The organism is uncultured Paraglaciecola sp. (genome assembly GCF_937123705.1).
Taxonomy (GTDB): Bacteria; Pseudomonadota; Gammaproteobacteria; order Enterobacterales; family Alteromonadaceae; genus Paraglaciecola.
Window position 1 is genome coordinate 1 of record NZ_CAKZKO010000098.1, and the last position, 57,671, is coordinate 57,671.

Genomic DNA, 57,671 nt, shown 5'->3' on the forward strand with positions numbered 1-57,671 from the left:
TTATTTGGTTTAACTCCAATAGGAAAGGCCTTAGGGTATTCATTTTTAAGTTTCGCGTAAGCATCGCTTCCAACTAAATTTTCATTTTCATCGATGATACCTTTGCCTATTAAGTCAGCCATAATCTTAAAGGCCGATAAATCAGGATATTGAGCTGTGATTTTGTCTTTTAAGTCCTGAGTTAACTTGCTTGGCACAGTTTCTTTGAAAGAGCTGTCATTAACTTCTTTGACAAGTGAATCAACAAAGTCTTTTTCTGTAAAATCAACATAGTAATTCAGAGTAAAAGTACGATCTTTAACGCGGCACATATACTCGTTTACTGGTAGGCGTAAGCCTCGCCCAACTTCTTGCAATTTTGATGTTGTGCTGCCGCTTGAACGTAATTTGCAAATTTGAAATACATTAGGGTTATCCCAGCCTTCACGTAACGTCCATTTGGAAAAGATAAAGCGTCGAGGATTATCTAATGAAAGTAATAGTTCTTTATCATGTAGAATCTCGTTAATTTCTTGCTCTATTTTTTCGTCTTTATCACTATTATCTTTTGAAAAATAGCCACCATGCACAGAAGATACATCTTTGATGGTTTGCTCTAAATAGGTGCGATAGTATGGTTCGTCTTCCTTTTCTAGCAGTCGCTTGGCTTCTGCTAGAACCCATTCTTCAAACTTGCTTTTTAAACTGCCAGACAGGTTGTTACCATCACGGTAACCTTCAATATCATCAATGAAAAATAGTGTTAACGGTTTAATTCTTGGCTTTTGAGTGAGAAATTCTTTTTCAATCTTGAAGTGTTCTTTGATGGCTTTCTGCATCATATTATCTTCAAGTGTTTGAGCGTAAGAATAAGGATTAATAGTGCCGCCAATTTTCAGCTCAATACCATTGCTCAAAACAACAGTCGTCTTGTTCAGGGCTTCTACATATAAGTCATGAATTGAACCATGAGTTTTTGATAGCGATTCACCTTTGGTGAGTGTGAACGATGTTTTTGTACCATTTTCGTTTAACTCAAAAGTTATTTCTTTGCCGTCAGAGCGAGTAAATTTAAGGCTCGCCGTATCATCACCAACAACATCTTCAATATAAGCATCTATCCCTTTTACCAAGTCATTGTTAAACGCATCGACGGCTGTAAGACGGTAAACAAGATTTTTATAGTCATTATTGAAAGTCGCGCCATAACGAATAATGTACTGTGCATCGAATTTCTCGATGTTTTTCCATGTTTTCGCGCTTTCTCGTGTCGGAAATTTGTGCGGTTCATCAATAATCATGATTGGTTTTACCGCTCTGATTGCGTCGAACGGTGTGTCATATTGGTTGGCTAGTAGCCCAACATCATATTTTTCGGCTAATGATTTTGAATTAATCATGCCAGAGTTAATGATCAAAACATGTATATGCTTTTTATTAAAATTGCTTGCCTCTACAAAATCATGTATCGCCTGTGGCATATATGATTTTGTGTTTTTCTTTGCGCTTTTTTGGCTTTCTACAACGTAAGTTTTTAACTCTCGTTCGTACGGGTCGCGAAAATGCTCTTTCAGTGCATCGCTTTTAAGAAAATTAACCGTTCCAGCTTTAATTGATAGCGTAGGGACAACAACAATAAACTTATTAATACCAAACGCTTTATTTAGATCAAAAATTGTTTTTGCGTAGGTGTAAGTTTTACCTGTACCGGTTTCCATTGAGACATCAATAATATTGCTGCTGTTATAGTGTTCTCTACTGTGCTCAATGTTGTTGAGATCCTGTACCGCTTTAATATTGGCATAATATTGCGCGGGCGAAATATCAAAAGTAGGATTGGCTAATTGGCGAGTTGTTGCATCACTCGAGTGAATAGGTTCAGCGCCAACAAACATACTCATTACCGCATCGACCCCCGCTTGTTGGTGGGGTAAGTTCTTTTCAAAAGTAAATCCTTTAGTCATTAGTTACGCACCACCACTTCAAGCTCAATAGACTTTTTGTTTGCATAACTTTTTAAGGCTTCATTTAATTCCATCTGCTTGGCACTCTCAAAATTACTACCAAATACAATAACCTTGTTCGGTGCGAATGCCTTATCAGTATCAAGTTTTTGCAGTAATGCCTTCAGTGATTCACTCGAAAAGTCTGGTGCAATTAAATAAAGGCGCGCGTCACATAAATGCGCGGTATAGCCATTAAATTTAATGGTTTGTATTGGCGTGGTGAGTAAACTGCCATCATATAAACACCAAGTAGTTAGAATAGTATTATATTCTTCGTCACTTAGAACAACATCATCAAAAAATGTCAAGTTTGAAAGTGTTAGTTCTTTGTCGTCCATAGTTCGAAAGTCGTCTGTAGTTGCAAAGACCTTAAAGCCCAAATCGCCTCTATATTCAGGATTTTCTTGTTGAATTTTTTCAGCGGATTTAATGATACGATCTTTGGTAATATCAAAAATATTTTTATAGCCGGTTTTGTAAGCTTGTTTCTTTTTATCTGTACCTTCAGGTAATTGGACACAAATAAAATTACGCTGTAATGGTTCTTCAATATTTAGGGCATACACACTGTGAGCGGTAGTTCCTGAACCTGCAAAAAAATCTAAGAATAAATCATTTGTTTCTGCTTTTATTGAGCCCAACAAGGTTTTAAGTAAATTTGTTGGTTTCGGGTATGAAAAATATCCTTTTCCACCGAATAATTCTTCTACTTCTACACCACCATTACTTTTTGTCGAAATGATTGACCTCAATAAAAACTCTTCGACTTCATCGAGAAATTTTATTGAGCTTGGTTGCGTTTTTTCATCTTTAGCAAACCAAATGCGACCACAAACCAAGCTGCCATCATATCTTTCTACTACGTTTGTATATTTCCCATTTTTGATTTGTGCAGCGTCTTCGAAAGTTTCTTTCTTCCAGCGCCAACCTCGATCTGGAACTTTTACTGGTTTATCAGTTTTAGGGTGGAGAACATCATAAGTTGGCCCAAAAGTATCTGCATTCGGCCAACTCATATTTATCTTTCCCCAAAGGCGAAACTCATCAGTTAAGCCGTTATAAAGTGTAATCCCTCTATCATAGCCATTAATATTGAAGAACTTTTTGAGTGCCTTCTCAGATTCTCTTATAGATGATTTTGCTTTTTTCTGTTTCTCTACAAACTCATATACATCATCAATTCCATCTTTTCTCATAAGGAATTCTTTCTTAACAATACTCGATTTTGAGTAAAGTAATACATATTCATGTATATTTCCGATACCCTTGTCATTTTTGGGTATGCGTTTGTTCCATACAATGCTTTCGATGAAATTTTCTTCACCAAAAATTTCATCGCATATTATTTTTAGTTGGTTTAGCTCATTTTCATCAATTGAAATACAAATAGCGCCGTCTTCTTTGAGCAACTCGCGTGCTATGTACAAGCGAGGGTACATGAATGTTAGCCACGCACTATGGCTACTAGATCCTTTGTCTGTAAAGTCTAGGATGCGTTCTGCTTCATCTAACTCGATACCCGCCAATTCGCTTAGTTGCTCTTTGGTGAACTTACGGTCATCGTTATAAACAAAACCATCTTTCCCTGTATTGTAAGGAGGGTCGATGTAGATCATTTTCACCTTTTCACTATAGGCATTCACCATATGTTTAAGGACTTCTAGGTTGTCGCCTTTAATCAGCAGGTTTTGGCTCTCTTTGTTTTGATCTAATTGATTGTGCTCTTTATCCTCACTAATCAGAGTCTTCGGCGGTAAGTTTGTGAGTAAACGTGCATAAGATTTACCAAGCCAGTTTAATGAGTATGACTCCTTAGAAAGCTCCACTTCATTTGCGCTTACTAACTCAACCATTTTTTCTTGCAGAAAATTTCCTTTTTTATCAAAGCATTGAGGAAAGTGTTTTTTTAGAACTGCAAGCTGTTTGCTGTTCACTGTTTCAATGTTTGAATGTAGCGTTTCTTCTTTTATTGTCATGTTAAACTCAAATTTAATTATAATACTGGCTTATTTAGTGTCGATATTGTCTGTAATTTTTATTGATGCTTCTGCTAGACCTGTTCTAAGTAACTCAGCTAAAGCGCCATCTAGGCTTTTAAAAACTCTCGCTTCATAAGGCTGCCTAGAGCTACTTAGCACAAGCGGTTCACCATTCCACTCAACACCATCAAAAACGACAATATAGCCGCCTTTTTTACCTAAAATTAGTGCTTGGTCGATAATGCCTTCTTTTACCCTAGCTTTTGCCATGGAGCTCAATATGCATTGACCGCCATTAATTCCTGAAATCATATGTTTTCTCAAGATCAGTTTTTAACTTACGAAACAATATTCAATATCGTTTCTATAGTCAATATTGTGTAACTATTGAATAATGAATATTTCAGAATCTATGGTTGGTTTAATGAATAAATTTACTTATTGTTATGAAAGAGGACAGGTGCTCTAGTCTAAGTTATTTTTATCACTGCCATCAGGATTGGACACAGGTGTTTTTACGCCATTTATGTTGCGGACATGATAATTGTCATAGTTTCCTTGTTCTATTTCTTTGACGAATTGCGCGCGTGTCATGTCATTGCCGTTGTAATTATCATGAAACTTTTGGTTTCTTCCTGTGTTTGATTCGCTGGTTACTGATATGCGTTTTCTAGCCATTTTTATCTCCTGAATAGGGGTTCAACATTATTTTCCACTTCACTGTCGTGAGGTATGATTCCAGTAATTGTAGATAGCATTGAATGTTCGATGTGTAAGTTTTCGGCAATCTTATAGAAGCTTATACCTAGCTCTTGATCAATTAATTCAACGGAACTTTTGAGTAATTCAGGCTGCTCCGTAACCACCTGTTCGTCATAACGCTCTTTTCTAGATTGCCCTGTTTTACTTAGCCTTACGTTGGCAGCTCTGTATTCTTGTGACGTAATGAGCTTTAGGAAATGTGCACGGTAAATTATAGCTTTCAAACTCATTCCCCATCGAACTTTAAGTCTATAAAGTGGCTTCCATGACGATTCTCTATTAGGCGAAAAATTAGATGGGAACTCGTTTAAGAATGCGGCTCGCGGGAATATGAAAGCACTTGCAAACCTATCAGCCTCAGATTCGGTAACCGTATCACCAGTTTCAATACCATTATGTAGAACGAAATGCCCACATTCATGAGCAAGATCAAAGCGCAATCGGCATGGACTTTCTTTCGCATCATTTCTAATAATAATAGGCCTGCGTCGATTAAGGGATAAAGCATCGACTTTATCAGAAACACCTGTGAAGGTTGTAATGACTACTCCCGCACTTTCCAGTACATTTGTTATACTATCAATCGGAGTGTCTAGCCCTAGATTCCAATGTTCACGGCAGTTTTCCGCGGCATTTTCAATTTCAATATTCGTATAACTATCTGCATCGTTGGAGTATTCAGGGATATTGGGTTCAGGAAACTCAATATAACCAGAAAGGAAGTCCACTAAAACCTCAAAAACGCTACTATATGAGCAAACACGGTTTGCCAACCCAACTGGTGTGGTTTTGCGTTTTCTAAAATGGCACTGTTCAAACTTTACGTCATTATTCAAAGGCGTATAAAAAAAGTCTTTACGAACTAAAAGCGTTTCACAAAGTGCATAAAGCATATCCTCTGGCGGTTGTCTTGTATCGCCCTCGAGCTGATGAATAAACTGGCGAGACGCGGTTACAGCGTCACCGAGTTCTTTCAAGGTCAATCCGTTTAACAAACGTGCTAAACGCAATTTTTCTCCATAAAATCTATCGATCATTCTCGTTCTTATCTTTTTGCTTACTAACAAGTTTTAGTTTTGCTTTCGCCGGTGGCGTTTTAACTGCTTGTGGTTGGTTCTTGTCAACGATGCTCATGACAGGTAACTGATCACTCAAAGGTATTTCCCACTTGCAAACAATTTCTTTAAATTCGTTATAGCCAACGAAGTAGGCGTGTTCTGCTGCTGTATCGTATGGTGTATCAATGATTAGGAACCATCTGATGTGTGCAAAATCATTGTTTTGCTCAAACAGACACATTTGTTCATAGCCTTCATGGGATGGAATGATTTTTCGGTCAGGCAAATATTGAGGATCATTCCGAGAAAAGCGCACAGGTATGCCTTCTATCGAAAATGTAAAGCGCCCATTGTCGGTAATTATATTTAGCCATGGCCATTCACCTTCATGCGACTTAGACTTTATTCGCGTTCGACAACATTCATATGCACGCATTCCTAAGGATAAGCGTGTATCGCCGAGCTCAGGTTCGTGTCTGTCTATAACTTCCCCCCTGACTTGGACTAATAGGTAAGCTAAGTCTTGGATATATTCTCTTTTAAGCTGAGGGGCAAGTTTCCATGGTTCTTCGTGCATCGGTTTGACCTTCTATGATTAATATTATGATGATATTTTATGCTAATGATAAGGTTTGTCAAGCAGTCGTTAAAAAATAAAGCTAAAGTTCTGTGGTCAACTTCTCTGACAATTAATCAAGGGCGTAAAACCCTTGATACGAGTTCATTTTCAATATTTTGCAGTGAAGCCAAAGCATTAGTGCGCTGTAGCGTACGTGCATTACTTTTTATCAGCTCGATAAAAGCTTCTTTATGTAAGCCGTGAAGCTGATATGTGTTTTTGGCTGCTAATTCAAATTTTGTTACTAATCTCATTGTAACCTCCTATATTTGGAGGCCGTGACAACCACGGCCTTTGTAAAGCCGCGTGGTCGAGAATATGTGGTTGCCTGCACCTTTGGTCGCAATGCAATGGAGAAGCATTTTATGCTTGCAGGAATAAACCGCTATTCACGTTAATGTGGATGCTAAAAAGGCCGCGTGGGTTCACGCGTTTTCAAATTTGGTGGTAAAGATTGATTGGTCATTTGAATCAGCACTAAAGCGCTGCTGCTTTTGTTATAAAAGAGTTTCGCTGCGCTGAAAAAAGGCAGAACACATTCGTGTTCGCATCTAGTGTTCTAGTTTCCCCTTTTGGGTAGACGTAAAAATATCACATAACTTGTCTTCATCAAGACATCCCCCAACCTTCCGCACCTTCTCAAGTTCAGGTTTGTGCAGGCTGGGTGGTTCCCCCTGTCTGGATTGCGCCAAAACATGTGATCTTCGCTCGCCAGCTCGCTTCTTTTTCTGGGGTTTTCAACCCCAAAAGGGGATGTGTTTTTAAGATTAAGGAGCAAAGAAATGAGCGAAGAAATTAGAATTTATGTTGCAGACCTAGCCGCATACAACAACGGCAAGTTACATGGTGTTTGGATTGATGCCACGCAAGCGCTGGACGACATTCAAGAACAAATTAATGAGTTATTAGCCAACAGCCCAGAAGACGATGCCGAAGAATATGCTATTCATGATTATGAAGGCTTTGCTGGTTATTCAGTCTCTGAGTATGAAGGTATTGAGCGCGCACAGGAAGTGGCTTGTTTTATTGAGGAGCATGGCGAAATTGCAGGCGATTTATTATCTCACTTTGGCGACAGCATCGACGATGCGCAAAAAGCCATTGAAGACAATTATTGTGGTTGTTATGCATCACTGGCTGATTATGCCGAAGAGCTGACCGGAGAAACCACACAAATTCCTGAGCATTTAGCTTTTTATATCGACTATGAAAAAATGGGGCGTGATATGGAGCTAGGCGGCGATGTATTCACCATTGAAACGGGCTATCAAGAAGTGCATATTTTTTGGAACCATTAAACAGGTGAGCTTCTGCCCTTTCTTGTTGAAGGGGCGTGAGCTTACTTTTAGCCGCGCACTTTTGGGGCTCAGAGGCCTTGCAGCCTATATCGCTCATACTTCGCTTGTCTTGTCTCCGCTGTCGTCAAGCTGAGCCCCAAAAGTTTAAATAATGCTGGTCATCGGTATTAGCAATACCGATACCGTCTTTGTTTTAAACCGTTTCGGTTTATGATTTATTTATTTCGCGGCGCTTACCGCCGTGAAACTTAATGGTGGTAAACCATGTTTGATTATGTTAGTTTATATATATTGTTTTTTACGGCGTTTATCGCCGCAAATAAAGCTAATGGTAAACTAAAAAGGGTTGTACGCTTGGTTAACAGCACTACTTCACATGATGATGTAGCAAAAGGGGCTTATAAACAGTCACTTAAAGCGCTTCTACCTTATGGCATGCTGGCGACTAAAAAGTGGCTAGCTGAACAAGGCTTAAGTGCCCATGCCATCGATAACGCAGTGAAAACAGAAACTTTGTTATTACTGGCTACTGGCGTATATAGCCAGTATTCCCGCTCATTGAGCTGGGAAGGGGTGGTCGCATCAATGCAGCGTATGGATATGAACAACTCGGATAATCTGCCTTCGGTTATCGTTGGTGGGTTGTCGGCATTGTCATTATCAGGATTGTCGCAGTATCTGTCGTTAGGCAGTACGCCACATATACATTTATATGCACAAGGCAAGTTGCCATCATGGTTGGGGCGTTTGTCGTTGCCCGTTGAATGTGATGGGCATAGTACTAATACGTTGTGGCCTGAATGGCTGATAAAAGACAAAAGCTTTATCAGGCAGCATGAATGGGAGGCGGATCTGCCCCCTGTGTATTTTTCATGTCCTGAAAAAGCGTTGTTGGAGTTACTGGTAGATTTGCCAGACGCGGTTAGCTTTGAGCATGCCGACGAGCTTATGCAAGGCTTAGTGAATTTATCACCCAGAAAGCTCGATACACTTTTAAAAGCTTGCAAAAGTGTGAAGGTAAAACGCTTGTTTTTCTGGTTAGCTAAGCGCCAAGCTTACCCTTGGTTTACTAAGCTGAATGTCGAGGATTACGACTTAGGCTCAGGCAAGCGTGTTGTGGCTAAAGGCGGTAAATTGGATACGGATTATTTGATCACTGTGCCGTCACATATGGCAATGGAAAGCGAATAACTCTTTATAAGTAAGAATGGGCATGGATAGAAACATTATTTATTACAAGCAAGTGCAGTTATTGATGCAGGTTTTACCTTTTGTCGCAAAGCAGGAATGCTTTGCGCTTAAAGGCGGTACGGCGATCAATCTCTTTGTCAGAGAGTTTCCGCGCTTGTCGGTTGATATTGATTTAGTTTATCTGCCGATGAAAGGCCGTGATGACGCATTACAGGAAATATGTGCAGCATTAGATGCCATTAGCGCAGATTTAAAAGTCGCGTTTAAAGATGTTGAGCTAACAGAAGCTTATAAGTCAAAACGCGATGCGCTCAGACTAATCGTTGGCCGTAATGGCGTGCAGATTAAAGTAGAGTTATCGCCCGTATTACGTGGCACGGTTTACGAGCCGAAGATGATGGAAGTATGCGCAGCTGTAGAAGATGAATTTGGTTATGCAGAAGTGCCTGTGGTGGCCTTGGCCGATCTCTATGCTGGCAAAATATGCGCGGCATTAGATAGGCAGCACCCAAGAGACTTATTCGATGTGAAGTGGCTCTTGGAAAATGAAGGCCTGACGGATGAGATACGAAAAGCATTAATTATCTATCTCTCAAGTCACAATCGGCCAATGGCCGAATTGTTAAGGCCGCAATTTAAAGAGTTATCGGCTATTTATGCAGGTGAATTTGCAAATATGGCCGAGACGGACGTACCGCTTGAAGAGCTGGTGGCCGTGAGAAAGCGTTTGGTAGAGCTTATTCACCAAGGGCTAACCGATAGTGAGAAAGGCTTTTTACTGTCGTTTAAAAACCGTGAGCCGGATTGGGCGTTGCTTGGTCTTGATAATGTAAGTGAACTTCCGGCCATTAAATGGAAACAGATTAATCTGGCCAAAATGCCAGATGACAAACATAAGCTGGCGTTAGACAAGCTAAAAGAAGTACTGAGTGTTTGATTTATAGTACTTAGTTATTTTGCTAGAATAGCGCTCAAATTTTTCAATGCTTTGATGGGAGGTAAGGCTGGCTGAGAGTCACCTAGCTGCTTGAAGATCAGGGCTTAGAGTTAACTTTATTTTTTTGTACAAATAGTTGTACAAAACGGGAATTTAGATACATGGCAAACGCCGATTTTCTTAATGAAATCAATAAGCGAAGAACTTTCGCTATCATCTCTCACCCAAATTCGAACTGATAAGACACCCTGAGTCACCTTAAGACACAAACTATAATTAAATCAAAAAGTTATGTCTTGTCTGGGGTTGTCATATTGACGACCAAAGTCCCCATTTGTCATGCTGAGTCATGCAAAATAAGTACAAATTTGAGTACAAATTTTGCGATTCAATGAGCACTTAAATTTATTTGTACTTGTTCATTGTAATCAATGACTTGGAGTACAAAGCATGGCAATCACTGAATCATGGTTAAAAGCAAACCACGGTAAGGCTCGAACAAAGTCACTCGTGAAATCAGATCGCGATGGCGTGTGTGTTCGCGTTTCTCCCAAAGGCAAAATCACCTATAGCCTTCGATACTATTACAACGGAAAACAAACCACTGCCGATATTGGAACCTACCCTCTCATGACGTTGAAGGAGGCGAGGACGGAAAACCAAAGGCTTCGAAAAAAGTTAGAGCAAGGTCATGATCCAAAGGTAGTTCGCCAACTCGAACGCCAAGCGATGATCGCTGCCAAATCCTTGGAAGGGTTATTTGACCTTTGGTACGAAAGTTATTGCATCAAAAACAAGAAAGGCCATTTTGAAATCAGGAGGAGCTTTGAAATTCATGTATTCGGAAAAGGAGGCTTTGGCCACTTGCCTGCCGATAAGGTCAGTCTTCATACATGGCTTGAGTTACTTGAGCGGTTAGCTGAAACAACTCCAGCTATAGCTGAACGTATTCTGGTTAATGCGAAACAGATGCTCAAATTTGCGGTTAAACGAAAGCTTATTCCAGCAAACCCGTTGTCGGACATTTACGCAAAAGAAGATTTACAGATTAAAAAGCGGTCTGTAGACCGACACCTTTCTGATGAAGAAATCAAAATGGTATGGCTTGCGATTGATCGCTCGCGCATCACTCCAAAAAATAAGCTCTTTGTAAAGTTATGCCTGATCTATGGCTGCCGAAATGGTGAGCTACGCCAGTCTAAAAAAACAGACTTTGATTTTGAGAAGAAAATCTGGACGATACCGCCAGAAAATCACAAGCTTGGGAAGAGCACTGAAAAACCATTGTTAAGACCGATTACACCAACAATCGAAGGCTATCTAAAGGAAGCCTTTGAACTGAGTGCTGGAAGTAGCCATGTGTTTACTAATGATGGCTCAGATGAAGTGCTTGGCGTTAGAGCCCCGCTCGCCATTCCCTACAATATTATGCAGTACCTGCGGCGCAAAGAGTCGTTTGAAATTGAGCATTTCAGCATGCACGATTTACGTCGCACTTGCCGCTCAAATTTATCGTCCATTACAGAATTTCACGTCGCTGAAATTATGTTGGGGCATAGTATTGGGCGTATTGTTCAAACGTATGACCAATATGATTATTTGAAGGAGCAAGCTGAAGCTTATGAGAAGTGGTGCAAGCGTATTTTTGAGATCGTTGAAGGAAAGACGCCACCTCAGGTGCCTGTAAACGACAATGTAGTGAAGTTAGATTTCCGAAATAGGGGTTAGTCTGCTTGAGCTGTATTCCTTGCTAGGGAAGGCAATGCACGCACTAAAAATGATCAGGTCTGCCTGCTGCCTTGTCATGCTCACGGCAAACATAGGCGACAATATTGTCGAAGGCATCTTCAAAGAAAACGCCGTTTTCTTCTACGTCTATGTTGGCCAGATTTACGAGCCATTCAGCTTCAATATTGTAAACCTCTTGGATGTAATCAAATGTCTTCCACATGAGAAGATCGCCCCTAAACGGACGGAATGTTCCGTCCGGCATCGGTAGCATTCGAATTTCTGTATTTGGTTGTCTTGTCTGTTGCATGGCTTATTATTCTCACAATTTTTTATGGCGAACAATATTAATTTCTATGTCATTGATCTGACTCTATTAAATGGCTTGCTAATATTTTTAGTTTTAGGCCTTTCTACATCCGGTGATGGATTCAAGTTTCGTTCGTAGTTGCGTTCTACAGAGCTGTGAACTTGCCTTTCGATAGTGCCTCCAATCGTATATTCCCTCCGAACCTCCTTCTTTTTCGTTTTACTCTGCTCCTTGCCGTTTTTATAGTTGATGTCCTTTTTTGAGGCTGTAATTACTTCTGAGGTCTTATTGTTTACCTTGTTTTGAAAACTGACTTTTGAAGAGGTGATTTCTGTTTTCCTGCTAATTGCACCGTCCGGCGTATATTCCGTTACCAATTTTTGCTTTTTGGTATCTACTGCCGGTGGTGATTGTTTTCCGACTGGAGCCTTGCCAAACAAATCCTTTGCAAATGATCCAAAGCTGCGTTTTTGTTTCATTTCTTTCTGGTTTGCTTCGCTGCTCTTTGACTCTTTGGAAATACTTTTCTTAACGAACCGTTCCTGCATATTGTTCTTTCCAGCTGAAATGCGATCTAGGCGTTGTTGAATACGTATTTCCACATTTTCCAAAGCAATGCGTTGGTAGTTTTTGTTCTTCAATTCAGTGGAATTCTTCAGGCGTTTAGCCTCCTTATAAACGAATATGTCTTTGTATTGATTATGGTGTTGGATCGCTCTTCTGGTGATCGCATCCGCGCGATCACCAATGGTTTTGTATTCTTTTGAGCGTGTAAATTCAGGCTGTTTCATAATGGTCTCCAAGATGAACAATTAGTGAGATACTTGGTTTTGTTTAGTGACATTCATTCGTTCCAGATCGAATTCCTCAATGGTGCTGACTAGCCATCGATTGGACGAACCCTGCTCTTGTAAGTCAGGCAGAGGCAGAGGTCTTTTTTTCCTCTTCATCATTCGAAATACTGTTCTTGGTGAAATTTCCCAGCGATCGGCGAGTTCACGAGTCGTATAAAACATCTTATTCATAGCTGCTCTCCGTTTGTGTTTTGTTGTTCCAAAAATGAATGTCTAAAAGTGCTAAGTAAGTGAAGCTCCTCATGGAGCGTGTTGGTGACGATGATCTCTATAAACCTTCTCATGGCCATTCGCTGTCCTTTATACTTAAGAAGCAAGGCTGTCTCATGGTGCCCCCAGCATGAGACAGGCTGCCCCATATTTTGTGAGAGCATGGATAGATAGCCCGATAAGTACGTCAGTCCTTTCGGGACTTCTATGACTATTTTTTCAGTTTCCACGATGCCTTGAAGCTGTCGCATTGGGCAGCCAAGAAGGTCGTGAGATTTATCGCAAACAGCTTTTGCTTGTCGCTCTAATTCAGATAAGTTGTTCATTGTCTTTAACCCTCAAAATGCGGCATTGGGAAATTTCTTTGATCTCGGATAAAGTCCTTTAACCAGTGAATCTCCCACCACGGTTTTCTATCGATGACATAGATTTTTGACTTTGCATCTAGGATGGCCTTACCTTCAAAGTCTTGAGAAATTTGGCTCAGTGGCAAGTTAGGAACTTGTACTTCACTTGCAGACAAACCGCCCGTTTCTGCACCTACCCCTGCGTTGGTACTAGGTGTGGCGACTAGTTCTGACCGATATCCCCCTTTTTCAGAAAGGTCTTTGGCGTGTTGTCCCGCAACAGCCCAAGAAAGCGTGATAGCCGTTTCTTCAAACGGCATGTATCCGCCATCATCTTTGTATTGGTTGTACCCGTTACGATCTTGGGCAAATGTCCAGATTCGGATAAGGCGTGAACGATAAAGTCGTAGGGCTTTCATCATGGATTGAACACGAGGAATATTGACGAACTCATCCAGCATGAATGTCGTTCGTACATTGCCATCGGCTGATGCAATCGCTGTCACCAGATATTCGAGAACATCGGCCACGTATGTACCATGTGAATCGATATACTTGTCTGGAACCATCACATAGATTGCTTGGGGGCGATCTTTTAACAACCGTGCGTCAAAGTCAGTTTTAGTGCAGGACGCTCTTAAAACAGAGCCTTCGGCATATAATGAAAATGCATCGGTAAAGGCTTCCATTACCCATTCCCATTGGTCTGATTTTTCGCCGTACTGATCAAATAATTTCTTAGCTACTCTGGCAACGTATCCTTCGCCAGCAGAGCTTTCAGTCATACGCTCTAACGACATCTTAAATTCTTCGTGAGTGTAGGTTCCAATATCCCAAAATGTGGCAGGGTTACACGTAACTGGAGAGTTGGTTGCTAGCTCAACTAAGAAGCAATCTGCTATGCGTGAAGCGTCTTTATGTATCCAGCTATTCGCACCGAATCTATTGGGGTCGCCAAATCGCTGGAATATTTTTCGTTTTGCCTGATCAACGATTTTGTGCCCTCGTTGTGCTAAATCGGTAATGTCTGAAAACACATTCAAGCAATGATTGGGGAACTCATTCATGTTCCAAGGGTTAATGAATATGGGCTCTATTCCATCCAGCTCGGCTCGCCCTTCAGCAGTGCACCAACTCATTTCCCCCTTTATATCAAGCACCACAATGCTCTCTGGTGTTTTCCCCATTGATAACGAGATGGTAGCCGGTATTGAAACGGTAGAGCTTTTTCCTCCCCCAGGAAATGAGCAGGTTGAAATGTGGTAGTCCCACGGTAAAAACATCGGGTAACCATCGATAAATCCTAAAAAAGGGCCACAAAAGTCGTTTCTAAATCCAGCCTCTATTGCATCGTCAAGTGAGCCAAGACCTACATTCTCTTGTCGTCCACTAACAATATTCTCAATAATTTTTTGATGGTTAAACGCTGCGTTCTTTTGAGCAACGCTTCGGCCATGATGGTTGTGCCATATTTCGAATAGGCGGTTAGCCGTAAACATCGCTTGAAATACACCGTTTAATCCAAATGGCGATTTTTTACCGCGTTTAGATAAAAAACCTCCTTGGCTTTGACCTTGGTTTCTATTGTTCATTTTTTGTCACCTGTTCATCAAATGCCTTCATGATGTCTTCAACATTAACGGGTTCAATGCCGAACTCTTCTGCCGTTGGCATGTTCGTAGCGATGTCGTTGAACATTTGGGTTCTGTTGCCTTCTAATGTCCTTTTAATTTCTTCGGCCATATCATCCCGAGTGACTTCACCCATTGCGCATGCGCCCGCCAACTCTGGTATCTTGAACGTAACGGCAGCAGCGCAGCCAATATCGCTTAAGGAGCTCACGGCGGCTTTTCCTCCTAAGCTGGATTTCAGAACTTCAGATGCCGTTGCTAAAGCTTGTCGATCCATTTCCATCGCGGTGTTCATCGCGTTCTTAATGGCTTCGTTGTAAGCGGTTACCGCAATGGTCTGACGCTGTTCCTGTTGCTGAGCAAAGTTAAGAAGCCATTCTTGAAAGAACTCGGCTTTTGCACTTTGTTTTATGTGTTCCTCTTCCATCGTTCCCGTAGAGGTTCCCGCGTTGGAGAGCAATTTGCGCATGATGGTGTTCTCGGGAGCTACTGAGAGCTCATGTATCACCACTAAGCCAATGAGAATGAAAGGCAGCATCGAAAGAATCGATCCGATTAATAAGCCTTTAGCCATACCGCTAGATTGATTTTGATTATTCATATCGTTCTCCTAGTGTTTAGTAGAGTTGGCTGGTGAAGCTGAGATATGCGAAATAGCCTCGGTATTGTTAAAAGTGGTAGGTGGGGTATATTCAGAACCCTCATTCTCTTCGACTCTGTGGGTGTTTTGGATTATGTGGATGCCAAGCATGAGCCAGCCGAAGAGCGCAAGAACGGCAGACATGAGCCAGATAAACAAACCGTTAGAGCTAGAGGTCAATATTTCCCAATCGCTGGGCTTATACATCGGCTGGATATGTACGAGCTTTCCGCGCTTGAGTTTGTTGGTGATCGCCTCATATCGATCTGCATGCTTGTTGTAGTAATTGAAGAGAGTTCGCGAACCAACGGAGCTGATACCTTGAGCAATGTACTGATTAGCTGAGGTATCGTAAGCATCGGCCAAATTCTCAAAGGTGCGAATGGGAAGGAGGTTTTTTAGCTCATTGAATGTCTCGGACAGCTTGGCAATCTCTTCTTCGGCTTTGTTTAGTTTTTGATCAAAGCTGAGGTTTTTCATCTCAGGGATAAAATCGAGACTTATATAGAGCTCATTAGCTCGCTCAATGATAGGCTGGTACTCATTGGATACGTCCATGATCTCGCTCAAGGCGTTATCTGCGGCAGATTGGTAATTGGTGAGTACGAGAGTGGTTTGGCCATCGCCTCCACCTTCTTTGCCAACACAGCCAGACGCGCGCTCACAAGTGAGCCATGTACTAGTGGTCGCAGAAACAGTCTTGAGGGTGACCTTTTCATCTTCAGCGTACTGAAACAGGGCGTTAGTTCCTTTGCCGTCCTTTACAACGTCCTCGATAAAGGCGTTGAGCCACTCCTGACGCATAGGATCGCCTCCAATGAACCAAGCGTTCATAAGTAGAGAGATAGCGACCAGAAAAGTAACGATAAAGGCGAGTACACCGAGGTTGGCGGTACGCTTAGTTGAATGAGGTTGCTGCGCAAGTTCCAAGCCCTTAAGAAATGCCGTGAAACTAATGGAAAATAGAACGAGAGCGAACATAAGCGTAAAAGCAAACGCTTGACCTGCTTGTCCGCTGACCGCCAGCTTGTCGTAGATTGATCCGCTGCTGACACCTGAATCTACTGCCAGTAGAATAAAGGCGAGTGCTACCATCATGGGTGGGTATGTGATTACTTTCTGCTTCATGGTGAAGTCCTCTAATCTATTGGTTAAAATTGTTTGATGTGCCAGTATTGGCGTCTAAATACATCTCATAACTAGAGCTACAGAGGGCTTTCCTCTTGCGCTTATCTATTTCGTGGGATGGCATATGGTTTCTCCTAGTCCGTAGTTGTCGTATGGGAGAATAGAGTTTTGAGCTAGCGCATATCCAGCAAACAAATATGCTTAAATGTGCTTTTTGAGTGAATCTAAATTTTTATGAGTCAGGATGAAGAGGTTGAATTCCCGCTAAGCAGTGACAGCTCTTTGACGATGTTTTTTGATATCGTGGTTATGCAAATGGGAATTAGAGGGTATGGATATGAATCTCTGGCAGTAAAAATAGTCCCAGATAATGTTGATTTAGGCCTTAAGGAAAGAAAGGTAATTGCGGGTCAACTACATAGATTGGCGTATAAAGGTGCCGCCATAAGAGACACTAGAACACTAAAGTGGTTATGGAATTACTTTATAACTCTTGATGAGTGGAGTTTTCATTTAAAAAGATTGGCGGGGCAGAATACGAAATTTGATCTTGCTGTTCATATTAGCAACTCGTTTAAAGATTCAAAACATGCGGCTGATAGCAGCAATCGATTAGGTCAGGCAATTACTGATGGTGACAGTGTTTTTATAATCGATATTAAGTATATTTTTAAAAGCTTTGTTTTTTTGAAGTTTTATCAAACTTCACACGAGAGAATATTTGCAGTTCTTCTTGTGTCTCAAAAAAAGACGGATAATTTTATGGCTTCAGAGGCTGATAGAAAAATTGGTGGCTATCAACTCGGTTATTTCGTTTTTGATCGACAAGAAGCAGGAGTTGTTGTTTGGGATAATAATATCTCCCGACTTATGTTGAAAACCTTTGGACTAAAAAGTTTTTCGCATACACCTCCCAATGTGAAGGGAAAGCTAATTAACGATGTTCACCAGCTCACGGAATTATTTTATGGTGAGGAAAAACAAGAGAAATCAAAAGTAGATTCTTCATATATTGACGATGACCCATATTGTGAAAAGATGTACACAGTTACCGATGCTCGAAAACTATTCACTATAGCTGCAACCTCTTTTGATATAACAATAAAAAATATTGACGATATTGAGGTCAATATGTTATGAAAAATTCACAAGCAGCCAAGGATCATGGAAAGGGCAGAAAAATAGGAGATATTTACGAAGCGATTGATGATGTAAATAATAATTTACTAGAAAATATTTTGGCTGAAGATATAGGTACTCTGTACCAGTATTCTGATGAACGCCAAGAGTTTCCTATAAGTTATGGTTGCAAGGTGGGTAACCTTTCGCCGGTGAATATCATGCTCTCTCACTTAGACCCAAATGATGAACATTCTCACAGTATGTTACGAAAAGCGTTTATGAATGCAAGGTTGTTAGGCCACCCGCAGATGATTGCTACGCTTCGTAAAAAAATGTTTGGTTGGGAGGCATACTCAGAGCCCCCTAAGCCGCAATGATCTAGAGTTAATTGTTCAGGCAGCCATCTTTTTATAGCTAGTCCACACATTTTATGAGAGTAGACCACTCTCTCGTACCAACACCCGTATTTCGTCAAGCGATGGTACTTCTTCTGGCGATGCGCATGTGACTATTTTGTTTAGCACAAACCCCCATACTTCAGCCGCTTTGCGCTTTTCAAAGTCATAACCATATTGAATATAGACTTCCCCCGTCACATCTCTGTCACCATCACTATGGTTGAGCATCAACCTAGCATAAAGTTTTGGGAGACCGACGGCAGTGATCCATGTTGCGCCAGTACGCCTTAGGTCATGTGGGCGAATATCGTGAATTCCTAGTTGGTTGCGTACTCGGCGCATAGCCTGCTGGTAGGACGAGCTAGTAGAGGGTTTTAACGCCGCTGAGGGTGTGTCTGGGATGATTGCCGCTCTAGTTGCCCCAAAGACGAATGGGCAAGCTGAGGTGTAAGGAGTCGCTGATTGTATCAGTGAAAGCGCTAGGCTATTGAGAGGGACGCGATGCATACGACCGCTTTTGGTATCTCCACTGGTCATGTGCCAAATATTCTCATCCGCTTTTATGGCACTGTAGCGACAGTTTCGTACTTCAATGCCTCGCTGCATTGTCGTCAACATAAAGCGAATAGCATTGCCCGTGACAGGTGGGACATTGCATTCATCCATCTTATTCCATAACAGCCATATTTCCCTAAAGTCTAGTACTCGTTCACGCTTCCCTTTAATTCCAAGCGGCTCAATATTCTTGGCGGGATTATGATCAATTAACCCCTTTCGGCATGCAAGGTCTAGTACGCGCCTCGCGCACCCAATAACATGTTTAGCCGTGACGCGACCGCTTTGGGTAGCATTCGCACGTTTAGAAGATCGGATAACGATATTTTTCTGTATCCGGTCAATATCCTCGATGGTTATTTCTTGTAGTGGTTTGTTGCCGATAACGGGAAGTACGTCTGTGGCGAGATAGCGCTCTTCTTCGTGGACGAACTTTTTTCCTTTCAGTCTGCCCAGTTCTAGGTATTCATCTATCAGCGCGGCGAATGGTTGCTCTCTTGTCTTTTTGGTTTGCTCTTCAAAAACAGGGTCTTTTCCATACTCATTTACTCGCTCATATAATGCCTCGTATTCTATTCGAGCCTCTCTAAGTGATATCTTGGGGTATTGCCCCAGCGTGATCCACCGGCTTGTCCTACCAGCCATATATTTAAAGACAAACGACTTAGTTCCAGAGGGCGTGATGCGAAGGCCAAATCCCGGACTATCTTCACACCAGTATATTGTTCGGGTTTTTTTCGGCTTTAGGTTACGAATAACAGCATCGACAAATTTTCTCTTTTCAGGCAATTGTTCCTCGTTTGTTCTGGTTTTTGGGCTCTGGGCTACTCAAATTGCTTATTTTGTTGCAAAATAAAAAGCCCTCGTTACAGTGTATCCCTTATAAATAAAGGCTTTCTTAATACAAGGGCGAAAAACTCTGGGCTACTCACTGGGCTACTCAAATCGACATTACAGCATGGGCAGTATTAGCATTTATTGGCAAAATGAGCATCGATTAGTTATTTAGTTACAATGACTTGAAATATTTTTTTGGGAAAAATAAATTTATTAAAAAAAAGTTGTAAAAACAGACGCTTGGTATCCGAAATATATATTTATTTACAGTTGTTTAGGTAATAAAAAGGGCGTTAGAGCGTTGGTTTCCGGAGCCAAAGGTCACAGGTTCGAATCCTGTAGGGCGCACCATTTAACATCATGTTATTAAATGTTAATTCTGGTTTTTGAGAATACTTTATTTAGCTGTAAAATCTTGGGCTACTCACTGGGCTACTCAGAATAGCCGTGTTAGATAATGTTTTTGTGGATAACTTTTTGCTGGTGGCTTAATTCGGAGAACGATAATCGGCAGGTGCATCGATCCAATTTTGAAGATCATGAAGTCGAAATGCCTTTCTTATCGCATTGTCTTCGCTTGACAGTACCTTTGGTTCTGGAAAGGTGCCTTTATGAATGCGTCTATCTATCTCTTGGCGCGAAAGGCTACAAAGCTTGGATGCGGTTTTGATAGGTATTAGAGCATTCGTTTCTACCATTAAAGCAGCGACAAGCTGAGCCTCGAAGTAAATGTTGTCTTCGACATGGCGTTTACTGCTGTTATTTGCAAATGCTTTACCTAGTTCATCCATGTTGCTTCCTTGGTTACAGTATTGGCGCTAAAGGAGGCGTCCACCTGTTTGATGATCGCCTCCAAATGCATCCCAATCTATGGGTGGGCTGTATCCAAAAAGAAAAGGCTGCTAATCCTCGTTTCGATGGATAGCAGCCCTAACTCTATTGAAGCACAGAACTAATTAACGTCTCGTTAATAATTGCTTGCATTTTATTTTATAAAATTCGAAATAAAAAATGTCTTACCTTGTTACAAGCCTGTCTGGGCTTGTCTTTCCTGTATCAATTATGTCGCGACTTGTCGTCTCTTTTGCAATTTTTTATCCCTGATTATCATCAGGTTAAACGCGCATTTCGTGCGTTTGATTGTGATATCTGGGATGCATTGTTGCGAAGTGGCTCGTCCACTTTGCAAGCGGAGCAGGGAGACCCTGCGACCCGTTGTGTTAACGAATTATTAATTTATTAAGAGATAAAGTTGAATTAACACGACTTGCCAGATGTGCTTTGTCGGACAAGCCGCCAAAGCCTATCTGGGCAAGGGGAGCATTGCATAGCTCCCCGTTAGCATCCCCTTCGCAAAAAAATCGGAGGGCGTTATGAGTAAAAAAACTCACAAGCAATATCCACGTCTAAGCATTCGGTTATCTGATACCGAACGCTTAGATATAGAAAACCGTGCGGAACGCGCAGGACTTTCTATGGGTGGTTATTGCAAATTCGTTATTTTCAACACTGATCCTCCTCGGCGGTCACGTAGAGTTGTGCCCGAAAAAGCAGAGCTGTCGCGTTTGATTGGGCAAGTGTCGCGCGTTGGCGCGAACATCAATCAAATCGCTAAACAGCTCAATATGTATTCAGCCATCGATGTCGTGGAAGTCTCAAACGCCATGGCAGATGTGGCTGAACTACGCGCCTCGATCATGAAGGCTCTCGGCTATCGAGAAGAGACTGAAGATGATCATTAAGGCCTCCGCTCGCTCTGGTGCTAGAAATCTAGCCAATCACCTTGCGTCAACCAAGGACAATGATCATGTGACCATCCACGAAGTACGTGGTTTGGTCGGTCAGTCTCTCCAAGCTGCTTTTCTTGAAATCGATGCGTCAAGCCATGCCACACGATGTGAAAAGCCTATCTTTTCCGTGAGTTTTAATCCGCCCATTGGTGCGGAGGTTACTCACGATCAATTTGAGGATGCTTTTGATCGGCTAGAGAAAAAGCTTGGGCTCACCGATCAGCCCCGCGTTGTTGTGATGCACGAAAAAGAGGGGAGAAGACACGCTCACGTATGCTGGTCACGCATCCTAGTAGATGAAAGTAAAGCTATTCACATGTCGCATTTTAAAACCAAATGCACTGATGTATCACGACAGCTCTACATAGAGCATGGTTGGGAGCTACCAAAAGGCCTTGAGAGAAAACAAGACCGTGACCCTTTTCAGGTGTCAGTTGCTGAATGGCAGGCAATGAATCGTCAAAATATCGACCCGAGGGATATCAAAAAACTATCACAAGACGCGTGGCAAAGCTCAGATAATCTTTCTAGCTTCAAACTAGCATTAGAGGAGCGAAATCTATTTTTGGCGCGGGGTGACAAGCGTGGTTTTGTAGTTTTAGACCATCAGCACAATGTTTATTCTTTATCTCGTGTTGGGGGTGTGAAGACAAAAGACCTAAAGGCACGGCTTGGCCTACCTGATCAACTTGATGGTATTGAGAAGGTATCACGCCATATTCGCCAATCACTGACTCAGGAAGTGAGGGGGCGCATTGATGCGATGAAGGCGAGGCATAAAACTGAGTTTCAGCCTCTTGACGATAAGAAGGCGCAGCTTGTCTTTCGTCAGAAAGCTGAGCGGCGTGAGTTGTCAGACGAACAGCGAGTTAAACGACACCTTTTGATTAAAAGTGGTCGTGATAAATTTCGACGTGGTGTACGAGGTATCTTTGATAGAGTCTCAGGGCGGCATAAAAGGCTAACCTTGATAAATCGGAAAAAGGGAGAGCTGTTAAAGGCGCGTCAGATGGAAATTCGAGAGGAGCTGATTTTTCGTCAAAACCGAGAACGCTCTGAATTACAAAAGGACATTATTGCTCTAAGGCACCAACAACGTCAGGAGAGAACGCTTTTGGCCAAGCGTGTATATGAATTCCGTAAAAGTGAAGCTTTGCGTGTTAAGCAAACAACGCAGCTTGAGGCATGGACTAAGGCTCGTAATATCTCGAAAGACTTTGAAAAAGTTTCATCGGAGAAAGGTCGTTCTATCAACGCCCCAAAAAAACCCTCAAGAGATAAACCAGCTCGTCAAAGAACGAGGCGGCGAGACTTGGAGTGAAGGTATTTTGAACGCTAGGCAATAAAATTGTTTCTAAGCCACTCTTCCAGCCTTCGTGTAGCGATAACATCATCACGGTTATAGCCAAGAATATCGACTTTTAAACTCTCTTTAGTCGCAGGGTCAGGCTCACTAAGGAAGTTATTGAATTGAACAACTGACCATTGCGAACCTGAGCTATCATCTTCCCATTGGAAGTTCACCAAGTCTTTATGCTTGCAGATGTCTTTAAGTCCATAGCCCTGTAATGGCAATACCAGACTTTCCAGTACAGGTTTTTGCATATCAAATAGAGGGCTATCGTCACCAAGAAGATATTGAACAGTTTCGTTATCTTCCATGCCATAGCGTTTGGCATAGCTGCGAATGGTAGAGCGTTCATGCTGGGAGTAATGAGCAATTATCAAGGTGGGGTACTGTTCACGGTATTGTTCAATTTGAGCGAGAAAACCCAGCCAGCCTTTCTTGTCTTCGCTTTCATCATCCGTCCATACGTACTCAAAATTGGCATTTTGATATTCAGGCACTAGAAACCCCCACAGATAAACATGTTTATCACCTGAGCCTGTCAGTGGATTGTCTTCAATATCGAAATGAACCCAGTGGCCTTCAGGCAAGGTAACTGTGGCAGTTTGGTGGATTTCACCAGTTAGGTATGACTTAGCCTGCAAAACGGCGCGGTTCTTCTTTTCGAAGCCCTTAAGATATGGAATATCAGGGATAGTAGCAGGATCAGTATTGGCGAGTTCTGATATTGTTTCTATACCAGCAGCTTCCAAGCCAATAGCTGCACGCCCCTGTATGCCATAGAGTAGAGAAAGCTCCTCGTTCTCTTCGAAAGTGGGCTTGCAATGGGAATAGTACGGGCAAGCGCGACATTTACTATGGCTATAACGAACCAGTGGCTCAGTGTCACTTGCAAGAAGCTCTCGCATCTCTATAACGAACTGATTGGTGATGGCATTCGCTTCGTCGCCTATCTCACCTGTGCTGCCATCACCTAGAAAGGTGATAGCTGGTAGATCAGTAGCTAAAATACGCCGATAGAGACCAAGTTGCGCCTGTATCTCCTTCTTGTCGCCAGTAAGCGAAAGTTTGGCATCGGCAGGCTGATATTCACCGCTTTCATGTCTTATGAGAAAGTCCGGGTATCCCACAAAGCCATTTTCACTATCTATGAGCTGCGCCTGATAAATGACGTCTACACCTTCGTCCATTAGCCGCTTAGTATGTTCGGGTGAGGTGGCAGTATGCACTTCCAATTCTTGGCTAAGTCTGTCTAGTACAGCCTTTTCATGGACTAAGCCAAGCTCAATAACCAGTTGCTCAAATTCGTCTTCGGTCGGTTCAACGTCAAAGTTACCACGGTTATCCAGCCAGACTCTCTGAGCACATGAAACCCACGATACGGCATCGCTAGGCTTAATGGTGGGGCTGGTTGGCGTATGAGGTGTTCCGTTTTCCAATAGATGATCCTAAGTTATTGTTTTTTTCCAAACAATCTAATGAAGAAAACTGGATTGTAAAAGCTATTTATCGTTGTTGATTACCCAATATTCCTCTATTCTCTCAATGTCGTTTTGGTGAGTAAAGCTATGACTGATGAAATCTTGACCTTGAAAGAGGTGGCTGGGTATCTAAAGCTGGCCGAAAAGACGGCTTACAGACTTGCTGCCGAAGGTAAATTGCCCGGATTTAAAGTCGGGGGAAGCTGGCGTTTTCAGCGATCTGATATTGAAAAATGGATAGAAAAACAGAAGAGAAGCGTTAAATGAATATTCTGCAATACGAATCAAAAATCTGGGCGACCGCCGACCTTCTGCGTGGCAGCGGTATTAAAGAATCAGAGTGGCCATCATTTATGATGCCTTTCTTTGCTTTGGTTATGATTGAAAGTCGACTCATTCGTATGTTTGACGAATTGAAAGCAGAAATTGGCGAAGTAGCTTTTAAAGAGATCCAACAAGAAGACCTCTATGATCTCATCAAAGATAAAGGCCAAGGCTATAACATCTTTATTTTTGAGAAAAACCAATCCTTAGCGGATATTTGTAAAAATGATAAATCTTTTGATATTGACTTCGATGCTTACCTTCATGGTTTCGATGGTGAAACAAAAGATCTGCTTGGTGTTGATGCAGTTGAAGGTGAGAAGTTTCTCGATATTCGAGGTGTGATTGCCAAGCTAAAGGCCAAGAAGGTATTGCTAGGCTACACCAAGCTTTGGGCTGAAATTGACTTAAAGCCTTTTAATAACTCTGAAATCACCACCCTAGAAGAGCACATCAAACGTAAATGGGCTGATATTTCAGCAGAAACCGCTGGGGAGCAGTACACCCCCGATGATGTTATTGCGCTTATTAGTGATATTGTGGCTTCAAAAATTGATGAGTCGGATAAACTACTTAAGATTTATGACTGCACTTGCGGCGGCGGAAACATGCTGTTTGGTGTTGAAGATCGTATTAACAAAAAATTTAAACGCTTAACGCAAACCTACGGGCAGGACTGGAACGACGCGCTTTATGCCCTGGCAAAGATAGAAAGTCGATTCCGCCCAGACTCAAAAATCGAACATGGCAACACCCTAGTCGATGATAAGTTCGACAACGAAGAGTTCGATGTGGTTATTGCAAATCCGCCTTACGGTGTGAGTTGGTCAGGCTATTCTAAAGATATTCAAAACGATAAAACCGAACGTTTTAAGTTCTTGCCATCCATATCAGATGGGCAGTTGCTCTTTATGCAACACCTTATCTCCAAGCTAGATTCAAATGGTATTGGCGTTGTTGTTCATAATGGCTCGACATTATTCAGTGGCGACGCTGGCTCGGCTGAAAGTAACATCCGCAAATGGATGCTAGAAAGTAAATTGGTCGAAGCCGTTATCCAACTTCCCACCGACGAGTTCTTTAACACTGGCATTCATACATACCTATGGGTACTGAACAAAAACAGATCTCCAGACAGTGAAAACAACGTCTTGCTAATTAATGCAAGTGAGAAATGGACAGAATTAAAGAAAAGCAAAGGCTCAAAGAAACGCGAAGTGTCCGAAACTCAGCGATCTGAAGTTGTAAAGGCATTGACGGAATATCAAGACAGTGACTTCACCAAAGTCTTTGAAAAAGAACACTTCTATTTCAACAAACAAGCAATCATGCTAACCAATGTTGATCAAAACGGTTTAAGCTTTGAGTCACACCTGCCTGTGAAGGAAAATAAAAAAACGGGCGAAATGAAGCGGGCTACGTCACAGGTATTAAATGTGACCTCCTTAACCGATGGTGACAAACAGCTTACTGAGTTTTCTATTACAGAATTTGATAAAGAATCCTATGTCTCATTGCAGGAGTATTTTGAACAAGATATCAAACCGTTTGTTGCCAGCCTGAATTATAAAGAGCAGCCGCTCAAAGTCACAACTGGCGAAAATATCTACCACTACGATGATGAGCAAGAAACCCTTATAAAAGAAGATCATAATACTGGTTCAATTCAAGCATTAGGCTGTGGAAAAATTGTCATCAAAGCCACATTTAAAAAGGCTACCAAAAAACTAGCACAGCGAATCGAAATATCAGTTGAATTAACTCCTGACTACCAAAAAGATTACGAAGTGATTCCTTTTAACAAAGACCCCGATTTGAACCAGAAAGCCATTGAAGCCTTCATGACGAAGTACATCAGCAAGCCGTTTGAATATCTTGAGAATGTGATCGGCGCGGAAATAAATTTTAATAAGATTTTCTACAAGCCAGAGGCGCAACACAGTGTTGAAGATGTTTTAAAGGAAATAGCAGCGCTTGAGGAAGAGCTGAAACAACTGGATGAGGCTATCTCACTATGAAGCTGCATTCAGAAACCTATGATTCGTATAAAAAAACCGAAGGCGAATGGTCAGAGACTATCCCTAGTGAGTGGCAAGAAAAACGCGTAAAAGATATTTTTAGGTTAGTAACCGACGCTGCCCCAGCAGACAATGATTATGAGCTGCTTTCTGTATATGCAGGCATTGGGGTAAAACCACGCAAAGACTTGGAAGCAAGAGGGAACAAAGCTAGTTCAACCGATGGATATTGGATTGTCAGAAAGAACGATATTGTTGTGAACAAGCTTTTGGCATGGATGGGATCAGTAGGTTTATCTGAGTATGAAGGTGTTACCAGCCCTGCCTATGACGTATTGAGACAGGTAAGCAAAGATATTGACCCAAGGTACTTTGCTTATCTTTTTAGAACTGAAATAGCTAAAAAGATATTCCGTAAAAATTCTCGTGGCATCATGGACATGCGTTTGCGTCTTTACTTTGACAAGCTTGGAGCTATTACTGTCCCATATCCTTCACAAAAAGAACAATCCTTAATATCTGACTATATAGATGTCAAGACGTCGAAAATAGATAAAAAAATTAGCTTGCTTAGAAGAAAAATAGAACTCTACCGAAAACTAAAAGAAAATATTATAAGGAAGACAATATTTACAGGATTAAACCCGTCTGTTGAAACTTATGATACTGGAATTGTTGGATTTGAACGAATACCAACACATTGGCAACTAAAAAGATTTAAAGAGATATTCAGTAAAACCCATACAGGTTGGACGCCAAATACAAAAAGCGATTCAAGTTATGTCGGGAATAATATTTGGGTCACAATTGGTGACATGAATCAAAAATATGTATCTGAATCTAAAAACAAACTCAGCGAAGAAGCAATAGGAGATTCCAATATAATTATAACTCCCAAGGGATCTCTTTTGTTTAGTTTTAAATTGTCGGTAGGTAAGGTTGCATTTGCTGGATGCGACTTATTTACAAACGAAGCGATAATTTCAATTGAGAAGGATAGGAACGTAAACCTTGATTATTTTTATTATGCCTTACCAATACTGCTAGTTTTGGCAGCCAAGGAAAATATATATGGAGCAAAGCTGCTCAATCAAGGTTTGATATTTAATGCTCCACTTATATTCCCTCCCAGAGATGAACAGGAAAATATAGTCAAATATTTAGATTTAAAAGTTAACTCGACAGACGATTTTATCGACAAAGTTGAACGGCAAATAGAAAAGCAACTAGAGTTGAGGCTGGCCTTAATAAATGATGCGGTTATTGGGAATATTCAGATAGACGAAAATGCAATTTCAGAAGGAGTCAATAGATGAATGAACTACACCTACAAGATAAGTTCTTGATTCCCTTCTTCTGCAATGACCTTGGTTACAATGAAGTCAAAGCCAACACCGTAACAAACTCCCTGATAATTGAAGAAGACCTAGAAGCTTTTATCAGCGACACTGATCTCAACAAAAAGGCTTACGATACGCTACTAAAAAAGTATAAGGGTGATAAAGCCCTATTACTTAAAGAACTCATTGAGTTAATTCAAGAGCGAATCGGTAGCAGCCGAAATATGGCTTTGTTTATCAACGCGAATAAGTCGATTACCCTGCAAGGTGTAAAGCTTCATTTATTCTATCCCAGTGACAGCGTCATTCACGGCAACAATTTATTTGAACAGAATATCTTTTCTGTTGTACAGGAGCTGCCTTATAAGTTTAAATTTCAGGGCGAGCAGATATTCTCATTCCGGCCTGATATCGTACTTTTTGTAAATGGTATCTACCTTGGTTATAGCGAACTAAAAAGTAACTATACCAGCCAAAACGCCAGTAAAAACGGGCGCGGTAAGGTCATAAAAGACTACTTTGAAGCGGTAAAAACCTATCACCAGCATGTCGATAGTAATGATATGTTGAGTGAGAATGAAAAGCTTGCACAGCGCAAAGACTTCTTAAAGGTTTTCGAGAAAGCCATACATATCACCACAACGGATATTGGTGAAACTTATGTTATTCGCACCATTGCCGACTACTTTGACGAAATACTCACAACCTGCCGTGAAGGTAAGTTTGACAGAGAAGAGATAGAAAAGAAGGCTCATGGTGTATTTAAGCTGTACCCGCTGTTAAACCCTGAAGCTGATAAAAAAGGTAAGTTAAAAGAACTGTTCAACGCTCTGTATAGTCAGTTCATGATAGAGAAGGAAGTCCTTTACTACAACTTTATTGAGCGTGACGTACACGTTAAAAAAGGCGTAAAAGAAGTAAAGAATGAGCCCGGGTTTTTGATCTCTCCACGACCAAAACAGAAGTTTGGTACCGATAAAATTATGGCTAAGATAGATGAATTCTTAGACCATGAGCAAGACCCAGACTACTTTGAAAAACTATTAGAGAAACAATTGACAGGGGTAAGCGAGTCTAAAAAATCCGAGCTACTCCAAAAGCGCAAAGCCTACTCAAATAACAAAAATGTTTATTCGCTATTAATGCAATATGCAGCAGGATTTGGTAAGTCAAATATTATCGGTTGGTCGGCGCTTCAGTTAAAAGATCTTCGTCGCCCAGACGAAAATGGCAATATACAATACGTTTACGACAAGGTCATGATAGTCGTTGACCGATTGCAGCTTCGTAGCCAGATAGACTCATTAATGCTTAACATGAATATTGATAAGCGCTTGGTGGTTGAGGCTACGAACAAGAAAACCTTTCAAAATGCTTTAGCCTCTGACAGTCGAATTGTGATTGTTAACTTACAGAAGTTCGGCGCCGTTAAAGAGATGATGGATGCGAGTGTTTTAGCAAAGCTTGCCAAAATGCGTATCGTTTTTCTTATCGATGAGATACATCGCTCTAATAGTGGTGACCAGCATGAAGAAATGGTCAGTATCTTCGACGAATTGCAAAGTCCTTTTGATGGCGAAGCTTATGCTGGGAAGGCAACGAAGAAGAACTTAATTGTCGGTTTCACCGCTACACCGGATGATCACACGCTGGCACGTTTTGGTGAATTTAGCGGCTATGCAGAAAGCGAAAAGCTTTGGCGACCATTTGATAGCTTTACCATGAAAGAAGCAATTGAAGATGGGTTTATCCTCAATCCGCTTAAAAACATTGTGCCTGTGGCATCCAAAATGTTATTCGACCTTCCTTCTAACCCTCTTGAAGGCTTCACCGAGAAAGAATTTAAGGATGCACAAAAGAAGCAAGTATATGAGAACCGCGACCGTATAGACGCGATATCTAAATACGTAGCTGACCTTCTGGTAAAAGATGTTTATCGTCAAATCCGTGGTACAGGTAAAGCCATGCTTGCCGTGTATTCCATTAAATCAGCTATTGCCTACAAGGAAGCAATAACCAAATACTTTAAAGAGCTGGTTCAGCTGCCAAAGTATGAGAAATACTCCGAAGCGCCAATACATATAGTGTATTCAAGCAATCAGGACGAGCAAAGTGCTACTGGCTTGAATGAGGGTTTATCTGAAGAAAAAGTATTGGAGAACTTTGCGCTAAAGAAGAACGGCTTGATCATTGTTGTAGCCAAGCTTCAAACTGGCTTCGATGAGAAGAAACTGCATACATTATTTTTAGATAAGGAAATTCGTGGCATCAGCGCTATACAAACGATATCCCGAGTTAACAGAACGGCCAAACATAAGAATGACTGTAAGATTGTCGATTTCTCGTATAACAATGTAAACGTTCAGAACATCAAAGATGCATTTGAGCATTTCTCAGACGTTGTCGTCAGCGACTTTGATCCTTTTGGGGATAAAAAAGTGCTTGATATTCTCCTTTCTGAGCTCAACAAATCAGATACATATGATAAATTCTTCAATGTATTTATGGGGATTTATAAAGACCCTGTTAAGCGAGAACAGCCTGAGTCATATCTGGACTTTGAAAGTAGCCTTAAGAAGTATGTCGAAGCAAATCCCCAGCGCACATCAGATACCAAAGCTAAAGTAGCACAGTACTTCACCATACTGAATCGCATTGAATTTGTTATAGCCTTGGATGCTAAATACAGCGAATCAAGCTTTCTGTTTTTTTGGCGTAAATTCAACACTCTTTATAATATGCTTCACCGTAGTGAAGATGTAAAAGACCCAATCGAAGTGTACTTCGACAATCAGATTGGAATGGTTGAAGTCGTTGCAGAGGAAACTAAAAAGAAAAAGAAGAAGCCCACAGAGGTCGCTACAGGTGGTGTTACGGGGCCGGGAGGTCAGTATGACATTCTTGCGATTATTGCGGCTAGAAATGAGAAAGAGGAAAAGATAGGATCTTTGATCAAGGAATTCGAAAGTAAGATCGAGGATTTCTTTGAGTATGTTAGGCAGGCACCTGAAGGCGAGAGACTTGTGGTGAAAATAAAGTCAAATGTGTCTGAGGACGAGATATCCCAAGACTTTTCTAAAATATACCGGCGTTACCGAGCATTGTATCGATCAAAAGTTGGAGATTTTTTCTTTAAGGAGACGGAAGATCTCGTAGATAAGCTTTGCGACGATTTTGAGCACGGCATTCGTTTAAAGAACAAATGATAGATATGATTGGGAAGAATATGGATGAGATAAGACGAAAAATTGATTTATATATACTATCTCTAGCATTGCTGTTTGTCTTTTTTATTATTATTACCTTGAACATTCCCATGTGTTTTGGGGATGGCTGTAAGCCGGTTGGAATTGACTATCTAGTTTCAAGCAATATTGTTTCCTGCGTCTGTTTTGCAATGTTGGTGTACTGTGTAATTGCGTACAAGAGGTTTAGCTTTGATCTGAACGGTGCGACTGATATCCCCTTTGAGATTACCAAGATTCAGGGGATTAACTATGAACACCTCACGTTTTTGGCGACCTATGTGGTGCCTTTAATAAGTTTTGATTTTGGTAGTGTCAGACAAATGATCGTACTTGCTCTTCTTCTGATCGTTATGGGTATCATCTATATAAAAACTGATTTGTTCTATGCGAATCCATCGCTGGCACTGTTAGGTTTTCATATCTATGAGGCAGATGGGAATTTCAAGAATGGCGACAGGGATGGAATGATCTTAATTTGTCGAGGTAGGTTGTCCCGAGGTGAAAAAGTTGAATATATAAAATTGGACGAAAGAATTTACTACGTTAAGAAGGTTAAGGAATGACTGAGGAAGAATTAAAACAAAGCCTTGAAGAGGTTTATAGTCAAGTCGATGAGATTGGCGTTGCTGTCTACGTATTGCTGAAAGGTGATGGTGAGCTGGAACCCAAAAAACTCGATATTGAAGGAGATTCTCTGGATGATCTCAAGAACCTATTCATTGGAAGTCTTAGGGAAAATGTCACTGAGAAAGAAGACCTAACAGTGTTGAATCTGTCTTCCTCAGACGAGCGCACAAATGCAATCTATTTGTACGATTTGGAGGTTCCTTCTGAACTGATGTCAATGGATACAATTATCCAGAGTGATGATATTCCTCTTTTTGATTTTTCAGAGTGTGATCTTTCGCGCATTAAGTCACTTCTGATTGAGATTGGTAACAATACCCACCAGATCGTATTGTACAAATCGATGGCTCCCGTAAATATATTCGGGAGATCTAGCTTCTTTATGAAAAAGGATAATCAGAGGTTTAAGAGAATTGACGACGAATTTGTGCGAATCAGCGCAGGTTTTCAGTTGATGAAGATTTCTGGTGAGCTATTCGTAGTCGATCTTGGCGCTATAGAAAAGGCGTTTGGTTTTCATGATGTAATCATTCGAGAGGCCGCGCTTGGAATTGAAGCTATAGATACAATGGAAATCATTGAGAATATCGACACGCTTAGTGAACTGGTTACTGACGTTAAGTATGCTCGGAAATTTACTAAAATTGCAAAGTCTTCACCTGTGATACGCGCCAATATTGATAATTCTCGAATAATTCAGTTTTGTAAAACATTTCCGCAATTACAAGGCCGGATTCGATTTAATGACGCAGAGGACAAAATACATTTAGATACAAAGGTGTCGAAGGATCTGTTTATACAGCTATTAATGGACAATTTCCTGACATCCGAGCTTACAAACTTCCACTATAAGAGTGTGGCAAAGGACGAGGCTGACGAGCCAAACGGCGAAGAGGCGGTTGCAAGTGAATAATATCTATATACCGCGAAGGAAGGTGGTATGAGTCTATATCAAATAACAGATGATGGGCTCTCGCCTTTGGTTTCTACGAGTTTCAAAGAAGAAAACTTTTGGGAGAGACGCGATCTTCAAAGGCTCCTAAAGGCCAATGTAGAGGTGATCGATCCTGACGTTTTGATAATCGCCGAGGAATTTGGTGACTGGGATGAAAGTGGACGACGCGTCGATTTATTGGCAATCGATAGAGATGCCAATCTTGTCGTTATTGAGCTAAAGCGCACCGATGATGGTGGGCATATGGAACTGCAAGCTATCCGCTATGCGGCCATGGTTGCAAATATGACTTGGGATCAAGCCAAGGTAGCGTTTCAAAAATACCTAACCAGCAATTCAATGGATTTAGATGCTGAAGCCAGAATGTGCGAATTTCTAGGGTGGGAATCGCCCAGAGAGGATGATTTTGCTCAGAATGTTCGTATTGTACTTGCTTCAGCCAATTTTTCGAAAGAAATTACTACATCAGTTTTGTGGCTCAATGATCGTGACTTAGATATTAGCTGTGTTCGTCTGTCACTGCATAAGATCGATGACAAGTTGGTTCTCAGTGCAGATCAAATTATTCCTCTTCCTGAAGCAGAAAGCTATCAAATTGAAGTTAAACAGAAGCGAAGAGAAGAGCGTGTGTCTCGGGTGTCTAAGAAAGACAGATCACTATTTACAATTTCATATGAAGATGAAGTCTTTGAGAGTGAATTCAAAAAGTCCGATATTGGATACCATACAGTCATGCTTTTGGAATCCAAGGGGCTGATTGATGAAGAAGTCTTTGAAATGTTGCGGGAAGACACTTCTTGCAGTTTCAAATTGTTGAAGCGACCCGATGAAATGACAGAAACAGAAAGGCGCTATTCAAAGTATAGGTTTAACCGAGCCCCAGAGTTTAATTATGATGGGCAGGGTTACTATATCGCACGTAACTGGGGAGTTAGTAATACACCAAAATTTATTGAAAAGATGGAATCTCAATTCTCAGGGCTGAAATATTCCTCAACAGCAAATACTTGAGGTAAGGGTTTTGGAGAAGTCCGCAGTTATTTCTGAATGTGGTTTATACCGATATGAACTTCGCAGAGTCTGGGATACCAATAGGCCATGGGTATTATTTATCTGCCTTAATCCTTCAACGGCAGACCATGAAACCGAAGATAATACATCGCGTGTTTGTATAAATTACGCCAAACGCTGGGGGTATGGCGGTTTGGTAATTGCCAATTTATTTGCTTATCGTTCAACTGATCCGTCTGAGTTGTATAAAGTTTCAGACCCAGTAGGAAGCGATAATGATAAATACCTCAGAAAATTGAGCGGTGAAGCATCGGAAACCGTTTGCGCTTGGAGTGATGATGGCGGTTATCTTGATAGGGACTTGGCTGTATTACCATTACTGCGGAAGCCTAAATGCTTGACCATGTTGAAAAGCGGTAGACCCGGACATCCTTTGTATAAAAATAAGGAATTGAAGCCAATTCCTCTGATCTTGGGCAATTGAAAGTAACTCAAGGGCGTAGAACCCTTGAGCTGATTTCTCGTTGAATGTTTTCGATAGATGCCAGAGCGTTTCTGCGCTCGTGGGTGTTGGCATTGCTTTTAGCCAATTCGTTGAAGCTTTCTCGTAATAAAATATGTAGCTCGTTTTTGTTTTTTGCGGCTAATTCAAATCTTGTTAGTAGTTTCATTTTACTCTCCTTTGTTTGGAGACCGTGCCATCACGATCTTTGTAGGAGAGAGGTCAGTTCATAGATGTGAAACCGCACCTTTGGTTGCAACGGCAGAGGAAAAGCTTGCCTGTAATATTTAGGCAAGCTTGCGAGTTTTCTAATATCTGTGTGCTTAAATCTGATTAAAAGTCTGTTTGGTATTGTTGTGCATTTTTTGTAAAGGAGAGCGGTGGAACACGCCTCATGATTTATTTGTAGCGAAAGATAGCTTTGTCACATTATTTTCTTAGATAATTTATGGGGAAACGGCTTTCCCCTGCTTCAACCGCATGGATAACACTCATGCGTTTTCCGATACCCCATTCCAGCAGGGATACCCTGCAACGACCCGTATAAAGAAAATACTGAGGAACTCACCATGAAATAATTGGCGAGTTCGCATTGAATAGATTGGTTTCCCCTTTTGGGTAGACCTAAAAATATCACATAACTTGTCTCCATCAAGACATCCCCCAGCCTTCCGCGCCAAAAGCTAAAGCAGGCTTGTGCAGACTGGGTGGTTCCCCCTGTCTGGATTACGCCAAAACATGAGATTTTACACTCGCCTCCATTGTCATTCCTGCTCGCTCATTTTCTGGGGTTTCTCAACCCCAAAAGGGGTGTGTTTTTAAGATATAGGAGAAAAGACATGAGCGAAGAATTAAGAGTATATGTTGCGGATTTGGCGGCTTACAACAATGGTTGTCTGCATGGGGTCTGGATCGATGCCACGTTAGAGCTGGACGAAATGCAAGATCAAGTAAACGAGATGTTAAAAGCTACCCCACTGGACGAGGAGGCAGAAGAATATGCAATCCATGATTATGAAGGTTTTGGAGCGTATAAGGTCAGCGAATATGAAGGGCTGGAATCCGTGCATGACGTGGCTTGTTTCTTGGAAGAGCATGGAGAAGTTGCAGGCGATGTATTAGCCTATTTTGGCGACAATTTAGAAGATGCCCAAAAAGCCTTAGAAGAAAACTATAACGGCTGTTACAACTCCCTTGCAGACTATGCCGAGGAGCTAACCACCGAGACCAGCGAAGTGCCTGAGCATTTAGCCTTCTATATCGATTACGAAAAGATGGGGCGTGATATGGAACTAAGCGGAGATGTTTTCACCGTTGAGACTGGATACCAAGAAGTACACGTATTTTGGAGTCACTAAATAGATGAAGCCCTTGCTAAGGTGGGGGCTTCATCAGCCGCGCTTTTGAGGCTCAACGGCCTGTTGGCCTTAGTCCGCTCATGCTTCGCTTGTATTGTCTCCTGCTGAGCCAAACTGAGCCTCAAAAGCTGCTCTTGCGCCTAGGCAGTCACAAGGGCAAAGGCAGTGTTGACGATGATATCGTCTGAGTTTGTTTAAAAATAATAATATTTGGGTATTTAAAATACCTAAATAATAGGTAAATTAAACCTTTTTATTGATATGGTTTAAAAAAACAGATATATTGGAAGTATGAATACCGAGAGAGAGTCAAAATTAAACACTCTGCTTGGCACTCAGCCTTCAGGCATAGTGCTCTCTTCGTCATGGTTGACTGATCAGGGCTATAGCCTCGATTTACAAAAGCAGTACAAGAAAAGCCAGTGGTTTGATTCTATCGGCACAGGTGCCTTGATACGCCATGGTGATCAGGTGGATTATCTGGGCGGCATCTATGCGTTGCAGTCCCAACTAGGCCTCTTTACGCATCCAGCGGCTAAAACGGCGCTGTCCTTGCAGGGGAAAGCCCATTATTTGGAGCTTTCTACCAAGAAGGTGCAGCTTTTTGGCGGTAAAGATGAAAGCTTGCCGCTTTGGTTTAAAAAGCGGGATTGGGGTTTAAGTGTAGAGAGCAAGATGACGAGCTTTTTGCCACCTAATCTAGGCTTGGTAGAGATCGACCATAAGAGTTTTAAGGTAAAAGTATCCAGCCCCGCACGCGCGGTGATGGAATGCTTATATTTAGCGCCAAAGTCTCAGCCGCTTATGGAAGTGTTTGAGCTTATGGAAGGCTTGAATAATTTGCGGCCAGCGACAGTGCAAAAATTATTGGAAGAGTGCAGTTCTGTGAAGGTGAAGCGCCTGTTTTTGTATTTGGCAGATAAAGCAGGTCATGAATGGCTCAGTTATATCGATCTGGATAACGTCGATTTGGGTTCAGGCAAGCGCGCCATCGTGAGTGATGGCGTTTATGTTGCGAAATACCAGATAACTGTTCCCAAGGCTCTCGATTCAATCAATGGAGAGGCAGCGGCATGAATAACGCCTATACAAAACAGGTGAATCTGCTCTTGGATGTGTTGCCAGAGGTCGCTAAAGAGGCCTGTTTTGCCATGCATGGTGGCACGGCAATCAACCTTTTTGTGCGTGATATGCCAAGGCTATCGGTTGATATCGACTTAACCTACGTTGAAATAGCCGAGCGTAATGAAACGCTGGATGGCATTAACGCAGCCCTTATTCGCATTAAAGAACGTATCGAGGGCTTGCGCCCATCGATACGCATTCAGCATAAGGAGAATGTCTGTAAGCTCCAGCTTGATGAGCGCGGTGTGATGATCAAGATTGAAGTGAATATGGTGGGGCGTGGCTTGATAGGTGGGGCTACCAAAGCGTCACTATGTGAAACTGCTCAACAACAGTTTGACGTATTTTGTGCGATGCCGCTTGTGCCATTAGCACAGCTATACGGCGGCAAAATTTGTGCTGCCATAGACAGGCAGCACCCAAGAGATTTATTTGATGTAAAACTTCTGTTAGATAACGAAGGCTTTACGGATGAGATTAAACGCGGGTTTTTATTTGGGCTGGTGAGTAGTAATCGCCCGACCCATGAAATGTTAAATCCGCATTTGCTCGATCAGCGCATGGCATTTGAGAATCAGTTTGAAGGCATGAGCGCAATAGAATTTAGTTACGATGAGTATGAAGCCACAAGGCTTCAATTAATCGAAACGATACAAGTCGGTTTGAATGAAAGCGATAAAGTGTTTCTAAAAAGCTTTAATAGCTTAGAGCCAGATTGGTCGATTTATGATTTTCAGGATTTTCCATCGGTGAAATGGAAACTCCTGAACTTAGAGAAGTTTAAAACAGAAAACCCAGAAACCTATCAGCAGCAATTAAGCGAGCTGGACAAGGTTTTGGCGCAATAATGTATAGCGTGGCGCTTATTCTGTAGAATAGTGCGCTTTTCAGTCCCCCAAGGGGGTAACTTTATAAACAAGTACAAATTTAAGTACAAATTAGGATTTTGAAGGTATGGGTGATAGCAATTTTATCAATGAAATCAACAAGAGACGCACTTTTGCTATCATCTCGCATCCGGATGCGGGTAAAACCACTATTACCGAAAAAGTATTGTTGTTTGGTAATGCTTTACAAAAAGCCGGTACGGTAAAAGGTAAAAAGTCCGGTCAGCATGCCAAATCAGATTGGATGGAGATGGAAAAAGAGCGGGGGATATCCGTTACCACTTCTGTGATGCAATTTCCGTATCGTGAATGCACAGTAAACTTGTTAGATACACCAGGCCATGAAGATTTTTCAGAAGATACCTATCGTACGTTAACGGCTGTTGATTCATGTTTGATGGTAATAGACGCGGCTAAAGGTGTAGAAGCCCGTACCATTAAGTTGATGGATGTCACCCGTTTACGAGATACGCCTATTATTACTTTTATGAACAAGCTTGATAGGGATACCCGCGATCCCATCGACTTGTTAGATGAAGTAGAAACCGTACTCAATATTAAATGTGCTCCTATTACTTGGCCTATTGGCATGGGCAAGGAATTCAAAGGGATATACCATCTACTTCGCGATGAAACCGTTTTGTACCAAACGGGAATGGGTCACACCATTCAAGAGTTGCGTGTAATAAAAGGATTAGATAATCCAGAATTGGACACAGCCATTGGCAGTTATGCCGATGAACTTAGAGACATGCTTGAGTTAGTGAAAGGGGCATCTCACGAATTTAATCACGAAGAATTTTTAGCTGGCGAGCTCACCCCAGTGTTTTTTGGTACGGCTATGGGTAACTTTGGTGTTGACCATATGCTTGATGGCTTAGTTGAATGGGCGCCTTTGCCCCAAGGCCGTGAAACCAGTGAACGTAAAGTCGAATCTGGCGAGTCTAAATTCAGCGGTTTTGTATTTAAAATACAGGCCAATATGGATCCTAAACACCGCGACCGTATTGCGTTTTGCCGCATAGTGTCGGGCAAATACGAAAAAGGCATGAAGATGCATCAAACCCGTATAGGCAAAGATGTGCGGGTGTCCGACGCCTTAACCTTTTTAGCGGGGGATCGCGAACTCCTGCAAGAAGCTTACGCCGGTGACATCATTGGCTTGCACAACCACGGGTCGATTCAAATTGGTGATACCTTTACCTCAGGGGAAAAATTTCGTTTTGCCGGTATTCCTAACTTTGCCCCAGAATTATTTAAGCGAATACGCCTAAAAGATCCACTGAAACAAAAACAATTACAAAAAGGCCTGATTCAATTAGCTGAAGAGGGCGCAGTGCAAGTATTTAGACCATTGCAAAACAATGATTTGATAGTGGGGGCTGTGGGTGTACTGCAATTTGATGTTGTGGTAGCCAGATTAAAAGGTGAATACAACGTTGATGCCATGTACGAGCATATCAACGTGTATACCGCCCAGTGGGTAACGTCAAACGATCCTCGAAAACTTGACGAGTTTAGACGTAAAGCAGAAGCCAATTTATCCCTAGATGGCAGTGATAACTTAGCTTATATCGCGCCAACTCGGGTTAACTTGAGTCTGGCTCAAGAGCGTTACCCAGATATTGAATTTCACACTACTCGTGAGCACTAACACGGTATTTACCACAGCCTGTAGCATTTAAGACACAAGAGCAAACATGAACCTACACACATATTTATTAGCAAAATTTAAAGCCGCACTTACCGCTATAGGTGCACCAGAAGATTCACCGGCGCCACTTAGTCGTAGCACCCGCGAAGGTTTTGGGCATTACCAGTTTAATGGGGCGATGGCATTATCAAAAGTATTAAAACAAAACCCACGAGATATAGCGCAAAAAATTGTCGATGCCGTTGACTTGGATGCAGAAGTAGAAAAGCTCGAAATTGCCGGACCAGGTTTTATTAATATTCATTTAAAACCCGAGTGGCTAGCGCAGCAACTAGAATCTGCTAATGCAGATAGCCGCCTTGGTATTAATCCCGAGCAACAACAAACAGCGGTCATTGACTACTCAGCGCCCAATCTCGCTAAAGAGATGCATGTAGGTCATTTGCGTAGCACTATTATTGGTGATTCAGTGGCGAAAACCTTAGAATTTTTAGGCCATAAAGTGATCCGCCAAAACCACATGGGTGATTGGGGTACACAATTTGGCATGTTGTTGGCGCATTTAAATGACAAACTTGCTGCGAATGAAGTAGCAGAAACCGCCTTATCCGATTTAGAAGACTTTTACCGAGCCGCTAAAGTACGTTTTGATAATGAAGAAGGTTTTGCCGATCGTGCCCGTGATTATGTGGTGAAATTACAAGGCGGCGATGCACAATGTTTACAGCTTTGGCAAAACTTTATAGATGTGTCCATCGCCCATAGTGAAGATGTGTACCAAAAACTCAATGTCAGCCTTAAACGCAGCGATGTGATGGGAGAAAGTGCTTACAACAAAGATTTAGCGACTACTGTCTCCGAGCTACAAGCGTCAGGAATAGTAGTCGAAAGCCAAGGTGCACAAGTGGCCTTTTTGCCAGAAATGGCCGACAAAAACGGCAATCCAGCGGCTTACATAGTGCAAAAATCTGGAGGTGGGTATTTGTATTCCACTACTGATCAGGCCGCTATTCGTTATCGTAATGGTGTATTAAATGCCGACCGCACCTTGATTTTTACCGATGTTCGCCAAGCATTGCATTTTAAGCAAACCGAAATTGTGGCCCGAAATGCAGGTTTTATTTCTGAACAACAAACCTACGAACATTGCCCCTTTGGCATGATGTTAGGCAGCGATGGCAAACCTTTTAAAACGCGCAGCGGTGGCACAGTGAAATTGGCTGAGTTATTAGATGAAGCCATTGAAAGGGCTGAAGCACTAATTAATCAACGTGAATCTGATTTGTCTGAACAAGAGCGTAAAATTATCGCTAATAAAGTAGGTATTGGCGCGGTTAAATATGCCGATCTTAGTAAAAACCGCACCACAGATTATATTTTCAACTGGGACACTATGCTCAGTTTTGAAGGCAATACCGCACCTTATTTGCAATATGCTTTCGCTCGTATTCAAAGTATTTTCAGAAAGGCTGGTGCGGTTAATTCACACGCCAACATTCAACTTCAAGAAGTGCAAGAACAACTATTAGCCGTCAAGTTAATGCAATATGTCGAAGCCATTAAACAAGTGTCAACGGAAGCGACCCCTCACGTGCTTTGTACTTATATTTATGAGCTGGCGAGTTTGTTTATGAGTTTCTACGAAGCTTGCCCTATTTTAAAAGAGGGAATAGATGAACAGACTAAAAATAGCCGTTTAATGTTAGCGCAGTTGACCTCCAAAACCTTGCAATCAGGGTTAGATCTGTTGGGCATTGAGACGATGGATAAGATGTAGACGTTAAGCTACGAGCTTCGATATTTAAGACAAAATAAAACAAAAAGTAAGTGGAATATAAAAGATGATAAAGATTTTGGCCTTTGCTGGCAGTGGTAGAAAAGATTCGGTGAATAAAAAAGTGGTGGCGGTTGCCGCTAAAGGGGCACAAGAGGCAGGGGCAGAAGTCACTATCATCAATCTCGAAGACTTTGACATGCCACTTTTTAATGAAGACTTAGAAGCACAGCAAGGCATGCCGGCTGATGCACAAAAGTTTAAAGAATTATTGATTAGTCATGACGGCTTTCTTATTTCATCACCTGAATATAACAGCTCCTACAGTGCCTTATTTAAAAACGCCATCGATTGGGCGTCTAGGCAAACCGGTGACGAAAAACCTATGGTTGCCTATCGCGGTAAAGTAGCTGCCATTATGGCCGCCTCGCCCGGTGCCTTGGGTGGTATGCGAGTATTGGTGAATCTGCGTATGCTTTTAGAAAATATCGGCACTATGGTGTTGCCTACTCAAAAAGCCGTAGGTGGCGCATTCAAATTATTTGATGAGCAAGGCAATATCAATAATGAAAAAACCGAAAAAGCTTTGAAAAACCTTGGTCAGCAATTAGTCGCTACAGTTACCAAGTTAAAGAATTAATTTTCCGTTTGCAGGGCAGGTATTATGAAATTTCAAATTATAGTGAGTTGTTTATTATGGATCATCCCTGCAATGGTTCAGGCCAACCCATGTAAAGCTAATTTCACAACCCTTGCCTTAAAAACATTAAAAAAAGATAACTTTGTTATCGAGTCACCTGAGCAAAGAAATCAAACCGCGTTAAGGTTACTGACTTGCCTTGGTGATCCTGATCCCAAAGTACGAGACGGTCTCGTATATGAAGCAATAAGTCACTGGTTAAGAAATGCCTCGCTTAGCGACTCAACCGTTAAGTCAATGTTTGAATTGTTAATCGATAAGTTGCAACAGCCAAGTGTTGACCCGCTTAAATTTACCCAGCCATTTGCGGCACTGGTGTTGTCTGAGGTGCTCCGAGTCGACCGTATTACGCCTTACTTATTAGATACTGAACGTCAAAAAGCCATAGAAGTATCAACCTCCTATATGAGTCATATCAAGGATTATCGTGGATTTGATGATAAGCAAGGGTGGCGTCATGGTGTGGCACATACCGCCGATATTTTTTTACAATTGTCGTTAAATAGTAAAATAACCAAAGCTCAACTTAATCAATTATTGGAAGGGATTAAATCACAAGTCTCACCGCAAAATTCACACTTTTATATTTATGGCGAGCCTAAACGCTTGGCTATGCCGTTTATGTATATTGCGCTGCGGGGCGAACATTCCCTCAAGGAACTTTCTAGCTTTTTAGAAACTGTTATTGACCCTATGCCCTATGAAAATTGGCAGAGTGTGTATCAATCCAACCAGGGTTTGGCTAAATTGCATAATACCCGTCACTTTATTTACAGCATTTTGGCCTTGTCAGAGCAAAGTGAAAACCCAACAATAAAAGCCCTGAAACCCAAGTTGGTAGAACTTATTCAAACCTTAGGTTAAGCCGTGACTTGTATAACCTAATCGAATGATTTATCGGATTGTTATACACTGTGAGCTGTTATTTCGCACTAAAACCCGCTAAAATCCCCGTCCTTTTTGTTTCAAGTGCAGCCCAATTATTTATGTTTGAAATCAACCCAGTACACAATGCTTTAGCAGATATAAGACTACGTGCTGAGTCGCTTCGGGGGTATCTTTGACTACGATCACAAGAAAGAACGCCTAGAAGAAGTTAATCGCGAATTAGAAAGCCCTGATGTGTGGAATAAACCAGAGCATGCCCAAGCCTTAGGTAAAGAAAAAGTGGCCCTTGAGCTGGTTGTTGAAACAATCGACATTTTAGAACTGGGTACCGAAGACGTTGAGGGGTTAGTCGAGTTGGCCGTTGAAGCCGAAGATCAAGATACCTTTGATGAAGCCGAGTCTGAATTGGCCGAATTAATCAAAAAACTCGAGTTACTCGAATTCAGACGTATGTTCTCTGGTCCTAATGACGCCAATCACGGTTATATTGATATCCAATCTGGGTCGGGCGGCACCGAAGCGCAAGATTGGGCCAATATGTTGCTGCGTATGTATTTACGCTGGGGTGAAGCCCACGGTTTTAAAACTGAATTAATTGAAGTATCAGACGGTGACGTAGCTGGTATCAAAAGTGCCACCATCAAATTTAGCGGCGAGTACGCCTTTGGCTGGATCCGCACCGAAACAGGCGTACACAGGTTAGTCAGAAAATCGCCATTTGACTCTGGCAGCCGCAGACATACCTCTTTTGCTTCTGCTTTTGCCTACCCTGAAGTAGACGATGATATTGAGATTGAAATCGATCCCTCAGACCTACGTATCGATACTTATCGCGCATCGGGCGCCGGTGGACAGCACGTTAACCGCACCGATTCTGCGGTACGTATTACCCACGAACCCACTAATATAGTGGTGCAGTGTCAAAACGATCGTTCTCAGCATAAAAATAAAGCCCAAGCTATGAAACAATTAAAGGCCAAGCTTTATGAGCATGAAATGCTCAAGCAGAATGAAGAAAAGCAAACCATGGAAGACGGCAAATCCGATATTGGTTGGGGCAGTCAAATACGCTCTTATGTACTAGATGACTCACGGATTAAGGATTTACGCACTGGGGTAGAAACCCGCAATACCCAAGCCGTGTTAGACGGCGATTTAGACAAATTTATTCAAGCCAGTTTAAAATCTGGGTTGTAAACAAGATTACATAATTGAGATATCAGGAAAGTCGATGACCGAACAAACACAAGATGAAAATAAGTTGATTGCAGAGCGCCGCGCAAAACTTGCCAGCATTAGAGAAAACTGCAAATCAAATGGTTTCCCCAATGACTTTCGCCGTGAATATTACAGTGAAGACTTGCAACAAGCCTTTGGTGAGCATGAAAAACAAGCCCTAGAAGACTTGGGTAAAGTGGTCAGCATCGCCGGTCGTATTTTAGCGAAACGTGGGCCATTTTTGTTATTGCAAGACATGACAGGTCGCATTCAATCTTATGCTTCAAAAGATACCCAAAAAGACATCAAAGCCCGTTTTGGAAGCTTGGATATTGGTGACATTATTGGCGTTAAAGGTGAATTGCATAAATCAGGTAAAGGCGATTTATATGTGAATATGGCTGAGTATCAGTTGTTGACTAAATCACTGCGTCCTTTACCTGAGAAATTTCATGGTTTGTCTGACCAAGAAACCAAATATCGTCAGCGTTATGTGGATTTGATCACTAACCAGCAAACTCGCGATACCTTTATGATCCGCAGTAAAGTGGTGAGCGGCATTCGTAATTTTTTGACCGAACGCAACTTTATGGAAGTGGAAACACCTATGTTGCAGGTGATCCCAGGTGGTGCCACAGCTAAACCTTTTAACACCCATCATAATGCACTGGATATCGATATGTATCTACGTATCGCCCCAGAGTTGTACTTAAAGCGTTTGGTAGTAGGTGGCTTTGAACGGGTATTCGAAATAAACCGTAATTTTAGAAATGAAGGATTGTCCACGCGCCACAACCCAGAATTTACCATGTTAGAGTTCTATCAGTCTTACGCGGACTATCATGACTTGATGAACCTGACCGAAGAAATGTTACGTAAGGTGGCCCAAGATGTGTTGGGTACTACCATCATCAAAAACACCACCAAAGATGCCGAAGGCAATGTCATCAGTGAAGTGAACTACGATTTTGGCCAGCCATTTGCACGTTTAACCATGAACGAAGCCGTTATCAAATATTGGCCTGAAGCTAACGCTGTTGCCATTAATGATCCTGAAAATCATTTGCCTGAGCTAAAAGCCATGGCCAAACAACTGCACATTAAAGAGCCAGAAGTGGATGGCATTTGGGGCGCGGGCAAATATTTATGTGAGATTTTTGAAGCCACAGCCGAAGAAAAGCTCGACCAACCTACCTTTATCACTGCTTACCCTTGGGAAGTTTCACCGCTGGCCCGTAGAAACGATGATGACAGCTTTATCACCGACAGATTTGAGTTTTTTGTAGGTGGACGGGAACTAGCCAATGGATTCTCGGAGCTTAACGATGCCGAAGATCAAGCAGCCCGATTCCGTAAACAAGTAGAAGAAAAAGACGCAGGCGACGACGAAGCCATGCACTTTGACGAAGACTACATTCGCGCCTTGGAATACGGGTTACCACCTACAGCAGGTGAGGGTATAGGCATCGACCGCTTAGTGATGTTGTTTACTGATAGCCCAACCATTAAAGACGTGATCTTGTTTCCTCATATGAAACCAGAAACCGCTGCCGAATAACACATCCATAGTACTTTAAGAAAAGGACGCTGCGGCGTCCTTTCTTGTTTTCTGTAATAAAAATTTCACAAAAATGTCATACTGAGCCTGTTCGTGTAAAAATGATACATAATACTCAGGTAAGTACTTAGTCTGTAAAATAACAACCCCTATCAAAATTTGATCTTAAAAGTTCAAGGCTGTGGGTTAGATTAATTAAATGTGAATGAAGTATATGAAGCCCTATAGAAATTTAACTGTTCTTTTCTTTTTAAGTTGTTTAGCGTCAGCAGTTACAGCCGATCCATTAACTTTTTATGGTAAAGCCAATGTGTCTATGCAGTCTACTGACGAAGGCGATGGGCGCTTCTTGGACATAAAAAGTAATGCGTCTCGCCTGGGTGTTAAGGGCAACCTTGCATTAAGTAGTGAACTAGAGGTGCTTTATATTTTTGAATGGGAAGTGGATTTAGCCGATGAGTCCGGTTCAGACAATATCAAATCTCGCAATCAGTACGTTGGCCTAAAAGGGCAGTTTGGAACGGTACTTCTTGGCAGAAATGATACTGTATTGAAACAGTCTCAAGGTAAGATTGATCAATTTGGTGACTATGAAGCGGACTTAAAAGGGTTGTGGAAAGGCGAAAATCGCATGGCGGACTCGCTTACTTATTTTTCACCAAGCTATTATGGAGTAACATTTGGGATCTCTTATATAACCGAAGGTGAAGTGACAGCAGAGGATGCCCAGTCAGTTTCTGTTACATACGGCGATAAAAACTTTAAGAAAAACCTATGGTATGTTTCGGCATCGGCGGATTTTGATGTAAAGGGTTATGATACCCAGCGCCTGTCATTACAAACAAAATTTGATGAGCTTGTTTTAGGTGCAATTTTTCAGCATCAGGAGTCAAGCGATACGAGGAATTCAAAAAGTGGCGCTATGATCAGTGCCGCTTACACTTTGGGCTCCATTGTTCTAAAAACCCAGTTTCAAACCCTAAAAGATGACAACAGTTTTTCTGTTGGCGCTGATTACAAACTCGCTAAGTCAACTAAACTATTCGCTTGGTACACAAGCAGAGGGCTAGACGACAGTGCAGATCAATCTTGGCTAAGTGCAGGGATTGAACATAAATTTTAAACCCTTTGTGCTTGATATCGCGATAATTTTTGTGGCCAGATACCATTAAATCAGGTTAACGATCAACAAGTCACACCTTAAACTTCAGCTATAGCCTGGCTTGCTAAACATTTAAGCGCTCCTCTATCCAATTCTCAATATTAAACTTTTGTGACATCTATTTGATGTAACAAAACTGTCACGCTGCTTGGTTACTCTTTTTTGCGTTTTCTCATTCTTAAAAATACGCGCATTTGGAGTACACAATGGAACTTATGAACATCTTTAGAGCGAGTGCAATAGCTGCGGCGTTAGTCTTGGCTGGTTGTGGTGGTGATATCAATATTACTGAAGGTAATATTGATAACAGCGTGACCGATAATAGTGTGATTAATAATGACGACGGTGCAAGCGGTGGCGGCGCCCCGGTTATCACAGATGGTCGTGTGGGTGAAGCCAGTTCTTTTTTATCTTCTCAAGTCTCAGCAGCTTTAGGTGAAACGGTTGCAGTCCGTTCAATTTCAGGTCGGTTGTTAGCCGAAGATGCTGACTCAGCCGGTAATATTACCTTAACCAACGACACTGTTTGGGCACTTGAAGGCGCTGTGTTTGTAGGTAAAGACAAATCCGAATCAGTAAATTTAGTGATTGAGCCAGGCACTGTTATTTTTGGCCGTAGTGGCAGTGATTATTTAGTTGTAAGCCGTGACTCTTCTATCGAAGCCATAGGCGCAGCCAATGCTCCTATTATCATGACGTCTTTCAACGACGTTGTGGGTGATGAAGTGGGCGCGGGCCAATGGGGCGGCGTGATTATTTTGGGTAACGCACCTTCTACTAAGTGTCCTCAAGACGGTACCGATTGTGCGTTGCAAGTGGAAGGCGTTGAAAGCGGTGCGGTTTTTGGTGGTAGCGACAGTGCAGATGATTCAGGCACCCTTAACTATGTGGTTGTGAAATATGCTGGATTTGAAATTGCACCAGACAACGAACTTAACGGCATCACCTTTGGCGGTGTAGGTTCAGGTACGACTATTGATTATCTTCAAGTACATGCCAACGCCGATGATGGCGTAGAGTTTTTTGGCGGCTCGGTAAACGCTAAACATTTAGTGTTAACGTCCATTCAAGATGACTCTGTCGATTGGGATAATGGCTACAACGGCAAATTGCAGTATGTGTATATTGAACATGCGGCCGATGGCTCTGATGCTAACCGTGGTATTGAAGGTGATGGCGACGGTGGCGACGGCTTAGCGTTTTCACAACCCACCCTTGCCAACGTTACTATTATTGGTAACGATTTTGATACTGACGAAACCGACTCTGAAGGTGTGTTATTGCGCGACCAAACAGGCGCGCACATTTCAAATATGCTCATTACCGGTGCAGCTGGTATGGGTGAATGTTTAGAAATGGACACCGATGCAACAGTGCAAGGTAACCTAACCGATGGCGACTTAACCATTTCGAATTCTGTCATTGCTTGTGCCGAAGATTTCAAAATTCCTGATGCTGCGGTCAATCTTACCACTTGGTTTAATACAGACCAGTCGGGTAATCAGTTAGTGGATTATGCCGATCGTTCTAACATAGGTTTGAATATAAACGGCACTTTAACCACTGAAAGCTCACTGTTAACCGCCGGAGGCGATCCTTCTGCGGTTGATGGTTTCTTTGATGCCAATACCTTTGTCGGCGCTGTGGCAACCTCTGCTGATGACTGGCGTCAGGGCTGGGCATTTGGTTTTGGTGGCGGTGAAGTGGGTGTGGTTACCTCAGTTTCTGGTTGCCCCGCTGGCACCACCACTATTGCTATGGTTGATGGCCAAACCAATACTTGCCAAGTTTCGGGCCGTATTACAGCAGATTTAACCTTAACCCAAGGCAATCATTATGCGCTTTCTGGTGCTGTTTTTGTGGGTGACGACAATGCCGACAGTGCAACCTTAACGATTGAGCCTGGCGTGGTGGTATACGGTAGCTCAGGCAATGATTATCTTGTTGTCAGCCGAGGCTCACAAATTTCAGCCAATGGTACGGCAGCCTCTCCCATTACTTTTACCTCTAGGCAACATGTCTCTACTGGTGTGGTAACAGGGCTGGAAGATGGTGAAGCAGGGCAATGGGGCGGTTTGGTTATTTTAGGTAATGCTCAATCCACTAAATGTCCACAAGATGCTTCAGAGTGTTCATTGCAAGTGGAAGGGGTGCAAGAAGGAGCGGTATTTGGCGGCAGCGATGACACCGACAACTCTGGCACACTTCGTTATGTGCGGGTGATGCACGGTGGCTTTGAAATTGCACCAGACAACGAATTAAACGGCATTACTTTTGGTGCTGTAGGCTCGGGTACCACTGTCGAATACCTACAAGTGCATAAAAATGCTGATGACGGTGTGGAGTTTTTTGGTGGTGCAGTCAACGCTAAATACCTAGTGCTAACCGGTATTCAAGACGATTCTGTTGATTGGGATAACGGTTTTAAAGGCAATATGCAATTTGTGTTGGTGAAGCACGCCGACGATAACTCAGATGCCAACCGCGGTATAGAAGGTGATGGTGACGGTGGTGACGGTACGGCCTTCTCAAATCCAACTGTGGCCAACATGACCATTATCGGTAATACCTTTGACACTGCCGAAACTGACTCTGAAGGGGTGTTATTACGCGACCAAACTAATGCGCAATTGTATAACTTTGTGGTAACGGGCCCTGCTGGAATGGGAGAGTGTTTTGAAGCGGATTTATCTGACGGTGACACTACCCTTGAAGCCAATATGGACAGCACTAATGACCCACAATTAGTCTTTGCCAGTTCGGTATTGGCTTGTGGCGAAAATATCAAAAACTCCGGCGCGTTTGACCAACAAGCTTGGTTTACAGCCCAAGCAGGCACTGCAACGGCGGCTAACCAAAGTGCGGTATTAAGTGGGATTTACACCCTTGATGCCACAGCCCCTACCGATGTGAATGCCATCAACCCCTTCTTTAGCAGCGTTGATTTTATCGGTGCGGTAAAAGATGCAGACAACGATTGGACGACTGGTTGGACAGTAGGCTTAGAGTAAGCATTAAGCCTACTTAAATAAGTCAGAAGTCATGTGCGCTACCTAAGGTAGCGCATCTGTGTTTCAACCAATCGGTTATCAAAGTTCAGTTACATAGCTGCAAAGCGGTAAGCAGCTAATGAGGTTAAAATGAATAAGCCTAAAAATAGGTTTCGCGTTACCCAACTTACCCTTGCCGTGCTGGCATCAATAGCAATGACCCAAGGGGCAACAGCCCAACAAAGTCAAAATGAAGATGCTGTGCTCGATGAAGTGGTCACAACAGGCACACGCCTAAAAGGTACCGCTACAGCGGTAATTGAAGAGCGTAAAAATCAGGCCTTTGTAGCCGATATCTTAGGGGCAGAGCAAATATCTCGAACCGGCGACAGTGATGCCGCTTCGGCACTGCGCCGGGTAACGGGTTTAACCTTAGTCGACGGTAAATTTATCTACGTACGCGGTTTAGGTGAGCGTTACTCCAGTACCCAATTAAACGGCGCAGCTGTGCCTAGCCCCGATCCCACCCGCAATGTGATCCCTTTGGATTTATTCCCGTCGGATATTATCGAGAGCTTATCGGTACAAAAAGCGTTTTCACCTTCTATGCCCGCCTCTTTTGGAGGCGGTAATGTGGATATTCGCCTTAAAACTATTCCTGATAACTTCCTGTTTAATATGTCGGGAAATTTAGGTTACAACAGCGAAAACGCTGCTGATGCCTTGTCTTACCAAGGTGGTGATAAAGACTGGCAAGGTCGCGACGATGGCACTAGAGCCGTGCCGCAATCATTACAAACACGCTGGGATAATAAACAGTTTTTAGACAATTTAGAGCAAAGCGTGGCTTTGTCTTTGTTAAGCGACGTGAATCGAAATTACGATCCCATCGCTAAAAGTGTTGGGCCAGATGCCGGTTTTGGCTTTTCCCTTGGCAACAGTGTTGATATTAACGACAACTGGCGCATCGGTTTTTTATGGACCAGCAGTTATGACAATGAAACCACAGTCTTTGAAGAATACCAGCTAGAGCAAGCCGACCGCGTGGGCGATGCCATTAACATTGTACGCTTTTTTGATGATATAGCGGTGACACAAACCACAGTGAAATGGTCAAATATGCTGAATTTAGGTGTGGATTTTAATCGTAATCATCGCGTCGATTACAGTTTGATTTTACTCAACGATAGCAGCGACGAAATCAGCGAAAGTTTTGGACATACCGAAAACCTTAATCTCGCCGAAGGGTTGCGAATACGTGATATTGAAGTCGAATACGAAGAACGAAAAATGTATACCAACCAAATACGCGGTATGCATACTCTCCCGTCACTTAACTTTGCAGGACTGGATTGGAAATATTCACTAGGGCGCTCACTGCGTGATGCGCCGGGCAATGTGGATGCGCGTTTTGTGTTAGCCGATGCCAATCAAGACGGTGTGTTTGATGTGCAAACCGAAAGCGCATTAAATAACTCGACCACGGCTGCTCGTTACAGTTTTCAAAATCTCCACGACCGTTTGGAAAATTATGGCTATAACCTGACTTATCCTCTTGCCTTTAAAGAGTGGGAAATAGAATTAAAAGTAGGAGGGGATTTTCTCACTAAAACCCGAAGTTCAGAAAACCGTACTTTTGATATTAATACCCGAGCCTTTGTGAATAACGCCACCTTAGTGGGCAGTTCTTTCTCGTCGATTTTAAGTGATCAAGTATTGGGCAACACCGATAACTTCAACAGTACGGCTATTATGCGGGATACTACAATCGCTGGTGATGATTATATTGCCGCGCAAAAGGTTGATGCTTTCTACTTAGAAGCCGATTTGTTTTATCAAGGAAAATGGCGGTTTAGTGGCGGCGCAAGGTTTGAAGATTTTCGACAGGTAGTGGCACCTTTTGACCCAAGAACCAATCAAATCGATTTACCAGATGATGCCGACCGAGGCCAATTGGCCTTTCAGGAAGACGACTTTTACCCTGCCTTGGCGGTGACTTATATTAAAGATGACAGCATGCAATTTAGAGCCAGTGTTGGGCAAACCGTTGTGCGACCTGATTTACGCGAAGTGTCATCATCTACATTTATTGATCCCCTTACTGGTTTCCCCACCTCAGGTACACCTGGCATCGACACAACATCGATACTTAACTACGACTTACGCTTTGAATGGTATCGCGAAGCAGGCAATAACTTATCTATCGGTTTGTTTTACAAAGATATGGACGCGCCTATTGAGTCGGTGCAATCTCCCGCTCAAGATGGGCCTCCGCTAATAAAAATTGCCAATGCCGAAACCGGTGAGTTGTACGGCATAGAGTTGGAATTTCTACAAGGATTGGAGACGTTTGGTGATGGGGTTTGGGATAATATTTTTGTATCCGGCAACCTAACCATCAGTGATTCTGAAATTACCTTAGATAGGCAGAATATTGTCGACCAAACCGGCTTGTCGGCAGCGGTTACCAACTTAACTCGCCGCCTAACGGGGCATTCGCAATACGTGGCCAATTTACAAGCAGGTTACGACTCGGACAACGGTGAACACTCGTTATCTGTCGTATACAACGTGTTTGGTGAGCGCATTTTAATTCCTGGTATCGATGGGTTTGATGACAGTTACGAACAACCATTTCATTCACTAGACACTGTGTATAAATATTATCCGAATTTTAATACCACTGTGACCTTCAAGGTGCAAAACCTCTTGGGTGAGAGCAAAGCGTTAGAATTCGAAGATGTACTATTACGCTCACAATCCAAAGGCACAAAAGTGAGCTTATCTATCAAGTATGATTTTTAGCTAAGCCATTTTTTGATATCAAGGCAGCGCATTAGTGCTGCCTAATTTCAACGCAATTACGTCACTAGTTTATTGTTTTTATTAAGTATTTTTGTTGTCTGATAATTTGTCATTTTAGCGTCATTTATCTGCAATATTTCTGTCACATTCACACCTTATGCTTTTCGCAGTTTTTAAATAACAGTAAATGACTGTTAGCCAAATTTTAGGGTTTGAGGAATGACACGACTGACTAGGTTATCTGCAACATTTTTAGGCCTATCTATTTTGGCGGGAAATAGTGTTGCGCAGCAACAAAAAACACTACAGCCAGCGATTAAAAAAGCCACGGCTATTAACCACTCAGCGGCGCAATCTCAACAAAAAATCGACCATATCAGCGACCAGATTTCAAACAAACTGCAGCAATTTAAAGCCATCAATAAAGAAATAACCGGCTTAAACGTTTACAACGGTCAATTGCAAAAACAAATCAATAATCAGATGCAAGAAATGGCGGATTTAAACGCCTCTATTGATGATGTGAGTATTATCGAACGTCAAATATCGCCATTGATGATGCGCATGATTACTGGTCTTGAGCAGTTTGTTGCGCTAGATGTGCCTTTTCTTGCCGAGGAAAGAACGCATCGTGTCGCCGAACTTAAAGCCATGATGGACAGGGCCGATATCGCCCCTTCAGAAAAATTTCGCAGGGTGATGGAAGCCTATCAAGTGGAAATGGACTACGGCCGTACCCTCGAAGCCTACAGTGGTTTACATACTATTGATGGCCAAGAGCGTGATGTGGATTTTTTACGAGTAGGGCGTACCGCGCTTATTTACCAAACTCGTGATGCCAGTTTGCAAGGCACGTGGGACAAACAAAGTCGTCAATGGCAAGCGCTGCCTTCGAGCTACCGTACTCAAGTGACTAAAGGTTTACGTATGGCGAAGAAACAACTCGCGCCAGACCTGCTAATGCTACCCGTAGCGATAACGGACTAAGGGCCTGTTCAACATGAAAAACATATTTAAAAACATATTATTAGTGACTAGCTTGGTGTGTGTTGCAAACTCGGTGATGGCCCAAGAAGACAAAGCCCTAGATTTAGATGCCTTGTTAAAACAACTAGAACAAGGTCAGTTTCAACAAAATCAACAAAATGTACAGCGCGAACAAGAGTTTACGGCAAAACGCTCTGAACAAGACCAAATGTTACGCCAAGCTAAACAAAGTCGTGATGCTACCTTGGCCAAATCAGAAAAAATGGAAACCCAGTTCGAAGAAAACGAATTTAAACTGGCAGACCTAAACGACGCCATGAACAAACGTTTAGGCTCATTAAAAGAGTTATTTGGGGTGTTACAACAAGTGTCAGGCGACACCAAAAGTAAATTTCAAAATTCGATTATTTCTGCACAAATTCCAGGACGAGCGGCGTTTTTAGATGATTTAGCCCAGTCCATGGGCACCACATCAAAGCTGGCCTCAATTGAAGAAATTGAGCGTGTTTGGTTTGAGATGCAACGAGAGATGACCGAATCAGGCAAAGTCACCACTTTTACCACAGACGTAATTGAAGCAGGTGGCGAAAAAGTCAGTAAACAAGTGTTACGTGTTGGGCCTTTTGCCTTGGCCGCCGACGGAAAATATCTCGATTATAATGGCACAACTGGTTCGGTTTCTGAGTTGGTGCGTCAACCTGCGGGGCGTTATGGCGCAAGTGCAGCTGCCTTACAGCAATCATCAGGTGAGTTGATTGAGTTTGGTTTAGATCCAACCGGTGGCTCTATTCTTAAGTTGTTAGTGCAAGCGCCCAGTTTGAAAGAGCGGGTAGAGCAAGGCGGAACAGTCGGTTATATCATTCTCGCGGTAGGTGTTGTGGGTTTGTTGATTGCGATGTGGCGCTTTATTGCTTTGATGATTGAAGGTACTAAAGTGCATCGCCAACTTAAATCAGACACTTTCAAAAACAACAACTCCCTTGGCCGTGTTATGAAAGCCAAGGACGATTACCCAGAAGCCGACACCGAAGCACTTGAACTACACCTGACCGAAGCGATTTTAGGCGAAGTGCCAAAACTAGGTAGGTCGCTGAGCATAATCAAAGTGATATCGGTAGTCGCACCTTTGATGGGCTTACTCGGCACCGTATCCGGCATGATCAATACCTTTCAAGCTATCACCTTATTTGGCACAGGCGACCCTAAATTAATGGCTGGCGGTATTTCAACTGCATTAGTCACAACGGTATTGGGATTAGTTGTGGCCATTCCTATGACCTTGTTATACGCCATGTTAAATACCCGCAGCAAAAGCATTGTGTACATATTGCAAGAGCAAGCCGCGGGCGTGATTGCCGAGCGGGCTGAAGCGCTTGTTCCAGATACTGCAAGCAGCAAAGCCTAATTCACCATGATTGAAATTTTCGAAAGCATTCGCGATTTTACCGAAACTGGCGGCCAAGTGCTGCTGATCATCGGTGGCTTGATTTTTGTGATGTGGTTAATGATTTTAGAGCGCGCCATGTATGTATTTGTGGCTCACAAACAATATAAAGCCGCTGTGATTGCTAAATGGAAAGCCCGGCAAGAGCGTTCGTCTTGGAACGCCGAACAAATTCGCCAAGCGATGATTTCACGGGTAACCCTTAAACTTGGTGCAGGTGTGCCTATTATCCAATCGCTGGTGGCGTTATGTCCGTTGTTAGGTTTGATGGGCACAGTCACCGGCATGATTGAAGTATTTGATGTGATGGCAATTTCTGGCTCGGGTAACGCCCGCTCAATGGCGTCGGGTGTGTCCAAAGCCACTATCCCTACAATGGCAGGAATGGTAGGGGCGTTGTCGGGTGTTTTTGCCTCTACTTGGCTGGCCAGAACGGCCAAAAAAGAACGGGCCAGCCTTGAAGATACACTGCGAATGCAACGTAAAATTTAGCCCGTTAAAATAGACAAATAACCAGAGAACATTATGAAACAGCATTTCCAAAATTTGATGGACGAAGAAGAAGCCACAATCGATATGACCCCTATGCTCGACGTAGTGTTTATCATGTTGATATTTTTTATTGTGACCGCCTCGTTTGTGAAAGAAGCGGGCATTGACGTCAATCGCCCCGAAGCGGCCACCGCAGTGAAAAAAGACCGAGCCAATATATTGGTGGCAATCAGCGCTAAAGGTGATATTTGGATCAATAAACGTAAAGTCGATGTGCGTGCAGTGCAAGCCAATATCGAGCGGTTATACGCGGAAAATCCACAAGGTACTGTGGTTATTCAGGCCGATAGAAAGGCCACTACTGACGTGTTGATTAAAGTCATGGATGCGTCACGAGCGGCAGGCATAACCGATGTGTCAATTGCGGCGCAGGAGCCTTAAGCCGTTATGTCCCATGGGATTAAAACATGGCCTCAGACTATCTCAAGGCTCGCTGTTGCATTAATTGTTGCCGCAGTGGTGACCTTAGGTTTGTTTTATTTGATGCAATCGCTCATTCAAAGTGGTGGCAGTGCGTTAACTGATGCCCCTAAAGGCAGTGTTTTGGATTTTGTCCGCGTGAAAAAAGAACAGGCCGCGCAAAAGAAAGATCGCAAACCCAAAAAGCCACCTAAGCCTAAACAACCGCCACCGGATATGGCACCGCCACAAATGCAAACACCTAATCCCGATGCAGCCACTGGTGGCATGGACTTTGGTGCGGATGTGGCGGCCGATATTTCACTCGATGGTGGTCTGGCATTGGCATCTGGAGACGGTGAGTTTTTACCAATAGTGCGAGTAGCAGCGGTCTATCCAAGACGTGCGTTACAGCGGGGCATTGAAGGTTTTGTTGATGTGGAGTTTACCGTATCAAAACTGGGAACCGTTAAAGATCCCAAAGTGACACAAGCATCACCACAAGGCATTTTTGAACAAGCGGCACTGGATGCCACCTTAAAATATAAATACAAACCGCGCGTCGTTAACGGCGAACCCATGGCAGTGTCTGGGGTAGAAGTGCGGGTTAAATTCGAACTGGGAGGCTAACCATGGCAATGCACACAATCTTACTAAAATTAGCGCCTGTCTTGATGACAGGTATTCTACTGGCGAGTGTACAGGTGAGTGCTGTGCAAGCAGAACAATCAACAGTAGAGCGCAAAACCAAACGTGTGCCTACCTTGCGCTCAAAAGTATACGACCAATTGTCTCGCGCCCAAAGTTTGGCGGATGGGGGCGATCAAGCCGCAGCGTTTGAGGTATTGGATAGAGTAAAGTCTAAAGCCAGTTCAATGAATAGTTATGAACAGGCCATGTTGTATAACTTTTATGGCTTTATTCATTACGAAGCTGAAAATTACGATCAAGCTATTGCTGCGTTTGAAAATGTGGTGCAGCAACAACCCATTCCAGAAACCTTCGAACAGGCAACTTTGTTTAGTTTGGCGCAATTACACATGATGCGCGGCAATTTTGATAAAGCCATTACCAAAATAGAGCAATGGGAAAATATTCAAAAGGCACTTCATCCCACTAAAGAAGTCCCTGCTAAAAACTTGGTGCTTAAAGCCCAAGCCATGTATCAAAAGCAAGATTATGCCGCGGCCTCTCAATATATCAATGCGGCTGTTACGCAAGTCGAAAGCAACGACTTAGGCTTTCAAGTGGATGAACAATGGTATGTATTACAGCGCGCAGTGTACTTTGAGCTAAAACAACCCGAACAAGTAAAAGATGTATTGCTTAAATTAGTCAAAAAATTTGAAGCGCCAAAATACTGGTTACAACTTGCCGGTATGTATGGCGAGCTTGGACAAGAACAGAAACAATTGGCCATAATGGAAATTGCTCAGCAAAAAAGTTTTGTTGCAACGGGCGCTGATATGTTCAATTTGGCGCAACTTTATTATTATCACCAAATGCCATACAAAGCCGCCGCAATCATGCAAGAAGCGTTAGATGCCGGCAAATTACCCGAAGATGAGCGAAATTTAACCTTTTTAGCCCAGTCTTGGAACTTTGCTAAAGAAACCCAAAAAGCCATTCCTGTGATGTTAGCCGCCGCTAAATTATCAGCAACAGGTGATTTATATGCCCAGCTTGGTCAAATGTACCTCAACATGGACAACTGGGAGCAGGCGATTGCCGCATCACAACAAGCCTTAGAAAAAGGCGATTTACGTAATGAAGGCATGTCGCATCTGGTAATGGGTATGGCGCAGTTTAATGTGGGCGAATACAACCAAGCACTTAATCAACTGGCAAAGGCCCAAGAATTTAACGGCAGTCGTAGCATGGCGCAGCAATGGACCAAGTATGTTGAAGGGGAAAGAAAACAATATGCTACTTTTGTT

General features: G+C 42.4%; 52 protein-coding genes (1 of these 52 running past the window's edge). 34 read left to right on the forward strand and 18 right to left on the reverse strand.

The annotated features are described in order from the left end of the window. From Q0688_RS12925 to Q0688_RS12955, 7 genes are all read right to left on the reverse strand, one after another. Positions 1–1,943: type III restriction-modification system endonuclease (locus Q0688_RS12925; protein WP_299077208.1), on the reverse strand; the 1,943-nt coding region annotated here is incomplete at its 3' end. Next, on the reverse strand, positions 1,943–3,961 hold the full coding sequence (locus Q0688_RS12930) for a site-specific DNA-methyltransferase (RefSeq protein ID WP_299077211.1): 2,019 nt from the start codon (positions 3,959–3,961) through the stop codon (positions 1,943–1,945). The genes Q0688_RS12925 and Q0688_RS12930, both read right to left, overlap by 1 nt. 30 nt (positions 3,962–3,991) lie before the next feature. Next, positions 3,992–4,276 (reverse strand): hypothetical protein, encoded by a 285-nt coding sequence (locus Q0688_RS12935; RefSeq protein WP_299077215.1) that lies wholly within the window; start codon positions 4,274–4,276, stop codon positions 3,992–3,994. 153 nt (positions 4,277–4,429) lie between these two features. Then, positions 4,430–4,642 (reverse strand): DUF3892 domain-containing protein, encoded by a 213-nt coding sequence (locus Q0688_RS12940; RefSeq protein WP_299077218.1) that lies wholly within the window; start codon positions 4,640–4,642, stop codon positions 4,430–4,432. Positions 4,643–4,644: 2 nt separating this feature from the next. Then, positions 4,645–5,763, reverse strand: coding sequence for an XRE family transcriptional regulator (locus tag Q0688_RS12945; RefSeq protein ID WP_299077221.1), 1,119 nt, complete (start codon positions 5,761–5,763; stop codon positions 4,645–4,647). Beyond that, on the reverse strand, positions 5,753–6,361 hold the full coding sequence (locus Q0688_RS12950; protein WP_299077224.1) for a hypothetical protein: 609 nt from the start codon (positions 6,359–6,361) through the stop codon (positions 5,753–5,755). The genes Q0688_RS12945 and Q0688_RS12950 overlap by 11 nt, the downstream gene beginning before the upstream one ends. 116 nt (positions 6,362–6,477) lie before the next feature. After that, positions 6,478–6,657 (reverse strand): hypothetical protein, encoded by a 180-nt coding sequence (locus Q0688_RS12955; RefSeq protein ID WP_299077227.1) that lies wholly within the window; start codon positions 6,655–6,657, stop codon positions 6,478–6,480. A gap of 528 nt (positions 6,658–7,185) precedes the next feature. Here Q0688_RS12955 and Q0688_RS12960 point away from each other — a divergent pair. The 4 genes from Q0688_RS12960 (at position 7,186) to Q0688_RS12975 (ending at position 11,557) form a co-directional block, all read left to right on the forward strand. Beyond that, a complete protein-coding gene (locus Q0688_RS12960; protein WP_299077230.1) occupies positions 7,186–7,701 on the forward strand; it encodes an antirestriction protein ArdA in 516 nt (171 codons plus the stop codon). A 264-nt stretch (positions 7,702–7,965) separates the two neighbouring features. Next, a complete protein-coding gene (locus Q0688_RS12965) occupies positions 7,966–8,892 on the forward strand; it encodes a type IV toxin-antitoxin system AbiEi family antitoxin (RefSeq protein WP_299077233.1) in 927 nt (308 codons plus the stop codon). 22 nt (positions 8,893–8,914) lie between these two features. Then, positions 8,915–9,829 carry a nucleotidyl transferase AbiEii/AbiGii toxin family protein gene (locus Q0688_RS12970; protein ID WP_299077236.1) on the forward strand — a complete coding sequence of 305 codons (915 nt, stop codon included), beginning with the start codon at positions 8,915–8,917 and terminating at the stop codon, positions 9,827–9,829. A gap of 450 nt (positions 9,830–10,279) precedes the next feature. Next, positions 10,280–11,557, forward strand: coding sequence for a site-specific integrase (locus Q0688_RS12975; protein WP_299077239.1), 1,278 nt, complete (start codon positions 10,280–10,282; stop codon positions 11,555–11,557). A 43-nt stretch (positions 11,558–11,600) separates the two neighbouring features. On the opposite strand, the gene Q0688_RS12980 is transcribed toward Q0688_RS12975, so the two are convergent. The 7 genes from Q0688_RS12980 to Q0688_RS13010 are packed head-to-tail and all read right to left on the reverse strand — an operon-like array spanning position 11,601 to position 16,677. Then, positions 11,601–11,867, reverse strand: coding sequence for a hypothetical protein (locus tag Q0688_RS12980; protein WP_299077242.1), 267 nt, complete (start codon positions 11,865–11,867; stop codon positions 11,601–11,603). A 44-nt stretch (positions 11,868–11,911) separates the two neighbouring features. Further along, positions 11,912–12,658 carry a hypothetical protein gene (locus Q0688_RS12985; RefSeq protein WP_299077245.1) on the reverse strand — a complete coding sequence of 249 codons (747 nt, stop codon included), beginning with the start codon at positions 12,656–12,658 and terminating at the stop codon, positions 11,912–11,914. Positions 12,659–12,679: 21 nt separating this feature from the next. Further along, a complete protein-coding gene (locus Q0688_RS12990; RefSeq protein ID WP_299077247.1) occupies positions 12,680–12,892 on the reverse strand; it encodes a hypothetical protein in 213 nt (70 codons plus the stop codon). Continuing rightward, complete coding sequence (locus Q0688_RS12995) at positions 12,889–13,257, reverse strand: hypothetical protein (RefSeq protein ID WP_299077250.1); 369 nt, start codon at positions 13,255–13,257, stop codon at positions 12,889–12,891. Before Q0688_RS12995 ends, Q0688_RS12990 begins: the two co-directional genes overlap by 4 nt. A 5-nt stretch (positions 13,258–13,262) precedes the next feature. Then, the gene (locus Q0688_RS13000) at positions 13,263–14,870 is read right to left on the reverse strand and encodes a type IV secretory system conjugative DNA transfer family protein (RefSeq protein ID WP_299077253.1); all 1,608 of its coding nucleotides are present in this window, start codon (positions 14,868–14,870) and stop codon (positions 13,263–13,265) included. Continuing rightward, the gene (locus Q0688_RS13005; RefSeq protein ID WP_299077256.1) at positions 14,860–15,510 is read right to left on the reverse strand and encodes a hypothetical protein; all 651 of its coding nucleotides are present in this window, start codon (positions 15,508–15,510) and stop codon (positions 14,860–14,862) included. Before Q0688_RS13005 ends, Q0688_RS13000 begins: the two co-directional genes overlap by 11 nt. Before the next feature lie 9 nt (positions 15,511–15,519). Next, entirely contained in the window at positions 15,520–16,677 is a 1,158-nt protein-coding gene (locus Q0688_RS13010; protein ID WP_299077260.1) for a hypothetical protein, read from the reverse strand. 234 nt (positions 16,678–16,911) lie between these two features. Here Q0688_RS13010 and Q0688_RS13015 point away from each other — a divergent pair, with 234 nt between their 5' ends. Both Q0688_RS13015 and Q0688_RS13020 read left to right on the forward strand, forming a co-directional pair. Continuing rightward, a complete protein-coding gene (locus tag Q0688_RS13015) occupies positions 16,912–17,817 on the forward strand; it encodes a hypothetical protein (RefSeq protein ID WP_299077263.1) in 906 nt (301 codons plus the stop codon). Beyond that, on the forward strand, positions 17,814–18,176 hold the full coding sequence (locus Q0688_RS13020) for a hypothetical protein (RefSeq protein WP_299077266.1): 363 nt from the start codon (positions 17,814–17,816) through the stop codon (positions 18,174–18,176). Before Q0688_RS13015 ends, Q0688_RS13020 begins: the two co-directional genes overlap by 4 nt. A gap of 51 nt (positions 18,177–18,227) precedes the next feature. Here the strand turns inward: Q0688_RS13020 and Q0688_RS13025 are convergent, their stop codons facing one another. Next, the gene (locus Q0688_RS13025) at positions 18,228–19,541 is read right to left on the reverse strand and encodes a site-specific integrase (protein WP_299077269.1); all 1,314 of its coding nucleotides are present in this window, start codon (positions 19,539–19,541) and stop codon (positions 18,228–18,230) included. Positions 19,542–20,077: 536 nt separating this feature from the next. Continuing rightward, on the reverse strand, positions 20,078–20,380 hold the full coding sequence (locus tag Q0688_RS13030; RefSeq protein WP_299077272.1) for a hypothetical protein: 303 nt from the start codon (positions 20,378–20,380) through the stop codon (positions 20,078–20,080). Positions 20,381–20,962: 582 nt separating this feature from the next. On the opposite strand from Q0688_RS13030, the gene mobC reads away from it, so the two are divergent. Both mobC and Q0688_RS13040 read left to right on the forward strand, forming a co-directional pair. Further along, positions 20,963–21,331, forward strand: a complete 369-nt coding sequence (mobC, locus tag Q0688_RS13035; protein ID WP_299077274.1) for a plasmid mobilization relaxosome protein MobC — start codon at positions 20,963–20,965, stop codon at positions 21,329–21,331. Then, positions 21,321–22,700: a relaxase/mobilization nuclease domain-containing protein gene (locus Q0688_RS13040; RefSeq protein WP_299077277.1), complete on the forward strand. Its 1,380-nt coding sequence runs from the start codon at positions 21,321–21,323 to the stop codon at positions 22,698–22,700. Before mobC ends, Q0688_RS13040 begins: the two co-directional genes overlap by 11 nt. Before the next feature lie 14 nt (positions 22,701–22,714). Here Q0688_RS13040 and Q0688_RS13045 read toward each other — a convergent pair whose 3' ends face one another. Continuing rightward, positions 22,715–24,166, reverse strand: a complete 1,452-nt coding sequence (locus tag Q0688_RS13045; protein ID WP_299077280.1) for a TM0106 family RecB-like putative nuclease — start codon at positions 24,164–24,166, stop codon at positions 22,715–22,717. 129 nt (positions 24,167–24,295) lie between these two features. Here Q0688_RS13045 and Q0688_RS13050 point away from each other — a divergent pair, with 129 nt between their 5' ends. From Q0688_RS13050 to Q0688_RS13085, 8 genes are read left to right on the forward strand one after another with little or no spacing between them, the layout of a single operon-like run. Then, positions 24,296–24,475 carry a helix-turn-helix domain-containing protein gene (locus Q0688_RS13050; protein WP_299077283.1) on the forward strand — a complete coding sequence of 60 codons (180 nt, stop codon included), beginning with the start codon at positions 24,296–24,298 and terminating at the stop codon, positions 24,473–24,475. Further along, on the forward strand, positions 24,472–26,550 hold the full coding sequence (locus Q0688_RS13055) for an N-6 DNA methylase (protein WP_299077286.1): 2,079 nt from the start codon (positions 24,472–24,474) through the stop codon (positions 26,548–26,550). The genes Q0688_RS13050 and Q0688_RS13055 overlap by 4 nt, the downstream gene beginning before the upstream one ends. After that, positions 26,547–27,866: a restriction endonuclease subunit S gene (locus Q0688_RS13060; RefSeq protein ID WP_299077289.1), complete on the forward strand. Its 1,320-nt coding sequence runs from the start codon at positions 26,547–26,549 to the stop codon at positions 27,864–27,866. Before Q0688_RS13055 ends, Q0688_RS13060 begins: the two co-directional genes overlap by 4 nt. Beyond that, positions 27,863–31,096, forward strand: coding sequence for a DEAD/DEAH box helicase family protein (locus Q0688_RS13065; RefSeq protein ID WP_299077292.1), 3,234 nt, complete (start codon positions 27,863–27,865; stop codon positions 31,094–31,096). Before Q0688_RS13060 ends, Q0688_RS13065 begins: the two co-directional genes overlap by 4 nt. A gap of 20 nt (positions 31,097–31,116) precedes the next feature. Next, positions 31,117–31,701 carry an anti-phage protein KwaA gene (gene kwaA / locus Q0688_RS13070; RefSeq protein ID WP_299077295.1) on the forward strand — a complete coding sequence of 195 codons (585 nt, stop codon included), beginning with the start codon at positions 31,117–31,119 and terminating at the stop codon, positions 31,699–31,701. Further along, positions 31,698–32,678: an anti-phage protein KwaB gene (gene kwaB / locus Q0688_RS13075; RefSeq protein WP_299077298.1), complete on the forward strand. Its 981-nt coding sequence runs from the start codon at positions 31,698–31,700 to the stop codon at positions 32,676–32,678. Before kwaA ends, kwaB begins: the two co-directional genes overlap by 4 nt. A 27-nt stretch (positions 32,679–32,705) precedes the next feature. Further along, positions 32,706–33,731 (forward strand): hypothetical protein, encoded by a 1,026-nt coding sequence (locus Q0688_RS13080; protein ID WP_299077301.1) that lies wholly within the window; start codon positions 32,706–32,708, stop codon positions 33,729–33,731. Between the two features lie 10 nt (positions 33,732–33,741). Continuing rightward, entirely contained in the window at positions 33,742–34,215 is a 474-nt protein-coding gene (locus Q0688_RS13085) for a DUF1643 domain-containing protein (RefSeq protein ID WP_299077303.1), read from the forward strand. Between the two features lie 7 nt (positions 34,216–34,222). On the opposite strand, the gene Q0688_RS13090 is transcribed toward Q0688_RS13085, so the two are convergent. Continuing rightward, the gene (locus tag Q0688_RS13090) at positions 34,223–34,402 is read right to left on the reverse strand and encodes a hypothetical protein (RefSeq protein ID WP_299077306.1); all 180 of its coding nucleotides are present in this window, start codon (positions 34,400–34,402) and stop codon (positions 34,223–34,225) included. A gap of 670 nt (positions 34,403–35,072) precedes the next feature. Between Q0688_RS13090 and Q0688_RS13095 the strand changes: the two genes are divergently transcribed. The 18 genes from Q0688_RS13095 to Q0688_RS13180 all read left to right on the forward strand — a co-directional run. Continuing rightward, the gene (locus tag Q0688_RS13095) at positions 35,073–35,591 is read left to right on the forward strand and encodes an antirestriction protein ArdA (protein WP_299077309.1); all 519 of its coding nucleotides are present in this window, start codon (positions 35,073–35,075) and stop codon (positions 35,589–35,591) included. A gap of 291 nt (positions 35,592–35,882) precedes the next feature. Next, on the forward strand, positions 35,883–36,668 hold the full coding sequence (locus tag Q0688_RS13100) for a type IV toxin-antitoxin system AbiEi family antitoxin (protein ID WP_299077312.1): 786 nt from the start codon (positions 35,883–35,885) through the stop codon (positions 36,666–36,668). Then, entirely contained in the window at positions 36,665–37,564 is a 900-nt protein-coding gene (locus tag Q0688_RS13105; RefSeq protein WP_299077315.1) for a nucleotidyl transferase AbiEii/AbiGii toxin family protein, read from the forward strand. The genes Q0688_RS13100 and Q0688_RS13105 overlap by 4 nt, the downstream gene beginning before the upstream one ends. 106 nt (positions 37,565–37,670) lie before the next feature. Next, positions 37,671–39,257 carry a peptide chain release factor 3 gene (gene prfC, locus Q0688_RS13110; protein ID WP_299077318.1) on the forward strand — a complete coding sequence of 529 codons (1,587 nt, stop codon included), beginning with the start codon at positions 37,671–37,673 and terminating at the stop codon, positions 39,255–39,257. 46 nt (positions 39,258–39,303) lie between these two features. Then, positions 39,304–41,034: an arginine--tRNA ligase gene (gene argS, locus Q0688_RS13115; protein ID WP_299077321.1), complete on the forward strand. Its 1,731-nt coding sequence runs from the start codon at positions 39,304–39,306 to the stop codon at positions 41,032–41,034. 64 nt (positions 41,035–41,098) lie between these two features. Further along, on the forward strand, positions 41,099–41,671 hold the full coding sequence (locus Q0688_RS13120; RefSeq protein WP_299077324.1) for an NADPH-dependent FMN reductase: 573 nt from the start codon (positions 41,099–41,101) through the stop codon (positions 41,669–41,671). A 24-nt stretch (positions 41,672–41,695) separates the two neighbouring features. Further along, entirely contained in the window at positions 41,696–42,595 is a 900-nt protein-coding gene (locus tag Q0688_RS13125) for a DUF2785 domain-containing protein (protein ID WP_299077326.1), read from the forward strand. Between the two features lie 122 nt (positions 42,596–42,717). Beyond that, positions 42,718–43,816 (forward strand): peptide chain release factor 2 gene (prfB, locus tag Q0688_RS13130; protein ID WP_299077329.1). Its coding sequence is split into 2 segments (ribosomal slippage): positions 42,718–42,792 and positions 42,794–43,816, totalling 1,098 coding nucleotides; the frame shifts between segments, so codons are not numbered across the junction. A 34-nt stretch (positions 43,817–43,850) separates the two neighbouring features. Then, the gene (gene lysS, locus Q0688_RS13135) at positions 43,851–45,395 is read left to right on the forward strand and encodes a lysine--tRNA ligase (protein ID WP_299077332.1); all 1,545 of its coding nucleotides are present in this window, start codon (positions 43,851–43,853) and stop codon (positions 45,393–45,395) included. Positions 45,396–45,609: 214 nt separating this feature from the next. After that, positions 45,610–46,518 carry a porin gene (locus Q0688_RS13140; protein WP_299077335.1) on the forward strand — a complete coding sequence of 303 codons (909 nt, stop codon included), beginning with the start codon at positions 45,610–45,612 and terminating at the stop codon, positions 46,516–46,518. Between the two features lie 245 nt (positions 46,519–46,763). Beyond that, a complete protein-coding gene (locus Q0688_RS13145; protein ID WP_299077338.1) occupies positions 46,764–49,568 on the forward strand; it encodes a hypothetical protein in 2,805 nt (934 codons plus the stop codon). A 129-nt stretch (positions 49,569–49,697) separates the two neighbouring features. Beyond that, positions 49,698–52,352 (forward strand): TonB-dependent receptor, encoded by a 2,655-nt coding sequence (locus Q0688_RS13150; RefSeq protein ID WP_299077341.1) that lies wholly within the window; start codon positions 49,698–49,700, stop codon positions 52,350–52,352. Positions 52,353–52,571: 219 nt separating this feature from the next. Beyond that, positions 52,572–53,339, forward strand: a complete 768-nt coding sequence (locus Q0688_RS13155; RefSeq protein ID WP_299077344.1) for a DUF3450 domain-containing protein — start codon at positions 52,572–52,574, stop codon at positions 53,337–53,339. Between the two features lie 13 nt (positions 53,340–53,352). Beyond that, entirely contained in the window at positions 53,353–54,744 is a 1,392-nt protein-coding gene (locus Q0688_RS13160) for a MotA/TolQ/ExbB proton channel family protein (RefSeq protein WP_299077347.1), read from the forward strand. Positions 54,745–54,750: 6 nt separating this feature from the next. Then, positions 54,751–55,275, forward strand: a complete 525-nt coding sequence (locus Q0688_RS13165) for a MotA/TolQ/ExbB proton channel family protein (RefSeq protein ID WP_299077350.1) — start codon at positions 54,751–54,753, stop codon at positions 55,273–55,275. Positions 55,276–55,308: 33 nt separating this feature from the next. Beyond that, on the forward strand, positions 55,309–55,716 hold the full coding sequence (locus tag Q0688_RS13170) for a biopolymer transporter ExbD (protein WP_299077353.1): 408 nt from the start codon (positions 55,309–55,311) through the stop codon (positions 55,714–55,716). A 39-nt stretch (positions 55,717–55,755) separates the two neighbouring features. After that, the gene (locus tag Q0688_RS13175; RefSeq protein ID WP_299077567.1) at positions 55,756–56,364 is read left to right on the forward strand and encodes an energy transducer TonB; all 609 of its coding nucleotides are present in this window, start codon (positions 55,756–55,758) and stop codon (positions 56,362–56,364) included. Positions 56,365–56,366: 2 nt separating this feature from the next. Then, positions 56,367–57,671, forward strand: partial view of a tetratricopeptide repeat protein gene (locus Q0688_RS13180; RefSeq protein WP_299077356.1) — the 5' portion only. The gene runs 15 nt beyond the window's last position; 1,305 of the gene's 1,320 nt are visible here — the first part of the coding sequence; its start codon is at positions 56,367–56,369; its stop codon lies off the right edge, out of view.

Coding starts and splice junctions, on each gene's coding strand:
- Q0688_RS13055 (WP_299077286.1), top strand. CDS start 24,472: ATGAATATTCTGCAATACGAATCAAAAATCTGGGCGACCGCCGACCTT.
- Q0688_RS13040 (WP_299077277.1), top strand. CDS start 21,321: ATGATCATTAAGGCCTCCGCTCGCTCTGGTGCTAGAAATCTAGCCAAT.
- lysS (WP_299077332.1), top strand. CDS start 43,851: ATGACCGAACAAACACAAGATGAAAATAAGTTGATTGCAGAGCGCCGC.
- Q0688_RS12970 (WP_299077236.1), top strand. CDS start 8,915: ATGGATAGAAACATTATTTATTACAAGCAAGTGCAGTTATTGATGCAG.
- Q0688_RS12955 (WP_299077227.1), bottom strand. CDS start 6,657: ATGAGATTAGTAACAAAATTTGAATTAGCAGCCAAAAACACATATCAG.
- Q0688_RS12950 (WP_299077224.1), bottom strand. CDS start 6,361: ATGCACGAAGAACCATGGAAACTTGCCCCTCAGCTTAAAAGAGAATAT.
- mobC (WP_299077274.1), top strand. CDS start 20,963: ATGAGTAAAAAAACTCACAAGCAATATCCACGTCTAAGCATTCGGTTA.
- Q0688_RS13015 (WP_299077263.1), top strand. CDS start 16,912: ATGAGTCAGGATGAAGAGGTTGAATTCCCGCTAAGCAGTGACAGCTCT.
- Q0688_RS12930 (WP_299077211.1), bottom strand. CDS start 3,961: ATGACAATAAAAGAAGAAACGCTACATTCAAACATTGAAACAGTGAAC.
- Q0688_RS13065 (WP_299077292.1), top strand. CDS start 27,863: ATGAATGAACTACACCTACAAGATAAGTTCTTGATTCCCTTCTTCTGC.
- Q0688_RS12945 (WP_299077221.1), bottom strand. CDS start 5,763: ATGATCGATAGATTTTATGGAGAAAAATTGCGTTTAGCACGTTTGTTA.
- Q0688_RS13155 (WP_299077344.1), top strand. CDS start 52,572: ATGACACGACTGACTAGGTTATCTGCAACATTTTTAGGCCTATCTATT.
- prfC (WP_299077318.1), top strand. CDS start 37,671: ATGGGTGATAGCAATTTTATCAATGAAATCAACAAGAGACGCACTTTT.
- Q0688_RS13080 (WP_299077301.1), top strand. CDS start 32,706: ATGAGTCTATATCAAATAACAGATGATGGGCTCTCGCCTTTGGTTTCT.
- Q0688_RS13140 (WP_299077335.1), top strand. CDS start 45,610: ATGAAGCCCTATAGAAATTTAACTGTTCTTTTCTTTTTAAGTTGTTTA.
- Q0688_RS13090 (WP_299077306.1), bottom strand. CDS start 34,402: ATGAAACTACTAACAAGATTTGAATTAGCCGCAAAAAACAAAAACGAG.
- Q0688_RS13120 (WP_299077324.1), top strand. CDS start 41,099: ATGATAAAGATTTTGGCCTTTGCTGGCAGTGGTAGAAAAGATTCGGTG.
- Q0688_RS12935 (WP_299077215.1), bottom strand. CDS start 4,276: ATGATTTCAGGAATTAATGGCGGTCAATGCATATTGAGCTCCATGGCA.
- Q0688_RS13170 (WP_299077353.1), top strand. CDS start 55,309: ATGAAACAGCATTTCCAAAATTTGATGGACGAAGAAGAAGCCACAATC.
- Q0688_RS12965 (WP_299077233.1), top strand. CDS start 7,966: ATGTTTGATTATGTTAGTTTATATATATTGTTTTTTACGGCGTTTATC.
- Q0688_RS12940 (WP_299077218.1), bottom strand. CDS start 4,642: ATGGCTAGAAAACGCATATCAGTAACCAGCGAATCAAACACAGGAAGA.
- Q0688_RS12980 (WP_299077242.1), bottom strand. CDS start 11,867: ATGCAACAGACAAGACAACCAAATACAGAAATTCGAATGCTACCGATG.
- Q0688_RS12960 (WP_299077230.1), top strand. CDS start 7,186: ATGAGCGAAGAAATTAGAATTTATGTTGCAGACCTAGCCGCATACAAC.
- Q0688_RS12995 (WP_299077250.1), bottom strand. CDS start 13,257: ATGAACAACTTATCTGAATTAGAGCGACAAGCAAAAGCTGTTTGCGAT.
- Q0688_RS13000 (WP_299077253.1), bottom strand. CDS start 14,870: ATGAACAATAGAAACCAAGGTCAAAGCCAAGGAGGTTTTTTATCTAAA.
- Q0688_RS13020 (WP_299077266.1), top strand. CDS start 17,814: ATGAAAAATTCACAAGCAGCCAAGGATCATGGAAAGGGCAGAAAAATA.
- Q0688_RS12990 (WP_299077247.1), bottom strand. CDS start 12,892: ATGAATAAGATGTTTTATACGACTCGTGAACTCGCCGATCGCTGGGAA.
- kwaA (WP_299077295.1), top strand. CDS start 31,117: ATGGATGAGATAAGACGAAAAATTGATTTATATATACTATCTCTAGCA.
- Q0688_RS13010 (WP_299077260.1), bottom strand. CDS start 16,677: ATGAAGCAGAAAGTAATCACATACCCACCCATGATGGTAGCACTCGCC.
- Q0688_RS13105 (WP_299077315.1), top strand. CDS start 36,665: ATGAATAACGCCTATACAAAACAGGTGAATCTGCTCTTGGATGTGTTG.
- Q0688_RS13060 (WP_299077289.1), top strand. CDS start 26,547: ATGAAGCTGCATTCAGAAACCTATGATTCGTATAAAAAAACCGAAGGC.
- Q0688_RS13050 (WP_299077283.1), top strand. CDS start 24,296: ATGACTGATGAAATCTTGACCTTGAAAGAGGTGGCTGGGTATCTAAAG.
- argS (WP_299077321.1), top strand. CDS start 39,304: ATGAACCTACACACATATTTATTAGCAAAATTTAAAGCCGCACTTACC.
- Q0688_RS13005 (WP_299077256.1), bottom strand. CDS start 15,510: ATGAATAATCAAAATCAATCTAGCGGTATGGCTAAAGGCTTATTAATC.
- Q0688_RS13100 (WP_299077312.1), top strand. CDS start 35,883: ATGAATACCGAGAGAGAGTCAAAATTAAACACTCTGCTTGGCACTCAG.
- Q0688_RS13030 (WP_299077272.1), bottom strand. CDS start 20,380: ATGGATGAACTAGGTAAAGCATTTGCAAATAACAGCAGTAAACGCCAT.
- Q0688_RS13160 (WP_299077347.1), top strand. CDS start 53,353: ATGAAAAACATATTTAAAAACATATTATTAGTGACTAGCTTGGTGTGT.
- kwaB (WP_299077298.1), top strand. CDS start 31,698: ATGACTGAGGAAGAATTAAAACAAAGCCTTGAAGAGGTTTATAGTCAA.
- Q0688_RS13125 (WP_299077326.1), top strand. CDS start 41,696: ATGAAATTTCAAATTATAGTGAGTTGTTTATTATGGATCATCCCTGCA.
- Q0688_RS13095 (WP_299077309.1), top strand. CDS start 35,073: ATGAGCGAAGAATTAAGAGTATATGTTGCGGATTTGGCGGCTTACAAC.
- Q0688_RS13145 (WP_299077338.1), top strand. CDS start 46,764: ATGGAACTTATGAACATCTTTAGAGCGAGTGCAATAGCTGCGGCGTTA.
- Q0688_RS13165 (WP_299077350.1), top strand. CDS start 54,751: ATGATTGAAATTTTCGAAAGCATTCGCGATTTTACCGAAACTGGCGGC.
- Q0688_RS12985 (WP_299077245.1), bottom strand. CDS start 12,658: ATGAAACAGCCTGAATTTACACGCTCAAAAGAATACAAAACCATTGGT.
- Q0688_RS13150 (WP_299077341.1), top strand. CDS start 49,698: ATGAATAAGCCTAAAAATAGGTTTCGCGTTACCCAACTTACCCTTGCC.
- Q0688_RS12975 (WP_299077239.1), top strand. CDS start 10,280: ATGGCAATCACTGAATCATGGTTAAAAGCAAACCACGGTAAGGCTCGA.